At 50.7% G+C, this 47,073-nt stretch carries 48 protein-coding genes; 22 read left to right on the top strand and 26 right to left on the bottom strand.

The features are described 5' to 3' along the window. Positions 1 to 180 (top strand): transposase (locus B157_RS0125585; RefSeq protein WP_020606165.1); only part of this gene is annotated, 180 nt, incomplete at its 5' end. A 21-nt stretch (positions 181 to 201) separates the two neighbouring features. On the opposite strand, the gene B157_RS0125580 is transcribed toward B157_RS0125585, so the two are convergent. Together B157_RS0125580 and B157_RS0125575 are read right to left on the bottom strand one after the other, a co-directional pair. After that, positions 202 to 2,400: an ATP-binding protein gene (locus B157_RS0125580; protein ID WP_157618589.1), complete on the bottom strand. Its 2,199-nt coding sequence runs from the start codon at positions 2,398 to 2,400 to the stop codon at positions 202 to 204. A gap of 723 nt (positions 2,401 to 3,123) precedes the next feature. Beyond that, positions 3,124 to 3,840 (bottom strand): pirin family protein, encoded by a 717-nt coding sequence (locus B157_RS0125575; protein WP_020606163.1) that lies wholly within the window; start codon positions 3,838 to 3,840, stop codon positions 3,124 to 3,126. Positions 3,841 to 4,196: 356 nt separating this feature from the next. Between B157_RS0125575 and B157_RS0125570 the strand changes: the two genes are divergently transcribed. The 6 genes from B157_RS0125570 to B157_RS0125545 all read left to right on the top strand — a co-directional run bounded on the left by B157_RS0125570 (position 4,197) and on the right by B157_RS0125545 (position 11,657). Next, entirely contained in the window at positions 4,197 to 5,963 is a 1,767-nt protein-coding gene (locus B157_RS0125570; protein ID WP_020606162.1) for a S8 family peptidase, read from the top strand. A 118-nt stretch (positions 5,964 to 6,081) separates the two neighbouring features. Beyond that, positions 6,082 to 6,846 carry a hypothetical protein gene (locus tag B157_RS0125565; RefSeq protein ID WP_020606161.1) on the top strand — a complete coding sequence of 255 codons (765 nt, stop codon included), beginning with the start codon at positions 6,082 to 6,084 and terminating at the stop codon, positions 6,844 to 6,846. Further along, a complete protein-coding gene (locus tag B157_RS0125560) occupies positions 6,794 to 7,756 on the top strand; it encodes an ATP-grasp domain-containing protein (protein ID WP_020606160.1) in 963 nt (320 codons plus the stop codon). Before B157_RS0125565 ends, B157_RS0125560 begins: the two co-directional genes overlap by 53 nt. Positions 7,757 to 7,780: 24 nt before the next feature. Beyond that, complete coding sequence (locus B157_RS0125555; RefSeq protein ID WP_020606159.1) at positions 7,781 to 8,053, top strand: hypothetical protein; 273 nt, start codon at positions 7,781 to 7,783, stop codon at positions 8,051 to 8,053. Between the two features lie 134 nt (positions 8,054 to 8,187). Continuing rightward, positions 8,188 to 10,155, top strand: a complete 1,968-nt coding sequence (locus B157_RS0125550; RefSeq protein WP_020606158.1) for an alkaline phosphatase D family protein — start codon at positions 8,188 to 8,190, stop codon at positions 10,153 to 10,155. A gap of 152 nt (positions 10,156 to 10,307) precedes the next feature. Next, entirely contained in the window at positions 10,308 to 11,657 is a 1,350-nt protein-coding gene (locus B157_RS0125545) for a dihydrolipoyl dehydrogenase family protein (RefSeq protein WP_020606157.1), read from the top strand. A 13-nt stretch (positions 11,658 to 11,670) separates the two neighbouring features. On the opposite strand, the gene B157_RS0125540 is transcribed toward B157_RS0125545, so the two are convergent. The 12 genes from B157_RS0125540 to B157_RS0125485 form a co-directional block, all read right to left on the bottom strand. Then, the gene (locus tag B157_RS0125540) at positions 11,671 to 12,105 is read right to left on the bottom strand and encodes a (4Fe-4S)-binding protein (protein WP_020606156.1); all 435 of its coding nucleotides are present in this window, start codon (positions 12,103 to 12,105) and stop codon (positions 11,671 to 11,673) included. A gap of 20 nt (positions 12,106 to 12,125) precedes the next feature. Then, a complete protein-coding gene (locus B157_RS36010; protein WP_020606155.1) occupies positions 12,126 to 12,563 on the bottom strand; it encodes an OsmC family protein in 438 nt (145 codons plus the stop codon). Between the two features lie 96 nt (positions 12,564 to 12,659). Continuing rightward, on the bottom strand, positions 12,660 to 13,313 hold the full coding sequence (gene pyrE, locus B157_RS0125530) for an orotate phosphoribosyltransferase (protein WP_020606154.1): 654 nt from the start codon (positions 13,311 to 13,313) through the stop codon (positions 12,660 to 12,662). A gap of 19 nt (positions 13,314 to 13,332) precedes the next feature. Continuing rightward, entirely contained in the window at positions 13,333 to 14,634 is a 1,302-nt protein-coding gene (locus B157_RS0125525; RefSeq protein WP_020606153.1) for a hemolysin family protein, read from the bottom strand. An 82-nt stretch (positions 14,635 to 14,716) separates the two neighbouring features. Further along, positions 14,717 to 14,941 (bottom strand): hypothetical protein, encoded by a 225-nt coding sequence (locus B157_RS0125520; RefSeq protein WP_020606152.1) that lies wholly within the window; start codon positions 14,939 to 14,941, stop codon positions 14,717 to 14,719. 107 nt (positions 14,942 to 15,048) lie between these two features. Beyond that, on the bottom strand, positions 15,049 to 17,715 hold the full coding sequence (ccsA, locus tag B157_RS0125515; protein WP_020606151.1) for a cytochrome c biogenesis protein CcsA: 2,667 nt from the start codon (positions 17,713 to 17,715) through the stop codon (positions 15,049 to 15,051). After that, positions 17,712 to 17,981: a type II toxin-antitoxin system RelE family toxin gene (locus B157_RS0125510; RefSeq protein WP_020606150.1), complete on the bottom strand. Its 270-nt coding sequence runs from the start codon at positions 17,979 to 17,981 to the stop codon at positions 17,712 to 17,714. Before B157_RS0125510 ends, ccsA (B157_RS0125515) begins: the two co-directional genes overlap by 4 nt. Then, on the bottom strand, positions 17,978 to 18,175 hold the full coding sequence (locus B157_RS0125505) for a hypothetical protein (protein ID WP_020606149.1): 198 nt from the start codon (positions 18,173 to 18,175) through the stop codon (positions 17,978 to 17,980). Before B157_RS0125505 ends, B157_RS0125510 begins: the two co-directional genes overlap by 4 nt. Further along, positions 18,172 to 18,612: a cytochrome c maturation protein CcmE domain-containing protein gene (locus B157_RS0125500; protein ID WP_020606148.1), complete on the bottom strand. Its 441-nt coding sequence runs from the start codon at positions 18,610 to 18,612 to the stop codon at positions 18,172 to 18,174. Before B157_RS0125500 ends, B157_RS0125505 begins: the two co-directional genes overlap by 4 nt. Before the next feature lie 32 nt (positions 18,613 to 18,644). Continuing rightward, on the bottom strand, positions 18,645 to 18,917 hold the full coding sequence (locus B157_RS0125495) for a CcmD family protein (protein ID WP_020606147.1): 273 nt from the start codon (positions 18,915 to 18,917) through the stop codon (positions 18,645 to 18,647). A gap of 67 nt (positions 18,918 to 18,984) precedes the next feature. Next, positions 18,985 to 19,644 carry a cytochrome c biogenesis protein CcsA gene (gene ccsA / locus B157_RS0125490; RefSeq protein ID WP_020606146.1) on the bottom strand — a complete coding sequence of 220 codons (660 nt, stop codon included), beginning with the start codon at positions 19,642 to 19,644 and terminating at the stop codon, positions 18,985 to 18,987. Positions 19,645 to 19,759: 115 nt separating this feature from the next. Continuing rightward, positions 19,760 to 20,434: a heme exporter protein CcmB gene (locus B157_RS0125485; RefSeq protein WP_020606145.1), complete on the bottom strand. Its 675-nt coding sequence runs from the start codon at positions 20,432 to 20,434 to the stop codon at positions 19,760 to 19,762. A 77-nt stretch (positions 20,435 to 20,511) separates the two neighbouring features. Between B157_RS0125485 and B157_RS0125480 the strand changes: the two genes are divergently transcribed. From B157_RS0125480 to feoB, 3 genes are all read left to right on the top strand, one after another. Further along, complete coding sequence (locus tag B157_RS0125480; RefSeq protein ID WP_026308969.1) at positions 20,512 to 21,276, top strand: sulfite exporter TauE/SafE family protein; 765 nt, start codon at positions 20,512 to 20,514, stop codon at positions 21,274 to 21,276. A gap of 279 nt (positions 21,277 to 21,555) precedes the next feature. Continuing rightward, a complete protein-coding gene (locus B157_RS0125475) occupies positions 21,556 to 21,780 on the top strand; it encodes a FeoA family protein (protein ID WP_020606143.1) in 225 nt (74 codons plus the stop codon). A 59-nt stretch (positions 21,781 to 21,839) separates the two neighbouring features. Then, entirely contained in the window at positions 21,840 to 23,960 is a 2,121-nt protein-coding gene (gene feoB / locus B157_RS0125470) for a ferrous iron transport protein B (RefSeq protein WP_020606142.1), read from the top strand. A gap of 83 nt (positions 23,961 to 24,043) precedes the next feature. Here feoB and B157_RS39125 read toward each other — a convergent pair whose 3' ends face one another. Together B157_RS39125 and B157_RS0125460 are read right to left on the bottom strand one after the other, a co-directional pair. Then, positions 24,044 to 24,205: a hypothetical protein gene (locus B157_RS39125; protein ID WP_020606141.1), complete on the bottom strand. Its 162-nt coding sequence runs from the start codon at positions 24,203 to 24,205 to the stop codon at positions 24,044 to 24,046. Positions 24,206 to 24,353: 148 nt separating this feature from the next. Continuing rightward, a complete protein-coding gene (locus B157_RS0125460) occupies positions 24,354 to 25,871 on the bottom strand; it encodes a bifunctional ADP-dependent NAD(P)H-hydrate dehydratase/NAD(P)H-hydrate epimerase (RefSeq protein WP_020606140.1) in 1,518 nt (505 codons plus the stop codon). A 115-nt stretch (positions 25,872 to 25,986) separates the two neighbouring features. Here B157_RS0125460 and rplS point away from each other — a divergent pair, with 115 nt between their 5' ends. The 3 genes from rplS (at position 25,987) to B157_RS0125445 (ending at position 28,288) form a co-directional block, all read left to right on the top strand. Continuing rightward, entirely contained in the window at positions 25,987 to 26,367 is a 381-nt protein-coding gene (rplS, locus tag B157_RS0125455) for a 50S ribosomal protein L19 (RefSeq protein WP_020606139.1), read from the top strand. 129 nt (positions 26,368 to 26,496) lie between these two features. Further along, positions 26,497 to 27,291: a diaminopimelate epimerase gene (dapF, locus tag B157_RS0125450; RefSeq protein WP_020606138.1), complete on the top strand. Its 795-nt coding sequence runs from the start codon at positions 26,497 to 26,499 to the stop codon at positions 27,289 to 27,291. Between the two features lie 64 nt (positions 27,292 to 27,355). After that, positions 27,356 to 28,288 carry a bestrophin family protein gene (locus B157_RS0125445; RefSeq protein WP_020606137.1) on the top strand — a complete coding sequence of 311 codons (933 nt, stop codon included), beginning with the start codon at positions 27,356 to 27,358 and terminating at the stop codon, positions 28,286 to 28,288. Here B157_RS0125445 and B157_RS0125440 read toward each other — a convergent pair. Continuing rightward, a complete protein-coding gene (locus tag B157_RS0125440; RefSeq protein WP_020606136.1) occupies positions 28,285 to 28,584 on the bottom strand; it encodes a rhodanese-like domain-containing protein in 300 nt (99 codons plus the stop codon). The two genes, B157_RS0125445 and B157_RS0125440, sit on opposite strands and share 4 nt — an antisense overlap. 38 nt (positions 28,585 to 28,622) lie before the next feature. After that, complete coding sequence (locus B157_RS0125435) at positions 28,623 to 29,153, bottom strand: hypothetical protein (protein ID WP_020606135.1); 531 nt, start codon at positions 29,151 to 29,153, stop codon at positions 28,623 to 28,625. Between the two features lie 199 nt (positions 29,154 to 29,352). On the opposite strand from B157_RS0125435, the gene htpG reads away from it, so the two are divergent. Further along, positions 29,353 to 31,191: a molecular chaperone HtpG gene (htpG, locus tag B157_RS0125430; RefSeq protein WP_020606134.1), complete on the top strand. Its 1,839-nt coding sequence runs from the start codon at positions 29,353 to 29,355 to the stop codon at positions 31,189 to 31,191. A gap of 171 nt (positions 31,192 to 31,362) precedes the next feature. Here htpG and B157_RS0125425 read toward each other — a convergent pair whose 3' ends face one another. Both B157_RS0125425 and B157_RS0125420 read right to left on the bottom strand, forming a co-directional pair. Next, positions 31,363 to 31,995, bottom strand: a complete 633-nt coding sequence (locus tag B157_RS0125425) for a DUF4126 domain-containing protein (RefSeq protein WP_063881405.1) — start codon at positions 31,993 to 31,995, stop codon at positions 31,363 to 31,365. Positions 31,996 to 32,091: 96 nt separating this feature from the next. After that, entirely contained in the window at positions 32,092 to 33,585 is a 1,494-nt protein-coding gene (locus tag B157_RS0125420) for an ATP-dependent DNA helicase (RefSeq protein WP_020606132.1), read from the bottom strand. Positions 33,586 to 33,745: 160 nt separating this feature from the next. Here B157_RS0125420 and B157_RS0125415 point away from each other — a divergent pair, with 160 nt between their 5' ends. From B157_RS0125415 to coaD, 4 genes are all read left to right on the top strand, one after another. Beyond that, positions 33,746 to 34,183, top strand: a complete 438-nt coding sequence (locus B157_RS0125415) for a CBS domain-containing protein (RefSeq protein ID WP_020606131.1) — start codon at positions 33,746 to 33,748, stop codon at positions 34,181 to 34,183. A gap of 122 nt (positions 34,184 to 34,305) precedes the next feature. After that, positions 34,306 to 34,809, top strand: a complete 504-nt coding sequence (locus B157_RS0125410; protein WP_020606130.1) for an NUDIX domain-containing protein — start codon at positions 34,306 to 34,308, stop codon at positions 34,807 to 34,809. 94 nt (positions 34,810 to 34,903) lie between these two features. Then, entirely contained in the window at positions 34,904 to 35,782 is an 879-nt protein-coding gene (locus B157_RS0125405) for a DUF3822 family protein (RefSeq protein ID WP_020606129.1), read from the top strand. A gap of 50 nt (positions 35,783 to 35,832) precedes the next feature. Next, the gene (coaD, locus tag B157_RS0125400) at positions 35,833 to 36,309 is read left to right on the top strand and encodes a pantetheine-phosphate adenylyltransferase (protein WP_020606128.1); all 477 of its coding nucleotides are present in this window, start codon (positions 35,833 to 35,835) and stop codon (positions 36,307 to 36,309) included. A gap of 34 nt (positions 36,310 to 36,343) precedes the next feature. On the opposite strand, the gene B157_RS0125395 is transcribed toward coaD, so the two are convergent. Further along, positions 36,344 to 37,054 (bottom strand): NUDIX hydrolase, encoded by a 711-nt coding sequence (locus tag B157_RS0125395; RefSeq protein WP_026308967.1) that lies wholly within the window; start codon positions 37,052 to 37,054, stop codon positions 36,344 to 36,346. A 119-nt stretch (positions 37,055 to 37,173) separates the two neighbouring features. On the opposite strand from B157_RS0125395, the gene B157_RS0125390 reads away from it, so the two are divergent. Together B157_RS0125390 and B157_RS0125385 are read left to right on the top strand one after the other, a co-directional pair. Further along, positions 37,174 to 38,463: a hemolysin family protein gene (locus tag B157_RS0125390; RefSeq protein ID WP_020606126.1), complete on the top strand. Its 1,290-nt coding sequence runs from the start codon at positions 37,174 to 37,176 to the stop codon at positions 38,461 to 38,463. Positions 38,464 to 38,526: 63 nt separating this feature from the next. Next, positions 38,527 to 38,856 carry a hypothetical protein gene (locus B157_RS0125385; protein ID WP_020606125.1) on the top strand — a complete coding sequence of 110 codons (330 nt, stop codon included), beginning with the start codon at positions 38,527 to 38,529 and terminating at the stop codon, positions 38,854 to 38,856. Between the two features lie 21 nt (positions 38,857 to 38,877). Here B157_RS0125385 and B157_RS0125380 read toward each other — a convergent pair whose 3' ends face one another. Next, the gene (locus B157_RS0125380; RefSeq protein ID WP_026308965.1) at positions 38,878 to 40,629 is read right to left on the bottom strand and encodes an ABC transporter ATP-binding protein; all 1,752 of its coding nucleotides are present in this window, start codon (positions 40,627 to 40,629) and stop codon (positions 38,878 to 38,880) included. A gap of 236 nt (positions 40,630 to 40,865) precedes the next feature. On the opposite strand from B157_RS0125380, the gene B157_RS0125375 reads away from it, so the two are divergent. Next, entirely contained in the window at positions 40,866 to 42,125 is a 1,260-nt protein-coding gene (locus B157_RS0125375) for a DUF2264 domain-containing protein (RefSeq protein WP_020606123.1), read from the top strand. A gap of 42 nt (positions 42,126 to 42,167) precedes the next feature. On the opposite strand, the gene B157_RS0125370 is transcribed toward B157_RS0125375, so the two are convergent. Continuing rightward, on the bottom strand, positions 42,168 to 42,617 hold the full coding sequence (locus B157_RS0125370) for an RES family NAD+ phosphorylase (RefSeq protein ID WP_020606122.1): 450 nt from the start codon (positions 42,615 to 42,617) through the stop codon (positions 42,168 to 42,170). A gap of 83 nt (positions 42,618 to 42,700) precedes the next feature. Then, the gene (parS, locus tag B157_RS0125365) at positions 42,701 to 43,141 is read right to left on the bottom strand and encodes a type II RES/Xre toxin-antitoxin system antitoxin (protein ID WP_020606121.1); all 441 of its coding nucleotides are present in this window, start codon (positions 43,139 to 43,141) and stop codon (positions 42,701 to 42,703) included. Positions 43,142 to 43,309: 168 nt separating this feature from the next. Here parS and fumC point away from each other — a divergent pair, with 168 nt between their 5' ends. Next, positions 43,310 to 44,704, top strand: coding sequence for a class II fumarate hydratase (fumC, locus tag B157_RS0125360; RefSeq protein WP_020606120.1), 1,395 nt, complete (start codon positions 43,310 to 43,312; stop codon positions 44,702 to 44,704). 62 nt (positions 44,705 to 44,766) lie between these two features. On the opposite strand, the gene B157_RS0125355 is transcribed toward fumC, so the two are convergent. Further along, complete coding sequence (locus B157_RS0125355; RefSeq protein WP_026308964.1) at positions 44,767 to 46,551, bottom strand: peroxidase family protein; 1,785 nt, start codon at positions 46,549 to 46,551, stop codon at positions 44,767 to 44,769. Positions 46,552 to 46,795: 244 nt separating this feature from the next. Further along, positions 46,796 to 47,073: transposase family protein (locus B157_RS0125350; protein WP_020606118.1), on the bottom strand; the 278-nt coding region annotated here is incomplete at its 5' end.

Genomic DNA, 47,073 nt, shown 5'->3' with positions numbered 1-47,073 from the left:
AGTGCGAAGTTGCTTTTGCAAGAGTTTCCTGAATTGAAGCGTCGGTATTGGGGCGGTCATTTCTGGGGTGTTGGTTACGGTGCTTGGAGCGTGGGTAGTATTACTGACGAGTTGCTACAAGCGTACTTGGATCATCACAAGGAGCATCCCAATGGGGATGAGAATTTTATTCTGGAGTAGCCCACTTAAAGTGGTATACTTTCAGTCGGTTTCAACCGAACCAGACGAATTCCATTCGTTCTTAAACCTATGGACTTCCAGTCCATAGTCGTTTAGTTTAGCGAATGCAGCAGCAACAGCTATTAGAATATCGGCTTGGTATTCGTCTGGTAGGGTATTAGCAACTCTCAATGTTTGATTTATCCCTTCTTTATTATGAATCTGAACAAATGCCTCAGCTATGGCTGGTAAAGTTTGCATCTTATCGAAGTCACCCATACCGGTAGTAGCTCTCAACGTTTGGATAATACCTTCTTTGTCGTTTACATCAGCAAATGCTTTAGCTATGGCTGATAGTATTTTGTCTTTGCCAGTTAGAAAGTCGTTGTCGTTGGATAAGCTACTAGCTGCTCTCAATGTTTGGTTTATCCCATCTTTGTCTCTTATTTTAGCAAATGCGTTGGCGATAGCCGACAACGTAATGTCTTCTTTATATTCGATCATTAAGGCCTTTATCAGAGCCTTTCTTGTTTGGACAGTATCTTTGAGGTAGATGAACTCGTTAGCGATGACTATTAAGCATTCTGCGATTTTGTGAGGGTCATGGATTACCTCGATATCTGCTAGAGCTTGGTGTGGTTGTCCTATGTCTGCTATTGTTCTAATTGTCCAAACCTTACTCTCGTCACTGCCTGATTCTTTTAATTGGTTTAGCGTATTTTCCAGTTGCCATAGTTGCCCATTATCGGTTTGTAACCATCCATAACCTGCCAACACTATAACCAGCAAAGCGGTTAGGAAACCAAGCCGAACTTGCCAGCGTTGGGCTGATTGCTTGAGTAATTCCCGTTTGGTTGCTTCCTGGCTCTGATTTCCCCAAACAATAGTCGGGCGGTGCTTCCGGATGGAAAGCCATTCCCCAAGACCTAATAAAAAGCGTGAATCCTTACTGTTCTCCACCCAGGCCGATACCCGACGGTTTAGCAATTGGTTGGCCCGTTCCTGTGGGCCTAACACAGAACCCGCTATTTTCAGCAGCGCTGGAATGAGCCGTTCATGCGCCAGTTTACAGCCAGTTGTTTCCGCTATAACTAACCGGGCCTGTGGGCTACCCAAAAAATCAAGTGACTCGGCAATATCTTCCGCCGAGAGGGTTTCATCTTTTTCCTGAATGGCTCCAATCGGCAGCAGACCCGCCCGTGCGCCGGTATCCCGATTGGTTAGAGTTAGCAATACCTTCATGTCGGTCTGACCTTTAGGGCCTCGTCCCTCCAGTACCCGTCGCAGAAACCGTTCCATTAGGCCTTCTACGCCCCCTAATTCGCGGAAGGCAGCCCGGTCAAACCCTCTGGTGTCGGTTGTTTGCTGTCCTGCCACCAGCCAGGCCATAATCTGCACTGCTACCGGCGATACTTTCATGCTGGCACTTCCTTCCTGCGTTTCGGTATCGGCCAGTTCCTCTTCAATCATCGTTTCAACAAATTTCTGGTCGAACTGTAAGTTGGTTTCCTCGGCTATGACCTTAAACACATCCGTGGCCTGTTGGGGGGTGAATTTTTCCAGCGAAAACAATTCTTGAAAGCCGATGGAGCCACCCATTCTTTTTAGCAGGTCGGTCGATTGGTAGTAATAATCCCGGCGCCAGCATAGCAGAATCCGATGGCCGTGTTGCATTCGCTGGCCATACCAGTTGGCTAAGGCTTGAAAGAATGGGTCGGTGGCGACACTATGGCGACTCTGAAAGAAAACCTGCTCAAACTGATCGAACAGAAGAATCAGCGGTTTCCCTGTTCCAGCGGCAGCCTGGAAAAGCAGGGACAAGTCGGCAGATGGGGGCAGAACTTCCGTCGGCTTTAGCTCGGTAGCGAGGGCCTCTCGAATGGTTTCTACCGGGTTTCGATTCGTAAACTCGACGTAAACCGCCCGAAAATCAGATCTCGCGTTAAGTCGGGGCAGTACACCCGCCCGCAAAAACGACGTTTTACCGCAACCCGATTCGCCGTTTAGGATACCAAATCGAAAGCTATTGCCTGTCAAAACGGTCAGGCATTCCCTGAGAGGTGTACTGCGGCCAAGCTTGGCAAACGTTTCTGCATCAGTTCGTTCAAACGGCAACAACCCTTTTATGGCATTAGTACCTACAAATCGTTCCGTTACTTTTTTGGCGGAGGCCACTACAATTGATCCTACAAAAAGCAATACGCACCCTATTCCCCACACCCAGTTGTACCAAGTGGGCAAAGTCGCCAGATTGAATCCAGTTAATAAGGTATTTATCGAAGGAGGGCTACAGAGGGTAAGGAATAAGCTTAAAAGCGTGGTCAATACCCTGAACCAATTTTTATTACGCCAAGCTTCGCCAAAACTGGAAATAACATCTTCCGTTTTTTGACCTAAGTCCTGTGACGATTTCACTTGGCTTTCCATACAGGGAATGAATGATTTATGGGTAGAGCGAATTTGAACCTAATTTTAGGGAAATATGGACCAAATCCCTAATGGTTTGCCAGTCAGTTTGCTAAGACTAACTATGAATGAATTTAAGGTAGGATATTTGAGTAGCCAATTCAATTGAATTGAATTAGTCTCGTTTTAACCAGCGCGCCAAGAAGGTTCTCACCTAGTGACTTCGGCTTTTTCAACAACATTGTCGATTTTTCTTTCGCCTACGTGTTCCTCTTCCTCCATGACAGGGAAAGCTACGCCAACAATTACTTGAAGGCGTTTGTAGACAGTATGGCAGATAAGATAGTGACAGTATAGGAGTAGGAAAAGAAAGGGTAAAGCAGTCCGGTAACAACTACCTCAAAAGACTAGGTGCTGTTCACTCCGCATAACTATCCGTTTGTGCAGAGACCTGCCAATTCCCACCAATGATAACTCCCGACAGGACGTTAGACAAGATGCCGTCCCTAAATGACGGTAGATTCCACGGAAGAGAATCCAGACTCGATTCCTGGTGCTCTACTGCAGAACGTCCAGTAACAGCAACACAGCATCATTTGACAGCGCTTCGAAGTCGACTGCGCCACTCTGTATGTTCGTCAGGCTCAAGCCATCCCGCTGGTGCAACAGCCGGTTTTGCACTTCAAAAACACCACGCAGTACAAACACAAACACGCCGTTCCGGGGCTCTTTAAGGTGGTACCTATCCTCTGCCCGACCAGCGTATCGGCCAATGAAACTCTGGCCCGGTTGCGGGCTGACAGAACCCGTGTGGCTGATGGAAAATAGGGGCAGAAGTTTATTGGCAACAGTCAAGTCAAAGTGCGTCTGGTCGATACCGGGCGTAAAGGCGGGTAAAGAATTCGTGAACCAGATTTCCAGGTAATTGATGGATTCTGTTTCGTAGGGGTTGTTGATACCGTAATCCATACCGCTGCGCAACGAAAAAAGCTGCGCCTGTCCGGTCTCGAGGAAGCCATTGCCTCTCGTGCTTTCGTATTCCAGTCCTCCCAAAAGTGGTAGAATGAGTACATCCGTATGCTGTTCTACCTGCATCGTTATGCCATGCCCGGCTGCGAGGGTGTTGTCGTTCAGTACCCGCAACGTGCCAAAAGGATTACGGGCTTCGGCTACGTACGACCCGAAATTGAACACATGGTAACTGCGAAAAAAGTCAGTTTGTGAACACCCGCGCTGGTCGGACAGATAGAGTTGGGCCTGCGTGGATGTATCCATTTTAGTTTGTGGGTTTTGGCTGGAACCACAATGCCCGGGATGGCAAGCCGTTTGTTCATACCCGTAAAGTACGGCAGAACGGGTAATTTTCAATTCACTACCCTTCAGAATTGGGGTAAACAAGTCGAATGTGACTGTATATGAGGAAATTAGCGCGTAATTGGCCTTCACTACATTCATCAGTAGTAGGGTGTAGAAAGTACATTAATTCATTAATAAGTATGAATTTACCGTTAAATAATAGGGGTTGACCGTTTGCTCAGTATAACGGATAATCAGCCTTGCGCCCGCACTACTTTCGTAATGGCCGGGGCATTTCGCTCTCTGCTGTCAACCCGTTAACACATCATTACCCAATGAAAAAACAAACGAAAACAACTGCCCCGAAGGATGAGTCGTCGGGCGCACAGAGCCAGAGTGTTCTGATTGAGATGCGGGTACCTCAAGCCGAAGCCGAAGCCGAAGCTGTGATGGGAGCCGCCGTGCGGGCCGGTACGATGGCCTCTACGATGGGGTTCACTATCGACCCCGACTTTAGTCCGGTGCCGGTGAAGCCGTCGAACACGCAACGGATGGAAATGCTGGCCGCCAACGAAGACAACGAACACGTAGTGGTGAAAGCATCCCTGACGGATGCACAGCGCAAGGAAGCAATGGCTAATCCAAATGTGGTCGAGATCTGGTCGGACCCCATCATTGAACCCATCGCCTGCCCCATTGCCCCCTGCGATTGCGCGTCGGGTACACCAAAAGGTACCATCGCCGATGTTGCCAATTACTTAGGAGTCAATCAGATATGGAGTGCTGGCAAGCGGGGAGAAGGGATCGTAGTGGGCGTTGTAGACGGGGGGATTACAGCCGCAGGCCGTCCGTTAGCGGCTGGTGAAGCACCCGCCCATACCATCAATAACGTGATTGGTGGCTGGCCCACGGCTACCTGGGGCACGCGGGGAGCATCATGGGGATATCACGGTAATATGTGTTCGACCGACGTGCTGGGTATGGCTCCCAACTGCCGGATTTACGACCTCCGCATTGCCGATGCGTCTGCAACGGTGGGCGTTATTTCCAATGCGCTTCAGGCATTTCAGTGGGCCATTAACCAGCACCGGCTCAACGGTACACCGCACATACTGACGAATAGCTGGGGTATTTTCAATACCGCTGCCGCACCCGATTACGCCAGTAATCCCAACCACCCGTTCACGCGCAAAGTAGTCGAAGCAATCGACGAGGGTATTATTGTGCTGTTTGCAGCTGGTAACTGCGGGGATACCTGCCCCGACGGGCGTTGTGCTACCAGTGGCCCCGGCAACAGCATTTGGGGCGCAAATGGCCACCCGCGGGTAATGACGGTGGGAGCCGTCAACAAAAACGAACAGTTTGTGGGGTATAGCAGTCAGGGCCCTGCTTCCCTCGACCCGCACAAACCCGATTTTTGCAGTATTACTCACTTCACGGGCTATTTCACGTCCGACAGTGGGACGTCGGCCGCTACGCCTATTGCGGCTGGTGTGTGCGCCCTGCTCAAGCAGGCTAAACCATCGGCAACGCACAACAGCATTAAAGCGGCTCTGATTGCTACGGCCAAAGATATTGGCCCGGCTGGCTGGGATCAGCATTCGGGAGCGGGGATCATTGGGGGCAAACGGGCTTACGACCGGCTTACGAAATTGCTTATCAAAGAGGCTAAAATCGAGAAGATCGAAATCAAGGAAATCAAAGAAATTAAAATTGAAAAGAACGAGATTAAAGAAAGTAAAAACGAGAAACTCGAATTGTTCGAAAACAAACGCCTTAAAGACCTGCGCGACGTGATAAAGCGCGTTCCGGAAGGCCCGATACCCATCCCAGACCCCATTCGCAACCCGATTCTGCCGGGGCAATCGATGGAAACAGCCGGAGGGGCGGGCGGTGATCTGGCAAGCCGGGTCGCTCAACTCGAAGCGTACGTGCAAACGCTCGATACCTTTATTAGTACCGACATGCGCCCCGATCTAAGCCAGGGGGCTCTGTCTAATGAAGATGATTTGCAGTCTGGGCAAAACGTAGCTGACCAACTCACCAAAGAAGCCAACGATGCCATGATGAATAAGATGAACTACGACAACGCGGCCCGATGATTAGTCTACGGTTCGTAAGTGATGTTGTGCGGTGCGGTCCGACAAACCAGATTACCTGTAGGGTAAAACCGCACTGCGCAACATCAACCTGCGAACATCAACCATCAAACAAAAAAACATGCTTCTGATCCTCTGCCATTTGCACGATGTTGACGCGGCTTGGTTGTGCCAGCGGCTGCAACAGGCTGATCCTGACATGCCCGTACTGATCGTTAGTATGGACGAGCTATTGTTTGCCCGTGAGGTTACCCATACGCTTGGGCGAGTGGGCAATGATTTTTCGATTACCCTGCAAAATGGCCGGCGTATTGAAAAGAACGATGTTTCGGTCGTTATCAATCGGTTATATCACCTCGATCCGGTCGTTTGGAAACAGACCGACCCCCGGCAATATCAGTATGTTTCGCAGGAAATCAATGCCTTGTATTTAAGTCTGCTACACACCTTAGAAGCGGCCCGGCTGTATAATCCGCCCACGCCCGTTTCGCTGGGAGGGCGGCATCTTGTACTCGCCGAGTGGCAACTGCTGGCGGTGCGGGCCGGTTTACCTATTTCTCCAGACTGGCCCCCGCCCGAAGACACACAGTTTGTTGTTCCGGCTATACCCGATGTGCGTGTGCTGGTACTGGATGGTCAACTGCTGGGAAGTATACCACCGGGCATAACGGCCGAAGCCTGTCTTACCCTGGCCCGGCAGAGCGAGGCTAACCTGCTCGAACTGCATTTTTTGCAGCAGGATGCCGCCTATGTATTCGTTGGGGCAACGGTATTTCCCACGTTTCACCACTATGGCGATGAATTGATTCATCTCCTCATAAACCGAATGTCCAATGGTTCTGACCTGGGGTATACCGAGCGAATCGCCCATCCGGCGTTTGCTTGATGAACTCGACGTACTCGAACAGCCTTATGTGGCGGTTAGTCAGCGTCACTTTGCCGAAACCGATTTGAACCTGACGATAGATGCCGTTGGGAATCTGGGCGGCACCCTCACGTATCAGGGACAAACGTACCCGCTGGCCGAAATAAGCGGGGTTTACCTTCGGTTGGTGGATGATGAAGTGCTGCCCGAATTTCAGCGGCTACCCGTCGACGATCCCCTGCGGATGCACACCCGGCGGCTCATTCAGCACCTGAGTGTATGGAGCGAATGGGCGGGGTGTCGGTTGGTTAACAGTATGCCGGCAATGGCTTCCAACAACTCAAAACCGTATCAGGCGCAGTTTATTCAGCAACACGGCTTCTTAACCCCCGATACGCTGATTACGAACAATCCGGACCGGGTGATGGATTTTTGCGAACGCCACCATAATCGGGTTATCTATAAGTCGATTAGTGGTGTGCGGTCAATCGTTCAGGCCTGGAACCCCCGGACGGATGCCGAAAAACTAGCCCTCATCCGCCATTGTCCGGTGCAGTTTCAGGAGCAGGTGGATGGCTTCGATGTGCGGGTACACGTTATTGGCGAACTGGTTCTGGCCACGCGCATTACGGCGCAGGCTACCGACTACCGCTACGCTCTCCATCAAACCGGTGAATCGGCCACGCTGGCTCCGTACGAATTAGAGGCCGATGTTGCGGCCAGCTGCGTGAGCCTGTCAAAGGCATTAGGCTTGAATTTTTCGGGTATCGACCTGCGGATTAGCCCAACAGGGGAGGTGTATTGTTTTGAAGTTAACCCCTGCCCGGCCTACACTTACTACGAATCGTATACCAGCCAGCCCATTGCTGCCTGGCTGGCCGAATACCTCTCCGGGCACGATAATTACTACCGGCGCGTTTGGAATGTGTAGAAGAAAAATAACCAGCTAACCCAAATGCCACAGACTACGTTCTCCCTCACCAAACGCGAAGGCGACCGCACCCTGCGGGCCGAAACAAAGGCTGACCTGAGCAAAGCCGATCTATCTGCCTTGCTGGATGAACTCAAAGCGCACGGCTCCCCTGAATTCGGCGATTTTGCCACAATTTACGTCGCCCCGGAAGAGTACACACTACACGTCAGGGACCAGAGCATCCCGCTGAAGCCGCAGTTTTTCCCCACCCGGTACAGCCATATTATCAACGAATTGACAAGTAAACTGGCGTAGTCAGGTTCGGGTTGCTTTACCGGCGTGGCGTAAGCGCTGAAAAAGTGGGACGACGGGCTGGTTGCCTGTAGTATGGTGATAAAAAGTAGGTTAAGTTCTAGCAAAACAAACCTGCTCCACGCTACTTTCGTCTTATGGAAACATCCAAAAATACCCGCCGACAGTTCATCAAAAATACGTCTGCCCTCGCGTTGGCTATTTCCCTGCCTTCGTTGAACGCCAGTGCCTATACTAAAATGAACGATCCGTTTCCGTTTGGCACAGATCGGGGCAAGGTGTTGGATGCCTGCGCCGTGGGCGAGTGGTGGAATTGGAAAGGGAACGAACGAATCGCTGACTTTTTGCAGCAACGCCCCCGCGACCAGGTCATTGCTTACGCGGTATACACCCACGACCGGGGTGTGTTGAAGATAACCGCGCAACTCTTTCCACTTTACCCCAACGAACCCCATTCGGTACTACTGGAAATGAAGCAGGGAAATACCTGGAAGAGAATACAAAAACAGAACGTAGTATATCCAGGGTGGAGTGCTCACTTTCGAATCGACAAGTGGGATAATACCAAAGAAGTAGCGTATCGGGTACGGCTGGACAAACAGGCCGAATTCTCCGGAACCATCCGACCCGACCCGATTCATAAAGACGAAATTGTGATTGCGTCCATGTCTTGTAACTCCAATCAGGACGAGACCTTTGCGCAGCGTGCCGAGTACATCCGCAATATAAACCGGCACGATCCCGACATCCTGTTTTTTGCCGGTGATCAATCCTACGTTCATGAATACCATACGTATGGTATTCTGCTGTTTGGGGTTCAGTTTGCCGATGTCATGCGGAACCGGCCGGTCATTATGATCCCGGATGATCATGACGTGGGGCAGGGTAACTTCTGGGGAGAAGGAGGCATCGTGGCCGACTCCACCGCCGGGGATTCGGGTGGGTATTATTACCCGGCCGCTTACGTCAAAATGGTTGAACGCTGCCAGACCTGGCATTTGCCCGATGCCTATGACCCCACGGTTATCAATCAGGGCATTGGCGTTTATTACACGAACATCAACGTGGGTGGGGTAGATTTTGCCATTGTGGAAGACCGTAAATTTAAAAGCGGGCCGAAAGGGAAGGTGCCGCCGTTAGGGCCACGCCCCGACCACATCAACGACCCGGCCTATGACCGCAACGCCATTGACCTGCCCGGCCTCGACCTGCTGGGCGAACGACAGCTCAATTTCCTGCACCATTGGGGGCAAAACTGGGAAGGTACAACGATGAAAGCCGTCTTATCCCAAACGGCGTTTTGTGGAGCCGTTCATTTACATGGCATGATGAGCAATCGGTTACTGGCCGATCTGGACTGCAACGGCTGGCCACAGACGGGCCGTAACAAGGCACTTATGGAACTCCGCCGGTGCCTGGCTACGCATCTCTGTGGCGACCAGCATTTGGCCGTTGTTGTTCGGCACGGCATTGATACGTACCGCGATGGGCCGATTTCGTTTACCAGCCCGGCATTGGTCAATACCATCTACGGTCGGTGGTGGTGGCCGGAAGACGAGCGGGCGGGGGGAGGTAGTGCCATTGCCAGTCCCCTGCCCTGGACGGGCGACTACGAAGACGGGCTGGGTAATCGGATTACGATGCATGCCTATGCCAACCCCAAACCGGGTAACCTCAAGGCACTCAGGGAAAACCGTACCGGGCGGGGCGATGGGTATGGTCTTGTCCGGTTTAATAAGAAAAAGCGCACCATAACCTTCGAATGCTGGCCCCGGTTTGCCGATGTAACCAGGGGCGATTCTGAGCAGTTTACGGGCTGGCCTATGATATTTTCAATGGCCGATAATGATGGCCGGAAGGTATTCGGCTATCTGCCAACGCTCAACGTCAGCGAAAACGACCCGGTTGTTCAGGTTATTGATGAAAAAACGGGCGAAATCCTGTACACCGAACGTATTATAGGCCGTACGTTTCGTCCCCGTATCTTTGCCGAAGGCTCTTACACCCTCAACGTTGGCCGTAACAAGCCCGACGCTGTAGCAGGGACTGGTTTATTGCCGGACGAAACCGACCAAAAGAAAATTGAGTTTACCATCAGAAGCTGACTCGTTCGATAGAGAACACGCGCTTAGGCTTTTGCTGATTTGGTGGGTAACGCGTTTACCAAAGGGCGACACCGGAAAGAATCCGCCGTTTTTATAACCTGCCCATTTATTCGCTCGTTATAAGGCTGACGATTCACTACGTATTATTGACCATGCAATCATTCGACCTTATTGTTATTGGCACGGGCTCGGCCGGAAAAGCAGTGGCCCAAACCGTTCGGAAAGCGGGTAAAACCGTGGCAATTATTGATAAATTGCCGTTTGGGGGCACTTGCTCCCAGCGGGGCTGCGACCCCAAAAAAGTACTGGTGGGCGCTGCCGAACTGGTAGATCGGGTGGCGCAGATGCTTGGCAATGGCATCAAATCCAAAGCAGTTATCAGCTGGCCAGACCTGATGCAATTCAAGAAATCCTTTACGGACGATATACCGGAAGACACCGAAGCCCGATTTGCCAAACAAGGCATTACGGCTTTTCATGGAACGGCCACGTTCCTATCCAAAAACACCATCAGCGTAGGGGATGAAACGTTACAGGCCAACCACATCGTCATTGCTACCGGACAGCGACCACAACCGCTTGGTATTCCGGGCGAAGAACTGCTGACGGATAGCACCGGCTTCCTGGATTTGCCCCAATTGCCGAAAAAAATTGTCCTGATTGGTGGGGGTTATATTTCGATGGAATTTGCCCACATTGCCGCCCGGGCGGGGGCTAAAGTGACGATCATTCATCAGGGCAAACGACCACTCGAAAACTTCGATGCTGATTTGGTCAGTCTATTGGTGAAAGCACTAAAGGCCGTTGGAATCAAGTTCATTTTTAACGCTGAAGTAACGGCCGTAGAAGGCAGGGAGGGCGAACTGACAGTTCACTATGAGCAAAAAGATAAATCTCATTCGGTTTCGACACTGATGGCGGTTCACGGAGCCGGACGCGTAGCCAACGTGGCGGACCTGGAGTTGGAGAAAGCTAGTGTCATTGTCGATAAAAAAGGCGTTGTGGTCAATAAATACCTTCAGAGTGAGTCGAACCCGGCCATTTATGCCTGCGGGGATGTGTCGAGTAAGGGGTTGCCCCTCACGCCCTTAGCCTCGTATGAGGGTAGTATCGTGGCCGAAAATATTCTGAATGGAAATAAGCGAACGTTTGCCGATAATCCCACTCCATCGGCCGTGTTTACGGTGCCGACACTGGCTTCCGTTGGTCTGACGGAAAAGCAGGCCAGAAAGGAAAGGCTTTCGGTAACGGTAACGTTTCAGGAGACGTCCGATTGGTATACCAGCCGACGGATTGGCGAACCGTTCAGCGGATTCAAAACGCTCGTTGACAAAAAAAGCGGGCAGCTGGTGGGGGCACATCTGCTGGGAGCGGGCAGTGATGAACTCATCAACCTGTTCACGCTGGCGATGAAGTACGGCATCCCGGCTAAGGAGATAGGTGAAACGCTGTTTGCTTACCCCACTCGTGCGTCGGATATACGTTCAATGCTTCCCGTGTGACATAAACAAACTCTCAACCCACAAACCCAATTCTGATGTGTGAGCCGTCGCAGTAGGGTTTGTTGCTGCTGGCTCCGCACCGGCAAAAAGCAGTGACTTTATTTTTCTGGGTCTCATTCCCACTGGCATCCTTTACGCGCAGGTTACCATACACCAGCAAGGGACCGTTTGGTACCGGTTCCACAATGCTTTCGGCCTGTACGTCTTCGGATTTAATGCCGTCTTCATTCCGGTAATAACTCAATGCTTTTGACGGGCAGCGGTCTACCTGCTCAGCAATTCGGTCGGTAGAGGCTCCATCCATTTTAATCCAGGGTCGCTCTTTTGGGTTGAACACCTCGATTAACTGGGTCCAGCACACTTTGGAATGAATGCAGACGCTGGGTTTCCAGACAACAGTAATTTCACCGTTTGTGTAGGTTTTGGTCATGTCGGGTGTTTCGCTCATCGGGATTTCTGCGTTTACAATCAGCTAATAAGTTCAATACTACTAGTTGCTCCTAACCGGGCATCATCGACCAGTATGGTATCAAAATCAATGGGGTTCTGCAAGATCCGATGGATGGGACAGCGGTCGGCTATTTCGAGCAGGCGGGCGCGTTGTTCCTGGTCGAGATTGCCGTTCAGAATGAGTTGAATCGAGAACAAAGATCGCTTCGTGGTAAGGTCATGGGTGTAGTCGACGTGGACAACGGCCGAATCGAGCGGCCAGTTTTTCCGGTCGGCATACATGCGCAGGGTCATGACCGTACAGGCAGCCAGCGAACCCGCCAGTAACTCGCCCGGCTTCATTCCTTTGTCCCCACCCCCTAAATCGGCTGGTTCGTCGGCAACGATAACCTGCGTACCCGTCGTCAGGTGCGTTTCGTAGGGGGTACGCTCAATGCGGGCAGTAACGGTAGCCATAACGTAATCAGTTATCAATGAACAGTAAACCGGTATCAACCAACAACCAATTATTATCTTCAACTGCGAGAGAGGCTGATCGCTGGTCACTGTTTACTACTTCCCCCAGTCAGCCGGATTTTCCCGCCAGGAGGCCAGGGATTGCATGGCGCTGGCCGAAATATAGTCGAGCGCCTGGGCTTCGGTCAATAGGGACTCGTAATTACTCAGGCAGGCCAGCGGCACGTTTTTAGCCGCAAAATTTTCGTTGGCTACGGGGAACCCGTACGTAAAAATAGCCGCCATACCAATTACATCTGCACCAGCCGCCCGCAACGCATCCACCACTTTGAGCGAACTGCCGCCCGTTGAAATCAAATCTTCAATGACCACCACCTTCTGTGGGCCCAGAGGGCCACTCTGAGGCAGATGGCCTTCAATTTGTTTCCCCATACCGTGGACCTTTGGTTCAGGCCGGACGTAGCAGTAGGGGAGACCCAGTGCATCGGCTACCAGGGCACCCTGCGGAATACCCGCCGTAGCGACTCCGGCAATCACCTCGACGCCCGGAAACTGATACTGAATCAGTTCGGCCAGGGCGTTTTTGATGAAACTGCGTACTTCCGGATACGCCAGCGTGACGCGGTTATCGCAATAAATAGGCGATTTCCAGCCCGAACTCCAGGTGAAAGGCTCCTCTGGCCGGAGTTGCACCGCTTTTACGGCCAATAAATGCTGGGCTACTGCCTGTTGAATGGTTGTTGCGTCCACAGAAATTCAGGTTATGTTCTTACTCTTTTTCGGGGTTAAGCTGGACTTTTACGGTATCGATGCGGGTGCTGTCCATGGAAACGATCGTAAACGTAAAAGGGGACACTTCGACAATTTCCCCCACTTTTGGTACATCTTCGTGCATAGCCAGAATCAGTCCGCCGAGGGTGTCGTAGCGGGCTGAGGTTCGGCTTCCTTCGGGTATCTGCCAGCCGTATGTTCTGTTCAGGTCGTCAATTTCATGTCGGGCACTCAGCAACCAGGTGTTTTCGTCGATTTGTTGTTCGGTCCAGTCTTCGTTGGTATCATACTCATCCTGAATCTCCCCGAAAATCTGCTCGACCATATCTTCCATGCTGACTATACCAGCCGTTCCGCCAAACTCATCGACTACCAGGGCTAGGCTTTTACGTTCGGCCATAAACCGCAGAAACAGGTCCTGCGCGGGCATCGTTTGGGGAATGGTGATAATAGGCGTAATGATTTCTTCGACAGTGGCCGGTTTTCGAAACAGGGCCAGGGCGTGACAATAGCCAATCACATTGTCGATGGTATCGCGGTACACTAAAATTTTGGAGTGCCCACTGTCCTGAAAGGCCTGCCGTAGGTCCTCCACTGAATCCTCTACATCTATGGCTGTAATGTCGGTACGGGGAACCAGACAGTCACGCACCCGCACATCCCGAAACTCAATGGCATTGTTAAAAATTTGCGTGTCTACTTCGACATCTTTCTCCGTATCGGTTTTCTGATTTAGTTGCTGGAGGTAATGATTCAGGTCCGTTAGTCCGAAAACGGGCCGGATTTCCGGATTTTTTTTACCCAGTATGTACCGGATAAAGAACCGTGAGGTGCCTACCAGTAGCCGGACGATGGGTGCAATTGCTTTATAAATAACCCAGATCGGGATGGCCAGTGCTTCCAGAAAACGGTCGGGGTGAATCAGGGCCAGACTTTTCGGAATGTAATCGGCCAGCGGCAGAAAAACCAGCGTCAGAATAAGGGTCTCAATAGAAATTACGACGAATTCATTCGCAGCCCAGTTTGGCGGAAGCAGCGTGAGCAGCAGTGGATTCAGCACCATCACGCCCAGTACGGTATACAGCACCAGAAAGAGCGTGTTGCCCGTAAGCGTGGTGCCCACAAAGAGGATAGGATTTTTCAGGAATCCAGACACCAGTTTCTCCCCAAGCGGTCCCTGCTTGCTGTGAAGTTCAAAATAAAGCCGGTTGACAGACACGTAGGCCATCTCGACCGCCGAGAAAAAACCGGCCAGCACGAGGGCAAGCAAAGCACCAAACAAAAGGACGTAGGGTTCCAAACAGGTTTATGGTTCAAGGTTTAACGTTTCTGGTTTATAGCTGGTGGACCGGCACTGGCAACTATAAAACTCAACCTATAAACTATTTCTTTTTTTTCTTCTTTTCCACCATTTGCTTAACAGTGGGCGATACGGATTTTTTCTGTTCGATACGTTTACTACGAACGTACTGGAACGCCAGCAAAAAGCCAAGAAACAGCATCAGTAGCCAGTAACTATCACCAAAAGTGGTACGCTGGTACTCGGCTATCCAGATGACCAGAAAACCAGCGGCAGCCGCCAGAAGTATTATTTCACGGAGTTTCATAAATGAGTTGGTCAGTTGAGCAGTCAATCCGCTGAGGTGGGTGAGTCGATTAGTTAATTCCTGGTGGAACAATCAACAACTAATCGACTCGCTAACTCATCGACTGATTAACTGGCTAACTGCTTGACTTTCTTTCCTTCCCGATACCTCCGTACGCTGGCAATGATAAAGCCGATGATAACCACGAACGTGCCAATCCACAGGATGTTGATAAGCGGTTTTTCGAACGCTTTCATCACAATATAATCGCGCTGGGTCCGGTTCACGGCGAAGGTAAACTTGCCCGTTTGTGGGTTGATTTCGTTGAGCTGGATGCGTACGCCCAGTTCATCACTCATTTCGGCCGGGTGGGCCACCATACGATTTTTAATAACGAAAGCCGGATTGAGCACATGTTCGCCATTTTTGTCGAGCACCCGTACTACTGCCCGAACAGCCGCGTCATTCGGGCCAACCTCAATGCCGTCCACTTTGTCTGTTCGTACCACATTGTCCAGAATGGCCACGTAATCGTTGAGGAAGAACGTGTCTTTAACGGCAACGGAGAAGGTTTCGGTTTTCTCCCACTTGCTCTCCTCCATTGGGTCGGGAGCGGTGGCGATGTAGGTGTAAATATCCCGCCCGATGGTATGACGGCTATCCGGCGACAGGATAACGCCCATGCGTGGGTTTACCTGAATGCGGGGGTACAGGGTGAAAATCTGACCGCTTGGTTCCCGATATTCAACGGCGTAGTGGACGTTTTCGGGGTACAAAGCCAGCGTGTCACCTTTCTTATGGTATACTTTGCCATTCTGCTCAATATCGCGCTGGGCAATACCGTGGAAGTCGCCTTCAATGGGCATTACATCCTGACGCGGCACGTAGCCGGGCACATCGCGCACCTCAACCCACTGGCCCCGGTACGTAACCTGATACTGATCCATGCGCTCCTGCTGGTTAAGCCAGAGCAACACGTTCTCTTTGTTTTCCTTATTGCCGTTCTTGGTGAAGTCTTCCGAGTTGGAAATCATCAGGCCGCTGTTGTTCATGGAAATAATCCGCGAGTAGCCGGACGAGTACAGAATGCCAATCAGCATGAGCGCCAGACCAAGGTGCGCAATGGCGCCCCCCGACATGCGGTAATTCCCCTGAATAATTCCCAGCAAAATGGTGCCGTTGGTGGTTAGCGCAAAAACTGATGCGACCAGCAAGGCCATGTAAACCGGGTTTTTAACGGAACCAAACGTAATCAGACCCGCGCTGATGATAAGCGTCAGGATGGCGGGTGTAATCAGCGCGTCCCACTTTTTATTTTCCAGCTTACGCCACCACATGAACTGACCAATGCCGGTTAGCAGCGCAATAACCACGAAAAACCAAATCTGGAACTTCGAATAGTGAGCCGCCTGATCGGCGGGTAGAGCCATGTTGGAGACTTTGCCAAAGGCTTCCATAATCTTGTTGTAGACCGGTATTGAGGTGGTAGCGATAACCTGAAAAGCAGCCAGGCAAATAACCACTGCACCAATAAACAGCCAGAACTCTTTGGTATAAACCGAGGCTTCCTGTTCGTCGCTCGGAATCGTTTTCCACTTGACGGTGGCTAGTAATAGAGCCAGGGCCACAAACACCAGCAGATAAACCAGCAATTGCCCGGATAAGCCTAAATCCGTGAAGGAGTGTACCGATGCATTACCCAGAATACCGCTCCGCGTCAGGAACGTAGCGTATAGAATCAGGAGAAACGTGCTGATCGTTAGTATGATGGCCGATTTGAGGCCGGTCGAACTACGTTTGGCAATCAGCATTGTGTGCAGGGCTGCCACCATAACCAGCCAGGGAACATACACCGCATTTTCGACGGGGTCCCAGTTCCAGTACCCGCCAAAGTTGAGCGTTTCGTAGGCCCAGTAGCCACCCATCATAATACCGATTCCCAGAATCATGGCACCGAATAAGGTCCAGGGCAGGGCCGGGCGAATCCATTCGAGGGGCTGATTGCGCCAGAGACCGGCAATGCAGTAGGCAAAGGGCACCAGCGTCAGAGCAAATCCCAGAAACAGGGTGGGGGGGTGGATAACCATCCAGTAATTCTGTAGCAGTGGATTCAGCCCGTTTCCGTCTTTAGGAATGAAATTTGGGTCAGAGGCAAAGATGGGTGCTTCGGGCATTGCATCCCGTAACAGCATGAAGGGCGAAGAACCGAGTTTGAAGGTTTCGCCAAACACAACGCCCAGAATCATGGAAGCCAGGAACGCCTGCACCAGAGCAAAAACGGTCATAACGGGGGCTTCCCATTTCGAGCCGCTGCTCCGCATTAAAATGGCCCCTAACACCGCATTCCAGAATAACCAGAGCAGAAACGAGCCTTCCTGACTTTCCCAGAAACAGGCAATCATGTACTGTACCGGCAACGCCAGTGATGAGTGACTCCATGCGTAGTGGTATTCGAAATAGTGGTTGAAAATGATATAGAACAGGCACGACGCTACCCCAACTACGGCCGCCCCGTGCAGGTAAAAGGACCAGCGGGCCAGCGTCCGCCAATCGTCTTTCGCTTCGGAAACCGATGCACTCTTCGCTGTTTGGGGTGGGAGTTTTCGTTTGGCCGTTTTACCATTAAACGTTGACTCTCCGGCATAGGCCAGTTCCCGCTCTTCAACAGATTCGGCCTGAACTTTTTTCCCACTGCTCAAAGCCGAAAGGAAGTACGCAACCGTAGCGACGAGTGCCGTAACGAACGACAGAATGACAAAAAAATGGCCGAGTTGACCTACTGTTTCGTGTATCATTGATCAATGATTTTATCGTACTCTGAGTGGTGGCCAATGTAAAACCACGCAATAACACCTTCTTCTGGTTCTATGGCTACTGCTCTATAATGTTCTCCAACCCGAACCGACCAAAACTGTTGCCTTCGACCTACTTTCTTGAAATGCAGTGAGGGGTGAAACGGATCAACTTTTAATAATTCGTAATTCTTGTCAGCTAATTCTTGAACGGACTTAGGCAATTCATAATAACGCTTCCAAAAACGGGTAAAGGTCTGATGCTTCATAAGGGTTTTGTCAACCCTTGTTTGTACTCGTTGGTCAATTCAGCAATCAAATTGTCAAAAAGACCGGAATTCAAATCTTTTTCCAAACGCTCGTCCCACTCTCTGCTCTCTTGCTCGGCAAGAATGGCAGATAATTTGGCCCGTTCTTCGCTGGTTAATTTTTTGATAGCAATTTCAATTTCCTGTAAGCTCATAGCTGTGCCGTTTTTGCCGTGTGTTCGGTCGTTTCCAGCTTGCCGTCCTGGTACTTGGATGGGCACTTGAGCAGAATTTTGTTGCACTGGAAATGATCCCCTTCCATGGCACCGATCACCACAATTTGCTCCGAACGCTCGAAATCCTGCGGCTTGGGACTATTGTACACTACTTTCTGCGCCCGGTTGTCGTTGTCGACCAGCGTAAATTCGAAGTGGTTTGGGTCAATGGCTGGATTGTACAGCATGTCGGTGATTTTGCCCTGCGCGTCTTTGTTCACCTTGCCAACGACGTGAATCATTTTGTCGTCGCCATTACGGGCCATCTGCTGTGCTTTCGTAAAGGTCGTGTACACACTGGCATCACCCGCCGTACTGGCAATGACACCAATGGCGACGGCGATAACGATTATGCCGATTATATGAGAGAGTTTCATGTTGATCGAGTTATATAATTAAGGAACGACAGCTAGTTGAGGTCACTTGTTTTCTGTCTTACGTCTTTTTTCTGGTTTTGTACTTCCTTTTCCAGTTTGCCAATCTGACGGTCCAGCCGAATCAGATAAACAACGATACCCGCAAAAACCGTTGCAATAACGGCTACTACCACCCATATCTTGCCATCGGCCCGGAGCCGGTCGGCCATTTCAACGCCATTGGTTACTGGTTGTTGCGCCATCACTTGTTGACTTAGCAGAAGGAGAGCCAGCAGGGACGATTTAAAAAAGAGGGTTCGTTGCATTGGAAACATGAATAGCTAAAAAAGTAACGTAAAGATAGCGGGAATCATTCCGGGGAATTCATGGACTTTAATCATCCATAGCGACTTTTACCCGACGCAGTCTAACCCGTAACTGTGTAATCCAGACACCGATGAGCGTAAGGCCAATAACGGCCGGATACAGCACCATGCGTAAGCTGTTGTCCATATCGTACTTGCCAAATGCCGGGTTGCCCCCGTTGCCGGGATGCAGGGAGTCGGTCATGCGAGGAAGAATGAATATAAGCGGAATGAAGACTGCAAAGACGAAAATATTATAAACCGCTGATATACGGGCGCGTCGCTGCTCATCGTCAAATGAGCCGCGCAGAATAAGATAAGCCATGTACATAAGCATCCCCACGGCTACACTGTTCAGTTTAGGGTCGTTGGGCCACGGGTCTCCCCAGGTAAAATTAGCCCAGATAGCTCCCGTCAGGCATCCCAGTATACCAAACAGAATAGCCGTATTGGCAAACTCAACGGCTATCAGATCGTCGTCCATTCGGCCCTTACGCAGGTAGCGAACGGAGTAGATAACTGACGTAACCAGCAAAATGATCATGGCAAACCAGAGCGGCACGTGAAACGACACGTTGCGGATACTCTCGTTCAGAATCGGCTGGCGCGGTACGGGGCCAAGTAAGCCCCAGAAAATAACATACGTCATAATGACGACTGCGAGGGCTTTCCACCAAATCTTGTTCATTGTTTATCGTTTGTTGTTCATTGTTTATCGTTTGTTGTTTGTTGTTTGACGTTTGTAGCTGTAGGAGCAGGCTGGAATTGCCGCTAAATGAACATCAAACATCAAACTAAGTGTTTCAACTCCGCCATAAAAACGGAAATAATAACCAGGACAGTACCAGTACAATAGCATCAATGGCTAATACGGTTCCAACTTCTTTCCAGCTAATACTCCGGTCGAGACCGTCGAGCGCATTCTTCGATATTTTTAGTAACTCCAGCAGCAGCGGCAGCATGGTTGGGAAACTTAGTACGGCCATCAGCGTCGATGGATTTTCGGCTTTGCTGGCAATCCCGGAAACCAGAGTCAGCGAAGCCGAAAAGCCAATGGCACCCAGTACTAATGCTACCAGATACAAAGGCACATCCTTGACCGGATTACCCAGTACAAACGCATAAACGCTGAAACCCAACAAAGCCAGGACCAGCATCAGAACGGTGTTATACAGGATTTTCGACAGGATAATCTGTTGCGGGCTGGCCAGAGTATAGTAGTACAACTGCCGCCCGGCACGCTCCTGAACGAAGCTTTTGGCAATGGCATTGATGGCGGTAAACAACAGGATAATCCAGAAAAGGGCATTCCAGACGATGGGTGTCAACTGGCCACGCCGGGCGTTGAAACTCAGGTAACAGACGAATACCGCACTCACTATGTATAGCAGCATACCGTTGAGGGCGTAGCGCTGCCGCCACTCCAGCAGGAATTCCTTCCGCATCAATGCGCCCATCTGCCGTATCGATTCTGTCATACTCTTTTCCTGATGCTGCAAATTTACGGTGCGCTGCCGACGCGAAAAAGAAATAGTTTTGTGTTCTAATGCGCTTCATGGATTATCATTCTGTTTTTATTCTCTGCGGATTCTCATTTCTGGCGGGTTTTATCGATGCCATTATTGGCGGGGGTGGGTTGATTCAAACACCGGCCATTCTGTTCACCCTGCCGCAATATCCTGTCCCGACGCTCATCGGAACGACTAAAATTCCTTCGCTGGGCGGCAGTCTGATGGGGGCGTTTCAGTACAGCCGACGTGTGGTGGTAGTGGGGAAGTTCATTGCCCCAATGATGGCTATCGCCTTTGTTGCCTCCTGGGCAGGTGCCTGGACGCTGACACGAGTACCGAATAGTTTTATGAAGCCATTCGCACTGGTTATTCTGATCGCGGTATTTATCTATACGCTCACCCAAAAGGGATTCGGGCAGGTGTCGCAACGGCTTGTCACGGCGGAGCAGCAACGCGTACGGATGTGGCTGATGGGGGGCTTGATTGGGTTCTACGATGGCTTTTTTGGGCCGGGAACCGGAAGTTTTCTGGTGCTGGGTTTTATCACCCTGATTGGCTTCGATTTTCTGAAGGCAAGCGCCTACGCCAAACTGGTCAATGCGGCTACGAATCTATCCTGCACGCTGTTTTTTGCCAACAAAGGCTACATTCTGTACGCGTTTGCTTTCCCTATGGCAGTGGCCAATCTGTCGGGGGCGTTTCTGGGAGCACGGCTGGCTATCCTGAAAGGCAATCGCTTTATCCGGGTATTCTTTCTAGTCGTCATTGCCGCCACTATTCTGCGGTTTGCCTGGGATTTGCTGAAATAACGGGGAAGGGATCAATAGTTTCCTTCTGTAATTACCGACCAGGAGTGGCCCTGCCTGGAATGCCCGGCAGGGTGTGACTAGTATCAGCGTCCGGTAACTAAGAAGTTATTAGCCACAGGTTTAAATATCCGTGACCGGTGATCATTGCCTGAATGGACCAGACCAGGGGCGTTGGTATTTTTACAAATCGTTCTTGCATAGAAAAACTTTCCGTTGTAATCTTGCGTTAATTAAATTGAATCTAAATAAAAACAGCCGCTTCAAACCGGCACCAGGGCCATGAGCAAACGTAGCGTAGCTGACCTGAAAATTGGAGAACGAGCCACCATTCAGTCGTTCAACAATCAGTTGATGTCGTTAAAATTGCTCGAAATGGGCTGCTTGCCCGGTGCTGAAGTATGCCTTCACAGCAAAGCCCCGCTCGGCGACCCTATTTGCCTGAAGGTAGGCGGATACTGTCTGGCCATGCGTAAATCCGAAGCGTCCACCATGCTTGTCGAATAGTTTGCTGGTTTGTGGTAATGATTCGTTCGCCACAAACCGCGATCACAAATCATACATAGTTGAGTGCCCCCATCATTGCCCTTATCGGCAACCCGAACGCCGGTAAATCGTCGCTGTTCAATCAACTGACCGGCCTGCGTCAGAAAACGGGTAACTTTCCCGGTGTCACGGTAGATAAGAAATCCGGTACGTGGCCTCTGGATGCCCAGACTTCTGCTACTGTCGTTGATCTCCCTGGTGTCTATTCCATTTACCCCAAGTCGCTGGATGAGCAGGTCGTAACCGATATTCTGGCTAACCCCGCCCATCCCGATTACCCCAATGTTGCCATTGTTGTTGTCGATGCATCCAATCTGCATCGGAACCTGCTCCTGTTTACACAGGTCGCCGATTTGGGCGTGCCTGCGGTGCTGGCGCTTAACATGCTCGATGTCGCCCAGAAACAGGGGAAAGATGTCAATGCCGTACGACTGGCTATGCGTTTGGGCATCCCCATTGTTCGGATCAACGCCCGCACCGGCGAAGGACTGGATAAGCTCAAACAGGCCGTACAGGGCCAAATGAAGGAGCCGGTGTTACCGCCCAGCCTGTTCTTCGACCCTGCCGACGGGGCTGCCGAACTGATTGCGGAAACAAGAAAAGACTACACCCTCAATAGTAACTACCTCGCCTTACAGTACCTGATTCAGCACGACGGTTTCTCCTTTCTGAATCAATCCCAGCGGGTCGGGCTTGATACCCTCATTGACCGGTACGGGTTTAGCGAACAGACGTTTCAGGCCGACGAAACCATTACCCGTTACAAACGTATTGCTCCCATTGTATCGGAGGCCGTTACGGAACAAAATGCTGCCGATACGCCAACCTGGAGCCAGCAACTGGATCGTTTTCTACTCCATCCGGTTTGGGGCTACACTATTTTTGCCTTTGTTCTGCTGCTGATTTTTCAGGCCATTTTTGCCTGGGCACAACCGTTCATGGATGGCATCGATACGGGCGTAGCCTGGCTCAATGGGCAACTGAAGACAAACCTGCCTGCCGGACCTCTTACTGATTTGCTTACCGATGGGGTAATGGCTGGTATTGGGGGCGTGCTGGTCTTTGTACCGCAGATCGCTTTTTTGTTTTTGCTGATAGCGCTACTCGAAGAATCGGGTTACATGGCTCGGGTGATGGTTATTATGGACCGGATCATGCGGAAGTTTGGCCTGAACGGACGGAGTGTCGTACCCCTTATTTCGGGCGTAGCCTGTGCGGTACCGGCCATTATGGCTACCCGAAGCATTGGCACCCGGCGCGACCGGCTCATCACGATTCTGGTAACGCCCCTTATGAGCTGTGCTGCCCGGTTACCGATTTACACTATTCTGATTGCGCTGGTTGTGCCAGACCGTCGTATTCTCGGACTATTCAACTTACAGGGGCTGGCCCTGATGAGTTTGTACCTGCTGGGTTTGGTCAGTGCCATAGCGTCTGCTGCTATCCTGAAACTCTTCCTCCGTACCAAGGAGACCAGCTTTTTTATTATGGAGTTGCCCACCTTTAAACTACCCCGCTGGAACCACGTTGCCCTGACGGTGTGGGAGAGTGTGCGTTCGTTTGTTTGGGAAGCGGGGCGGGTTATCCTGGCAATCTCTATCGTACTTTGGGTACTGGCAAGCTACGGACCCGGCAACTCGATGGAACAGGCCGAGACTCGTGCGCGTGAACAAAGCGCCACCCTGACGGGCGATGCGTTACAGAACCGTATCGCTTCCGAACGACTGGAAGCCTCCTACGCCGGTCAGTTTGGCCATTTTATCGAACCCGCTATTCGGCCACTGGGTTACGACTGGAAAATTGGTATTGCCCTGCTGAGTTCTTTCGCGGCCCGCGAAGTGTTCGTCGGGACGATGTCGACCATCTACAGCATTGGTGGGGGCGACGGGGAAGATGACGGCGGTATAACCATCCGTGAGCGACTCCGGCAGGAGCGGAACCCGGCAACTGGCGGACCGATGTACACCCCGGCGCTGGCCTGGTCATTGCTGGTGTTCTACGTATTCGCTATGATGTGCATGAGCACTCTGGCCGCTACGCAGCGCGAAACAAAAAGCTGGAAATGGCCCGCTGTTCAGTTGGGGTATATGATGGCTCTGGCCTACCTCGCAGCTTTTGCTACCTATCAACTGATGAAATAAAAAGAGAACAACGGAGAAAAGACGCTGGATTGAAGACAATTTCTACAACAGAAATTCTTTCGTCCAGCGTCTTTTCTCGTTGTTCACCACAGCAAACCCTGCGATACCAGCGGATAAATATGGTAGATAATATACACCAGCAAAGCGGCTGCCAGGCTACCTAAAGCGGTTGTATAATCGAAGTTAGACCGGCCTCTGCGCGAAGGGTTTTCAGGCTGCCAGTCTCGATGCGTTCCGTATTTCATGGTGTGTCAATATGGGTGTTTGTTCCGATACAAATTTCGGGAACGGCCTGTTGCAAAAACAGGGGAGAAACCCCGGTTTTCTTTGCCACGTAGAAATACGTTATCCGACCAAAATCAACACGTCAAAACCGGGAAATTACACCCGGCTTCAATCCCACCGAAGCGCTTCGATGACGTCTGAGGCAATCATGCCGGTTTGACCGCGTTGTTCGGCTACCCGATCACCCGCCAGTCCGTGTGCGTACACACCCAGCACGGCCGCTTCAATGGGGTCATAGCCCTGGGCCAGCAGGGCCGTCAGTATACCGGTTAGTACATCCCCCGTTCCGCCCGTGCTCAGACCCGGATTGCCCGTTGAGTTGAAATGAATATCGCCACCGGGCGTAGCAACGGCCGTATGGGCTCCTTTCAGTACAACGACAATTTTATAGGTCTGGGCAAACTGCCGCAGCATATCCAGCTTCTGGTAATCGTTATCCCACTTGTTTGTTAACCGCTCAAACTCTTTGGGGTGCGGAGTCAGTATGCTGTCGGGGGGCAGTTTCTTCAGCAACTCGCGGTTTTCGGCCAGTAAGTTCAGCGCGTCAGCGTCGATAACCATGGGTTTTTTCAACCCGTTCAGTAGTGTCTTCAGCATCTCCAGTGTTTCGGGTGCTTTGCCAATGCCGGGGCCAATACCCACAGTAGCGTAACTGGCCAGGTCAGGACTTTCTGCTTTTCCCGTACTGGTTTCCGGGTTGCCGGTTAGCACATGCTGATGGCTGTCGGGAAGGCACATGGCTTCTGGTACCGCTGTTTGCAGGATAGTGTATCCACACTGGGGAACCTGCACCGTCAGTAACCCCACCCCCGACCGTAGGCAGGCTTTCGCGGCCAGCACAGCGGCTCCTATTTTCCCGTAGCTACCCACCAATAGCAACGCATGGCCAAACGTTCCTTTGTTGGAGTAACGGTTTCTTTTTTTTAGTAACAGCCGGGCATCCTGCGCCTGCGTAAAATAATAAGGGGTAGGAGCCTTGTCGATAAATCGTTTGTGCAGGCGAATATCAACAAACTGCCAGTCACCTACGTAGCGGCTATTATCGGGGAGCATGAAGGCCAGTTTGGGCAACTGAAAGGTGACTGTGTAATCGGGTTCGATAATGACATCGTTCGGGGCATTGGGCTTGTCTGTATATAACCCACTGGCAATATCAACCGAAATAACCGTAGCCGGTGAGCGGTTGATCTGCTCGATCACCTGTTGAACAATGCCATCGGCCGGGCGCGACAGACCCGAGCCCAGAATGGCATCGATAACCACCTCGTTGTGGCGAAGAGCCGGGATATCCTGGCCTGATTCGATATACCGGATCGTTTCGGTGATGAGTTTGAGCCGCCGGTGGTTGTGCATGAAGTCATCGGATTCGCGGGGGGCGTAGCGGACAACGCATACCTCGATGGCGTATTCCCGCTCCAGCAACAGTCGGGCAATGGCCAGTCCATCCCCCCCATTGTTGCCCAATCCGCAAAAAACTTTGATGGGGGTTGTAACGGGAAAATGCTCTGCCAGCCAGTCTACAAACGTAAGGGCTGCCCGCTCCATTAAATTGATGGGCGCGATGGGTTCTTTTTCGATGGTTGCCTGATCAAGGGCACGTATCTGATCAACGTTAAGTATTTTCATTGGCCTGGTGTCAGGTTAAACGAGGTAATTTTACAAAAGTATTTTCTTGCGCCGAGAAATTTACTATCTTTGCGGCTCATTTCGCAAATAGTTATCTGGCGATTTATATACGGTCATGAGCGAGTTAATAAAATTAGTAGAGGCAGACAACGCGCAGCGTCGCACAGAGTTGCCCACATTCCGGGCGGGTGATACGGTGAACGTTCACGTTAAAATCCGCGAAGGAAACAAAGAGCGTATCCAGGTCTTCACGGGCACGGTTATTCAGCGTCGGAATCCAAGCAGCGGTGGTGAAACCTTTACTGTTCGTAAGATATCGAACGGCATTGGTGTCGAGCGTATCTTCCCGCTGCTGTCGCCCAACGTCGACAAAGTTGAGATAGTTCGTATGGGCAAAGTCCGTCGGGCCCGTCTGTTTTATCTACGTGGCCGTCAGGGTAAAGCTGCTCGTGTTAAAGAGCGGAAGCCAAAGGCGAAGGTAGTAGCAGCAGCGTAGTTTCCTGCCTGTCAGAAAAAGATCAAAGCTGCCCAAAAGGGTGGCTTTTTTTGTTAGTCGGCAGGGAACGTAATCCCGCCCGGCCGGTTTCAACGGATAAAACGTACGTTTCAATGCGTACCAGACAGTATGGAATTTTTCAAGTATCAGGGTACAGGAAACGATTTTGTCATGATCGATGATCGGGTCCGGCCTGGCCGGAACAAGTCATTTCCTGCCGGTAATCAGGAATTAATCAGGCAAATCTGTCATCGACGGTTTGGTATAGGAGCCGATGGGCTCATTCTGCTCCAGAACGATGATGACTATGATTTTCGGATGGTGTATTTCAATGCCGACGGTGCAGAAGGCAGCATGTGTGGTAATGGCGGGCGGTGTATCGTCCGGTTTGCCCATGACCTGGGGTTGTTCACCGACAAAACCCGATTCCGGGCTGTTGATGGCGAACACCTGGCCGAAGTACACGGGGACGAAATATTTCTGAAAATGAGCGACGTATCGGGTATCGAAGACCGAAGCGGCATGTCCTTTCTGCATACCGGCTCTCCGCACGTTGTTCGCTTTGTTACTGATCTGGACGATACCGATGCGGTGAACGTGGTTGCCGACGGGCGGAAAGTAAGGCACGACGACCGTTTTTCGCCGGGGGGGACAAACGTTAACTTTGTGCAGATACTTGACGGGAATACGCTGTATGTCAGGACTTACGAGCGGGGTGTGGAAGATGAAACCTACTCCTGCGGCACTGGCGTAACGGCGGTTGCGCTGGTGGCCTATCAGCAGGAGGGTATTCATAGTCCGACCGTTATCAAAACCCTGGGTGGTAATCTACGGGTGTCGTTTAATCCATTGCCCAATGGTGCTTTTGATAACATCTACCTGATTGGACCGGCCCGACAGGTTTTTGCCGGTGAAATGCTTTAGACACATACTTACACTGAACAATGCGTATGGACAGTCCGTTAGTAATTGAGTTTATTGCAAGGTTATGATTGTTTACAAAAAGAAAGACTGGTTCTCGGCTATCTGGCACTTTCATACCGGCCCTACGGCAAGGAGGCTGGTACGTCGATTAATCATCGTATTCATCTACGTACTGGTAATCACGGTCGTTGAACTGAACTACGTGGACCTTCGGCTGAAAGATACGCCCGCATCCTTTTGGGGAGCTATGGGTATTCTGTTAAGCTTACTCCTGATCTTTCGCACCAATACCGCCTACGACCGCTTTTATGAAGGGCGTCGTACCTGGGGCGTTCTGGTGAATAACTGCCGAAACTTAGCCATTTATTTCAACGCCGTTTTTCCGGCGGACGATACCGAGAATCGACTCTTTTTTGCCCGAACGATTGCAAATTTTCCTTTTGCCCTCCGCAATCATCTGCGCGATGTGAAGACGCTGGATGATCTGGAAGAAACGGAGGAAATGCCTGAAAATCAATCTCTGGAAGAGTTTGATCACAAGCCTGCCGGGGTATCGAGCCAGCTCAGAATACGTACCGAAACCCTCTATCGAAAAGGCTACCTGTCTAACTCGCAGCACATCAACGTGAATGGGTATCTGACAACCCTGATGGACGTTTGTGGTATCTGCGAACGCATCAAAAGTACACCAATTCCGTTTTCGTACCAGTTGTTTATCCGACTGTTTATTTTGCTGTATGTGGCTGTGTTGCCCTTCACCGTCATTGACTTTTACGGCTATCTGACCATTCCGGCCGTGGTACTGACATCGTATATTCTGGTTGGGCTGGAAATGATTGGCGAAGAGATTGAAGACCCGTTCGGGCTTGAACGAAACGATCTGCCACTCAGTCAGTTATCGCAGTTGATCCGGGTTAACGTTCACGATATTTTGCAGATCCCCCTGCCACACGTCGAAAAGCAGGCAGCCAAACCGGGTTTTACGGTTGTGAGTTAGTCCACCGCTTCCACTAAGCCACCGTGCAGGTGGTAAATACTCTTGTTCTGTAACGCTGGCTGGCGCAGGAAATCCTTGGCCGCTACCCGGCTTCGAACGCCGTTAGTGCAGATCACAATCAGGGACTGGTAAGGGAGTAGTTCGGCTTTTCGGGCGCGGATGTCGGGCAGGGGTATGTTTAGCCCGCCAATATTGAACTCGTCAAATTCCCACTCATCACGCACATCTACCACGGCGGTGTTGGGCTGTTGGCGCAGGGCTTCAACGTCTGGAAGGGAGATGTCGGTATAGGTCATTATATCAATAACAGGCCTGTGGGGCTAATGGTTGGTCATTACTTCTTACTGGCAGCCTTCCCGAACGGACCGTACTGCACGGTCCATTCTTCGCCGTAAATGGACGCGTACGTAACCGTCAGACGGAATTGTTTGCGTTTCTCCAGAAACAGCCGCGTAGCTTCTTTACCCTTTACGTCTATCAGTCGTTTTTTTTCTCCCTGAGGAATTACATCCTCCACATCCAGCTCACTGTAATCCAGGGAAAAAGTACTGTCTTTCACTGCGTTGGTAGTGAGAGCATAGGTAACATATTCGTTCATGCTCTGGTACGGTTTGCCCGCCTGCTCAATGGTTACGTCTTTGATAATGGCCGGACCGATGCCTACGTTACGGATGTCTAACCAGTAAAAGTCGCCATCGTTGAAATAGGCGTTGCTAATGACCAGTTTTGGCCATACAGACGTACTTTGCTGTTGTCGGGACAGCATGGTCTGGTAGACTGATAAAAAAAGGGCACAGACGCTGACGATGGTGGCCGTAATGGAAATAATAGTGTTGCTGTCGAGTCGTTGTCGTTGTTTTGCCATGGTCTTACCGGAGAACAGTGTCTGACTCTACCACCCCGAAGAGTGAACGATGCGGAGGGAAAGTGCTTTAGGTGCCAATATAAGGCTTATTGATAAGCGAAGTATTGGTGGGAAGCTGTCAATCTGTCAGCAATGGACAGGCTGGAACAGGATTTGAAGGCTCACTGTCAATACCAAAATCTATTATCACTTTAACCTTATGGAAGCCGTACAAAACGAAAAGGGAGAAAAGGGTCAGATTTCGATTCATACCGAGAATATTTTTCCCATCATTAAGAAATTCCTTTACTCCGACCACGAAATATTCCTGCGCGAGTTAGTGTCCAATGCGGTTGATGCTACGCAGAAACTACGTCAGCTTTCCTCATTCGGCGAATTTGGGGGCGAACTGGGCGAACTGAAAGTAACCGTGTCTCTGGACGAGGAAGCCAAAACCATTACCGTTTCTGACAATGGTATCGGCATGACTGCCGACGAGGTGAAGAAGTATATCAACCAGATTGCTTTCTCCGGCGCATCCGATTTTCTGGAAAAATACAAAGATAAAACCGACGATAAAGGCCAGATAATCGGTCATTTTGGCCTGGGTTTCTACTCGGCCTTTATGGTGGCCGAACGGGTCGATATTGTTACGAAGTCGTTCCGGGAAGGGGCCGAAAGTGTGCGCTGGACCTGCGATGGCTCTACCGAGTTTGAACTGACTCCTACCGAAAAGGCTGAACGGGGCACGGACATTATCCTGCACATTGCCCCCGATTCCGAGGAGTTCCTGAACAAGGACCGTATTCAGCGTATCCTGGATAAGTACGCCCGCTTCCTGCCGACGCCGGTTGAGTTCGACGGGAAGGTGGTAAACAACACCACGCCCATCTGGACGAAGTCGCCATCTGAACTGACCGACGAAGACTACAAGACGTTTTACCGCGAACTGTACCCGATGAGTGAGGAACCGCTGTTCTGGATTCACCTCAACGTCGATTATCCATTCAACCTGACGGGGATTCTGTACTTCCCCCGTATCAAAAACGAACTGCGGTTTCAGCGCGAGAAAATTCAGCTATACAGCCGTCAGGTGTTCATCACCGACGAGGTGAAGGACGTAGTGCCCGATTTCCTGATGATGCTACACGGCGTTATCGACTCGCCCGATATTCCGCTCAACGTGTCCCGGAGTTTCCTGCAGGCTGACTCGAACGTCAAGAAAATCAACGGCTACATCACCCGCAAAGTAGCCGATAAACTCAACGACCTGTTCAACGCCGACCGCAAAGCGTTTGAAGAGAAATTCGATGATATCGGTCTGTTCATCAAGTACGGTATCCTGAGCGACGACAAGTTCTGGGAGAAGGCTAAAAACTTCGTGTTGCTCAAAAATACGGAAGGGGTTTACACGACCATCGACGAGTACCGCGAGAAAGTTCAGGCTAACCAGACCGACAAAAACGAAACGCTGGTAGTGCTGTATACCAGCGACCGTAAACAACAGGATGCCTACGTGGAATCGGCCATCCGGCGCGGTTACGACGTGTTGCTGATGGACAATGTCATCGATGCCCACTTTATCAATGCGCTGGAGCAGAAACTCGAGAAAGTGCATTTCCAGCGCGTCGATGCCGATACCCTCGATAAGATTATCGACAAGGGGCTGAATAACGAAAGCGTTCTGTCGGAAGATGACAAAACCAAACTGAAGGAAGTATTCAATCAAGTGTTGGACAACAAAATGCTGAATGTCAGCATCGAAGCCCAGCCTACCGACGAACTGCCCGTTACCATCACGCAGCCAGAGTTTATGCGCCGGATGAAGGACATGTCGGCCCTGTCGGGTGAACAGTCCATGTACGGCAACTTCCCGATGATGCACAATGTAGTCGTAAACGGAAACCACCCGCTGATTGGCCGTATCCTGGCTGAAGCAGACGGTGATAACCAGAAAGCGATGGTGAAACAGGTGTATGATCTGGCTTTGCTATCCCAGAATATGCTGACAGGAGCCGATCTAACCGCCTTCGTGCGCCGGACGGTAGCGCAGTTGTAAGCGTAGCCATTTAACAGTCATTCCCGGTCATTGGTAGTCATTCAACAGCCACTTGCTGAATGAACACCAGTGACCGGGAATGTTTTTTGCCTGAAACTACCCGTAACGTACCTGTATTGTATCCATACAGGGTGCAATCGTTCAGGTAGTACGTTCACGAAACTCCTCTTTTTACGGCCTCCCGTTGTTACTGCGGGGTATCTGGCTGAGGGGGTTGCCTGCCTGTTTTGGAGTACGGCTGAACCAGATTTTTCGTTTGGCCGCCAGTTGACTCATGATAAACAACAATATCAGGCCGATAACAATGGCCGTGACCAGCGGCAGCAAAATACTACAGATAGATAGCACGATAGACGCGATGTTTTCGCCGGAGGCTACCACGGGGTTGGCCAGCCCGCCCGTAGTGGCGGAGGAACCGAGCCGAAGCAAACTAGTGCCCGCCTGAACGATTCCCGCCGAACTCCCGCCCAGTATCAAACCCAGGCCCCAGTGCAACACCGGGTTGTCGATGTGTAGGAAAGACGTACTGAGTATGGTGCCGGCAATGATGGAGGTTGGCGTAGCAATGGTATCCAGTACATTATCGAGCCAGGGAACGTAATAGGCTCCCACTTCCAGCATGGTAGCCACTAAAAGCCCAAATAGGGCAGGCCAGGTGCCCAGCCACTCAAAACCGGCCATCGTACCGATAAAGCCGAATTTTGTGGCAGCACTGGCAATGAGCAACGGCACAAAGATGCGAAAGCCACAACAGGCAGCTAACCCAACGCCGATGCAGGCGCTCATAATCCAATCGAGAGACATACGAGTTCTTGGTTTATCGTTTGCGAGGTTTACGACGGGGCGCTGGTGCGGTTGCGTCTGTTCCGTCAGTAAATCTCAAACTGTAAACCGAACATCTTAGTTAAAAAATTGTGCATTAAAGTTCATCAGGAAGGCTTCGTCGGTGGCGCGGGTCAGGGCGGTGTACAGCCAGCGCACAAACTCATCGTTCACCTGACCATCGGGCAAAAAGCCCTGATCGACAAACACGGCACTCCACTGTCCGCCCTGCGCCTTGTGGCAGGTGAGAGCATAGGCAAACTTGACCTGCAAGGCGTTCAGGTACGGGTCGCGCCTGATGGCTTCGGATCGTTCTTTCTTGCTCTTGATGTAGAAATAATCTTTCATCACGCTTTCGTACAGGGCTTTGTACTGATCGGAAGCCAGCGACGGAACGGACGTGTGCAGGGTGTCGAGCATAATTTTGGCGTCGAAATCGGGCTGGTCCTCGTAGTCTACCAGGCGCAGCGTGACGGTGGCAAACCGGAAGCCGTGCATGTCTTCTTTATTGCGGATTTTCTGCACCTCCGCAAATTCGCCATTGGCCAGAAAACCCGCCGGCGATTCTTCATCCAGGATGGTGTAATTATTCCGGGCAATCATCAGCATATCGCCCGCGTCGAGTTCTTCTTCGCACTGGTCAATCATCCGCCGGACAAATTGATTGTACTGAACCGCCGTTTTATTGGACCGGCAGATGATGGCCGTGTTCTCCCGGCCGTATTTGTCATACGCATACCGGATGCCATCTTCCAGTTTGGTCAGCGGCATTTTGAAGATGTCATTGAACGACCGGACATTGAGCTGAATGGCCGGCGTGTCGGCTGAGGAAACCGTTGGCTTATCGCTCAACAGCGCATCAAATCCAACAGCTTTAGGCGTGGGTGAGCCGTCGTTGTCCAGCAGCATCCGCAGGCCGGTGGCGTTGTACAGAATACCGGATTCTTCATCCTGCCGCATCACCTCGGTCAACTCCTGCTCGTACACCGTCATGTCGAACGCACTGGCCAGGAATCCCCGGTCCAGTGCGGGGCTCAACTCCCGGCCAACGGGGGGCAACTGAGCCGTATCGCCCACGAGCAGCAGTTTGTTGCCCGGATTCTCGAAAACGAAATCAATCAGGTCAGTCAGAAGCCCTTTGCCGCCAAAATCCGCTTCGTCCGAAATCATGGAAGCCTCATCCACAATGAAGAGCGTATCTTCGTGGTAGTTTTTCTGCCGTTGAAACGCCAGCGTTCCCGACCCTGGGTCCGCTACCTGCCGATATATTTTTCGGTGGATTGTCTGGGCAGATTTTTTGGCGTAGCTGGTCATCACTTTTGCCGCCCGACCCGTGGGTGCCAGTAGTACAGACTTATACCCAAATCGGGGTAATACCTTAATCAGGGTACCAACGAGTGTGGTTTTGCCGGTACCGGCGTAACCCCGCAGCAGGAAGCAGTCCCGGTAGTGTTCAAAGTCTTCGTGGGTGATGAACGTACCAATCTGTTCAAAGAATTGTGACTGGCCGGGGGTGGGTTTAAAGGGGAAACGTTTAGCCAGCAATTGAGCGGCTGTTTGGGTTTCGTTCATGCTTCTAAGGTACAAAAAAGGGCAGAAAGGAAAAAGTGAAAAGTAGCCCTTTGCGAAGTGGGAGCCACTACGTTTCAGGTTTTTTTTACCCTTTCCGTTCTTTCCCTTTCACCCTTTCTTCTTTTTTAGTATTTTCACCCACAACTAAATCCTTCCAGCAATGAATATTCGTCACATACTCCAGGGCAAAACGATCAATGCGCTGTTTTCCGTTTCCTCCGACAAAACCGTACTGGATGCACTCCGGCTCATGGCCGAAAAAAATATTGGGGCTGTACTGGTTATCGACGAAGGGGTGCTCACGGGGATTTTCTCTGAGCGGGACTATGCCCGAAAAGTGATCCTGAAAGACCGCCACTCCGACGGTACGCTCATTGCTGACGTGATGACGGCTAATGTAATTACCATTGGGCCTGATCAAAGCATCGAGGAATGTATGCAGATCATGTCGGACAAACATATACGGCACCTGCCCGTTATGGACCAGGGAGAGTTGATCGGTATTATCTCGATCAATGACGTAGTATCGGCTATTATTGTCGACCAGAAAACCCGGATCGATTCCCTCGAAAGCTACATTTCAGGAAGTCCGTATTGATCGGGGCCGCCCGTGCGGTATGGTATAGGATGTAGGATGTACGTTCAGGGTGAATATACACAATACATCATTTATCATTCATCATTAAAACTTACCTTTGCGTCCCCAAATTAGTATTGACCATGACGCAGGTAATGGATGTAGACAAGCCCCGCGAGGAGGTGCTGAAATTATATGGCAACCGGCTTCGGCTCCGGGTGTGCGGATTGTACCGGGAAGAGGACCGTTTGCTGATGGTCAAACACCGGGGTATCGGGCCGACCGATACGTTCTGGTGCCCGCCGGGTGGTGGCCCGCAATTCAATGAAACGGCTCCCAGTGCATTGGTCCGGGAATTTGTGGAAGAAACTGGCCTGGACGTGGAAATTGGTGATATGCTATTCGTGAATGAGTTCATACAGCCTCCCCTTCATGCTATGGAACTGTTCTTCCACGTCCGGGTAACGGGCGGCTCGTTAAGGCAGGGTTTCGACCCTGAAATGAGTGCCGACGGGCAGATTATAGACGAGGTGCGGTTGATGAGTTTTGACGAAATAAAAGCGTATCCACCCACCGACGTTCACGCCCTGTTTCAGTACTGCCAGTCGATGGATGATGTTTTTCGGCTCCGTGGCTATTTACAATAAAGATATACTACCAAGGGCTCCCTCTTTTTACCGCTCTCTTTAACCGATAAATGTAACTCTTTACTTTCTAGTCTGCCCATTTGTGCCAACCACTGTGACCCTTGCTCCCAAGACAACCATACGTACGTCCTCGTTCGATCCAGGAAAAATCGGAAAATCGGTTTTATGCCTGGAAGTAGGACAGGACCGGTTTCAGCTACTGGTGCGGGACACAGGTGGACAGGCTTCGTGCCTTGAAGACTACCGATTTTCATCACTATCGACCGACCAGTCCTTACTGGGCGTTCTGCCCGATGTGTTTCGCAACCACGAGATACTATTGGCAGGACCCTGGCAGGAAATTCGGATTGGTATTAATTCGGCCTCATTCACGCTGATACCCGAACCGCTTTTTCGCAAAGAATATGCGGCTAGTTATCTGGCCTTGATGCGAGGAAGTCTTCTGCCTCCCCATGAGTTCGCCCAGGTATACGCGCACAAAGCAGACGACTTTTTGTCCGTTTTCAACCTGGAGCACCCCTTGTTTAATTATTTTTCGGAAATGTATCCGCTCCAGCCGCTCGTTTTCGTTCACCAGACCAGTGCCCTCATCCAGGCTACGGCCGATCTGGATCGCCGGTCGCTAACGGCTGGTAGTATTTACCTCTATTTTGAAGATGAATTCGTAACAATACTGTATTGGAAGGAACATCAATTGCGCTACTGCAACCGGTTTGGTTATAAAAATGTGCAGGATTTAGCGTATTATATTCTTTATGTGCTTGATGAACAAAGCCTGGCTGCCGGTGCCGTTCCCATTTCTCTATTTGGTGAGATTACTCCTTTTTCGGAAGCCTATTCGGAATTGAGTCGTTTCCTGCCCAGCCTGTCATTCGGTACGGTGCCTGCTGGTTTAACGCTGGCACCTGAATTCAGCGACCTGCCCGATCACCGGTATTTGAGTTTGTACGGATTAGGTTTATTAAACGAATGAGCGGGATAAAATCTGTTCAGGCTGCTCATTCGTTCACTCACTAACACCTGATGAAAAGAATTGCCTTGTTTCCCGGCTCGTTTGATCCCTTTACAAAAGGTCATGAAGATATTGTACTGCGGGGCCTGCGGTTGTTTGATGAAGTCGTGATTGGTATTGGGCGAAATACCCGTAAAGAGCGCTATTTCCCGCTGGAGCAGATGACGCAGTTAATTGAACGTGCTTTTCGCCATCAATCGGCCGTGCGTATCATTACCTATGAAGATTTAACGGCTAATGTAGCGCGGGAAATCAACGCGAAGTTTATTCTTCGGGGGCTGCGTAACACCACTGATTTTGAATACGAGAATGGCATCTCGCAGGTTAACCGGTACATCTATGAAGATTTGGATACCGTGTTTTTGATTACCTCCCCGCAACTGGCTCCTATCAGTTCAAGCATTATTCGTGACCTGCACCGCTACGGTCAGCAGGTAGACGAGTTCCTGCCGTATAAATTACAGGAACCCGTGAGTCGTGAGGAGTAAAAGCAACAGGGCAGTCAAAACGGCTGGACAGCGTCTAACTTTTAACGCCCATCGTCTGTAGTTGATCAATAACGTACCGAATTGAGCTAAAGGAATTGGTCAGGGCCAGCTTCGTGTCACGCCGGTTAAACCAGGCTAGTTTCTCGATATCTTCATCAAACTGCGGAGCCATCCGGCTATCGTCCAGTACGCCCATCTGATACCATTTGGTCCGTTTTAAAATCCGGTTACCGTTAAGGGTATAGGTATGCCAGGTGGTGCAGATTCGCTGATTGACGGATACTTTAACGCCGGTCTCCTCCCGAACTTCGCGGGCGGCTCCCATTCGGGAGGATTCGCCGGGATCTAATTTCCCTTTTGGCAAATCCCAGACGCCCCGCCGGAACATCAGTAGCATTTTGTCGCCCTTAAGCACTACACCACCAGCCGCTTTAATTACCTTGAATGGCTTTTTGATGGCTTCTTCGCAGGCTTCTTTGTCCAGACAGCCCAGGGTTACGGAAAGCATATAACTGGCATCGGCTTTCTGAAGCAGCGCCAGTAATTTGCTGACGGTAGTAGGGGTGGCGTTCAGAACCAGCAGGTGACCGTGCAGCACATCGTCCCTGAGCAACTCTAAACGGGCATCCACAACTTCGTCATACTCCGTCACTGGCGGGCCATTTTCCGAGGCTGGATCCGTTAATTGAGCAGCGGCTTTCGGACCTACAAGCCGGATGGGGCGGTCATTTATAAAAACAATCATTAGAACAATAAGCAGTTCAAACCGTAAAAGTAATGAAACTGCTACTCTGTCGCACATAAGAATCGGTTGGAAAGCAGTTCAGTTTCTATATTTTTGCAACAGGCCAACTTTATCCCTTTGTGGAACTACTCATTATTTTACTGCTGACGATTGTGAATGGGGTGTTCTCAATGTCAGAAATTGCGCTAGTCTCCTCCCGCAAGTCGAAGTTAGAAACAGCTGCCCGGAACGGTGATCGTCGGGCACAGGTAGCCCTCGACCTGTCGAATTCACCTAATCGGTTTCTGTCAACGGTGCAGATCGGCATTACGCTGATCGGTATTTTGCTGGGTATTTTTTCGGGCGATAAACTCACCACCGATGTGCAGGCGTTTGTTGCCCGGATTGATATTGTCCAGCCATACGCTCATTCCATTGCGGTGGTACTGGTGTTGCTGCTGCTCACGTATATGTCGCTTGTTTTTGGTGAACTGGTGCCAAAACGGATTGGGCTATCAAATCCGGAAGGTATCTCCAAAACGATGGCTGCGCCAATGATTTTCCTCTCTAAAGTAACGTCGCCGTTCATTGCGTTGCTTACCCTTTCTAGTGACTTGCTGCTTAAGTTGTTGAATATCAAGCCAAATGCCAGTTCGGTAACGGAGGAGGAAATTAAAAGTCTGATTCAGGAGGGCACCTCGGGGGGGGCCATCGAAGAGATTGAACAGGAGATTGTTCAGAACGTGTTCCAACTCGGCGACCGTAAGATTACCTCGCTGATGACCAACCGCCAGGAAATTATCTACCTCGATCTGGAAGATGAAACGGCCGAAAATAAGGCGAAGATACTGGACTATAAGCATTCCGTTTATCCGCTTTGCAACGGCGGGGTAGATGAAGTTGTTGGCCTGATTTATACGAAAGACTTTCTGGGGCGCGATTTTGACGTGGAGTTAACGCGCCTTCAGGACATGAAGCGCGATGTCCTGTTTATCCCCGAAAACAACCGCGCCTATCAGGTACTGGAGCGGTTTAGGGAACGCCGGCAGTATGTCGGCATGATTGTAGACGAGTACGGCGGGGTGCTCGGTATCATTACCATCAACGATATTCTGGATGTGCTGGTAGGAGACATCAACGACGATACCCATTCCGATTACGAGATTCGGGAGCGCGAAGACGGTAGTTTTCTGATTGATGCCCAGTTGCCCTTTGAGGATTTTCTATCTTATTTTTCGATCACGATCAACGCCCAGACCAAACGTGAGCTAACGGGTTTCGATACGTTGGGCGGCTTTGCCCTCCATATTCTGAAAGATATTCCCCAAACCGGCGAAACTTTCATTTGGCACGCCTACCAGTTCGAAATTATCGACATGGACAAAAGCAGGATCGATAAGATAATGGTGACGAAATTAACGGAGGAATGATCCTGTCATCAAACACCAATCCCCGTTTGCTGGTTATGGTTGCGTACTAAACGCAACGACGCCATGCGATACCTCATGCCCGATTCCAGTAAAATGACCGGCGGTGATGCCAGCAAACGCCCAGTCGAAACGGTTCCTACCGGTATGGAAACCGATCCGCATGCTGATGAAGAGGTAATCAACCAGCACACGGACACGGAATATCCTGAACCTGTCCGGAAGCCCGGCGAATCCGCTAAAATTGCCCCCGATGATCTGGCCGATTCCATTGCCTATGCGCTGGATGGCAGCGGGCCCGGTCCTACCAATGCAAAACCCAATGTAGCAGGCCACTCCGTCATTACGGAAGGTACAACGGGCAGTGGGCTGGAAGAGGAGGAAAGGATTGCCTGAACAGACCCGGGAAGTAAACTCTTACACCACTTCTTTGTACTGCATTCGGTACAGATTGGCGTAAAAACCCTCGTGCTGTAGCAGTTCCTCGTGGCTGCCCTGCTCCACAATGCGTCCTTTATCGACCACAATGATGTTGTTGGCTTTCTGGATGGTCGATAACCGGTGAGCAATCACGATAGCGGTGCGCCCTTTCATCAGCTTACCGATGGCATCCTGAATCATCTCCTCCGTTTCGGTATCGACGGATGAAGTAGCTTCGTCGAGCACGATAATTTTTGGATTCTGCACCATCGCCCGCACGAAGGATATCAACTGTCGCTGTCCCACCGACAGGGTAGAGCCGCGCTCCATGACGTTGTATTCGTAGCCACCCGGCAGGCGTTCGATGAATTCGTGAACCCCCACCAGTTTAGCCGCTTCCACGATTTGCTCCCGCGTGATTCGTTTATCACCCAGCGTGATGTTATTTTCAATGGAGTCAGAGAACAGAAACACATCCTGCAACACAACGCCGATATTCCGGCGCAGATGACCCAGTTCATAGTCGTGAACGTCGACATCATCAATCCAGATATCACCTTTGTTGATGTCGTAGAAACGGCTCAGCAGGTTGATGATGGATGACTTGCCCGCACCGGTAGCGCCCACAAACGCGATGGTTTCGCCCGCATTGGCCTGGAACGAAATGTCGCGCAATACCCAGTCTTCATCATTGTAAGCAAACCAGACATCCTTAAATTCCACCTTCCCCTGAATCGTTTCGGGGGCGAAATGGCCATCGTTGCGGGTGTAATCGTCACTATCCAGCAATTTCAGAATCCGGTCGGTACTGACAATGCCCATTTGCAGGGTATTGAACCGGTCGGCCAGCATCCGGATGGGACGGAAAAAAAGGTTGATAAACATCACGAAAGCGGTGACCGTACCAAACGTAACGTCCGAATGAATAATCTGGGTCGACCCGTACCAGACAACCATCCCCACTGCCACCGCCGAAATAATATCGGCCACGGGGTAGTAAATAGAGTAATAGAGGATAGACCGGATGTTGGCCGCCCGATGCTCGTCATTGATGACCCTAAACTTCTCGGCCTCAATTTTTTCGCTGCCGAAAATCTGAACGATGTTCATCCCCGTAATATGCTCCTGCACGAATGAATTCAGGTTGGCAACGGCCGTACGCACATTATTGAACGACTTCTTGATTTTCTCTTTGAAAACGTAGGTGCTGAACAGCATGAGTGGGATGGTCGACAGGCTGATGGCCGCCAGGCGCCAGTCGGTATAGAACATAACCCCGATAATCAGAACCAGTTGCAGGATATCGCCCGCAATGGCGGCCATTCCCTGACTGAACACATCGGCCAGCGTTTCAACGTCCGATATAGCGCGGGTAACCAGTCGGCCAATGGGGGTATTGTCGAAAAACTTAAGCCGGAGAAATAGTATTTTCTGGTATAACTGCACCCGAATGTCGCGGATAACGAATTGTCCCAGCCAGCCCGACAGGTAAGTGTTCAAAAACTGAACAACGGCCTGAACGATCAATACGCCAATCATCAGCACCAGCATCAGGGTTAGCTGCTGGTAATTACCCATCGCAATGATATTGTCGATGGTATAGCGAATCAGCAGCGGTGCCAGAGGGGCTAAACAGGCGGAAACCAGGATGGTACCAACCAGCAGGTAGAAACGGGTTTGATAGGGCTGAACAAACGTATAAAGACGTCGCAAAATAGCCCAGTCAAAAATTTGTCCGGTGGCCGGCACTCCAGCACTGGCAGTAGGTGTTCCAACGGTGGCCGGTACTCCGGTGGCCGCCGGTTCGGTTTTTTTCTGATCTTGGCTCACAGGTAAACGGAAAGGGCAAGTGTTGGATTTGTAACAGTGTTTTTACCCTGAACGGTTCAGCTAACCGGTATTTGCGCTTCGAATGACACCGTATTTATCAGTAAAATTCAGGGGTAGTCGCTTTCTTGAAAAGTACCTGCTTAACCATTGATTCTATGAAACGACGGACCTTTGCCCGGCTTGCGGCTACCTTACCCATTAGTTTCCACGCAGTCGGCGGAGCGATAGACCAAAACAAGGCCTTACCTGTTAGGGCGAATGCAACTGGAACAGAAGACCGTGCATACTGGTTGCAAACACTATTGAAAGTAGCCGATCCGGTTCTGTCCGCACTGGCAAAAAATCAGTTGAAAGCGACCATGCCGGTAGAATCGGCACCGGGGCAGCAGGCAGGCCGACTGGTTGTGTCGCATCTGGAAGCACTCGGGCGCACTATGGCAGGCCTAGCGCCCTGGCTGGAATTAAACGCTGATGATGATGTGCAGGAAAGCAGTTCACGCCAGCGATACCTTGACCTGTCCCGACAGGCCATTGCCAACGGTGTTAACCCGAAAGCACCCGATTACTTAAATTTCACCAATGGTGGTCAGCCGCTGGTCGATGCGGCTTTTCTGGCGCACGGTCTTGTTCGCTCCCCCAAGCTATGGCATGCGCTAAGCACTGTCGAACAAGCCAATGTTATCAACGCATTGCAGGCCAGCCGGGTGATTAAACCCGGTTATAACAACTGGCTTTTATTCAGTGCAATGGTGGAAGCCGCTTTGTTGAAATATGCCGGTTATGGCGATGAACTACGGATGGATTACGCCATTCGTCAGCATCAGGCCTGGTACAAAGGCGATGGGACCTACGGTGATGGTCCCGATTTCCACTGGGATTATTACAACAGCTACGTGATTCAGCCCATGCTGCTCGATGTCGTAAAGACGCTGTCGAATGCCGGAAAAGCAGACAAAGGCCTGTATGAAACGCTATTGGCTCGTGCCCAGCGGTACGCCATGATACAGGAAAGGCTTATTTGTGCGGATGGGTCCTTTGCCGCTTTCGGTCGATCGCTGGCGTACCGTTGCGGGGCCTTTCAGTTACTGGCCCAGCTTGCCCTGCAACAGGAATTACCCCCGGAACTGCCGGCCGGACAGGTACGCTCGGCCCTGACTGCCGTTATTCATCGGACTATGGATGCGCCCGGTACGTTCGATGCCAAGGGATGGCTTCAGATTGGCCTTTGCGGGCATCAGCCTTCCATTGGCGAAACGTATATCTCAACGGGTAGTTTGTACCTGTGCTCGGTTGCTTTTTTGCCACTGGGCCTGTCTGCTTCTGAACCGTTCTGGTCGGCTCCCGAGATGCCCTGGACCGCCAAAACAATCTGGTCGGGACAGGACGTGAAAACAGATCGTGCCCTGAAGGGATAGGTGTGATATCAAACAGGACATTCATCCGAAACCATCTGCTGCTTATTTCAGCCGGGAATCGAAGGGGTGAGGCTCTACACTGATTAACTTCAGCGTCGCGTGTTCGGGGTGGAGTGGATTGAGCAGGTAATTAAACTCGGTGGGTGAGTGCACAGATGGAACGCGCATGATCCAGCATTTACGTTCGGCAATCCATTGGTCGGTTATATCCGCCAATTCATCCAGATAAGGCCATTTTTGCCAGTTTACAGGTAATATTGCCGGGTCTATAGCGATACTAGAGGCTTCATCAGGTAGGCTTACAAACACCAGCGATCTGCCGTGTGGGAGACTGGGTGAGTGCGCTAATACTTCCAGTTTGGCTAATGAAACTTGTTCTGTTAAGTAAACGATAGGCGTTCCCTGTCGATTCCAGCGACCTGAAGTAAACACCTCCCCCGACCCATTAAGATCGGTGGCATAGCGATCATCCGTAATTCGATAGAGTATCATGAATCAAATCTAGTTTCCAATGATGTTCGACCTTTTCTTTCCTTCTTTTGTAGTACCTGTACTTTTTAGGAAAGAAATACGAATCAGGAAAAGACTCCATGAAGAATTCGGTTCAGCTCATCCATTACTTGCTGCCGCCCAATCATCAAATCCAGCATATCGGCAGGGCGTTGATTTCCTATAGCTGGTATCCTGGTTTGTAGCCAGTTCTCAAAATTAGCTTTATTTCTAAACACATCTATACCCTTTGCATACAGTTCCGATAATGAAATAGCTTTCTCCGTTTCGTCTTTTGTTAGAATGGCTTTTGCCCGAATCCGCCGTTGGTACGTGCTCTCGGAGATAGACAGAATATGACTCATTTCTTTATTGGTAAAACCGAAGTTGTTTTGCAGGAAAGCGACCGACTCTATCGGTAAACCTTCCTTAAAGATTTCAATCAGGTCAAATTCGTGCCGAACCGGACGCTTTACGAATCGATCCCCTCCCAATCCTTCCATAATTTTTCGAACAGATACCTGCATAGTAATTTGCTGGTTTTAATACTGTCAATTGACACCAGCCAGACAAAGATAATAATTCCTTGCAACCCTGTTGGCCTGACAATTACCTTTGCAACGTAGAGAGCGAATGTATGGTTATCCATCATTTTTCATTCGTTCATTCACTAATTCGCTCATTCAAAATTGATTATGGAATACCGTATTGAAAAAGACACCATGGGCCAGGTTCAGGTACCGGCCAATGTGTATTGGGGAGCCCAGACTCAACGCTCCATCGAAAACTTCAAAATTGCGCAGGACATCAATAAAATGCCCCGCGAGATTATCCGGGCGTTTGCATACCTCAAAAAAGCGGCTGCGCTGACCAACCTCGATGCGGGCGTGTTAACCCAGGAAAAAAGCGACCTCATTGGGCAGGCCTGCGACGAAATTCTGGCCGGTACACTTGATGACCAGTTTCCGCTGGTGGTCTGGCAAACAGGGTCGGGAACGCAGTCGAACATGAACGTCAATGAAGTGGTGGCCTACTGGGGTCACGTACTCCAGGGTGGTCAGCTGACTGACGAGAAGAAGTTTCTTCACCCCAACGACGATGTGAATAAATCGCAGTCGAGCAACGATACGTTCCCGACGGCTATGCACATTGCAGCCTATAAAATCCTGCTGGACGTAACCATTCCGGGTATCACCAAATTGCGTGACACCCTGGCTGCCAAGTCGAAGCAGTTCATGCACATTGTTAAAATTGGCCGGACGCACTTCATGGATGCCACACCCCTGACGGTAGGGCAGGAGTTTTCTGGTTACGTTTCGCAACTGGATCACGGGCTGCGGGCCATCAATAATTCGCTGGCTCACCTGAGCGAGCTGGCCCTGGGTGGTACCGCCGTGGGTACAGGTATTAACACGCCCCCCAATTATTCGGAGAACGTTGCGAAGCATATTGCCACCGTAACGGGTCTGCCGTTCGTAACGGCTGAAAATAAGTTTGAAGCCCTGGCTGCGCACGATGCCATTGTAGAAGCCCACGGTGCGCTGAAAACCGTTGCCGCCAGCCTGATGAAAATCGGGAACGATATCCGGATGCTGTCGTCGGGACCACGGGCGGGTATCGGTGAACTGCATATTCCGGATAACGAGCCGGGTTCATCCATCATGCCGGGCAAGGTAAACCCAACCCAGTGCGAAGCCATGACGATGGTGGCCGCGCAGGTAATGGGCAACGACGTAGCCATTAACATTGGCGGTATGAGCGGCCATTTTGAATTGAACGTGTTCAAGCCGGTCATGATTTTTAACTTCCTGCACTCGGCCCGGCTCATTGGCGATGTGTGCGTATCGTTCAACGACAAGTGTGCGGAGGGTATCGAACCCATCGAAGCCAATATCAAAAAGCACGTCGATTCGTCGCTGATGCTGGTAACGGCGCTGAATACAAAAATCGGTTACTACAAAGCTGCCGAAATTGCCCAGACCGCTCATAAAAATGGTTCGACCCTGAAAGAAACTGCCCTCAAACTCGGCTACCTGACGGAGGAAGAGTTTGACGAGTGGGTAAAACCGGAAGATATGGTGGGTATCTAACATAATTGCTCTGACTGATTGGCTATTCTTCCAACCAGTCAGAGCAATTACATTTCTTAAACCTAGCTATGTTTGAGCGGGTATTTAAGATCGTTGATCGCGTACTTGATAAAGTCGGGCATGTCGAATTTGGCTCCTTTGCCAATGGAAGGTGTCCAGGCTGGAGCCTCACGTAACACTGAATGGCCGTCGTCTAGTAGCATCCCCACCAGCGTTTCAACAATAATCCGACTGCCTACTTCGCCAAGCTGGATGGGGGGGGCTTTCTCGCTACTGCCATCCTCGTTGCCACCTTTCTCGTTCCACTCGTGCTGGGCTTCGGCCAGAACATAATACCAGAGCGGAGCTTTGTTTTTGAACTCGCTGTCCAGCGAAACGAGCGTGGGTGACTTTTCGTAATCCGCCTTGTTTGTCGCTTTTCCAACCCGAAGTTTTTCGTCCTTAATAGGGATGAGGCCCATAAGCTGGGCCACGTCTTGACCCGAAGGAAGGCTCATAGACATTCCCCGGAGTAAATTACGCAACGCCAGATTGGGTATTTCCCGTTTCCGGGCAGTTGCCTGCAGCTTCGCAATATCGTCAAGGGGTGGGGTAGCTTTCACATCAGAGAACTCCGGCAAAAATGCCAATGGATTGACCAGGGATGTATCGATCTTGTAAGAGGGTTGCGTACGCTCCTTCCCAAATCGTTTGTCCTTATCTTCAGTGAGATCGAAAAATAAATTCCAGTCGATACCCCATTCGGCCGGAAATTCATCGAAACCATTGAGTCCCCGGTCTTTCAAGCCAGCAAAAATAAACTGACGGCCGTCGATACCCCGATCTTTCTCATTAGGATCCGTAGTATCCGGATCGTTGCCACCGGTCAGTTTGGTATTTAGCCGGTAAATTGGGCGAACCATGGAGTGGCCGAATCGATACGCGGCTGCTGCAAATTCAATAGGCATAAACGCATCATGCTTGGGTTTATAAAAGCGCAGTTTGGGGGGGTGATCAAAGATTGACCCTTCAACAAAGTGAGGTAACACGCTTTCAATGACATCTTTTCGGGCGATTTTATACAGAAAGTCGTGCAGAATGACGTACTGATAATGCCAGCGTACATGACGTTGCACTTCACCAAAATCCATATCTGGGTTGTCGGTAGCAAACCGATTGTGGAATTTCAGGAACACGCCGTGCAATTGACTGATAATGACGTTTTCGTCGTTCCGTTTGTCGCCAATCAGTGCCCGGTGATAGGTTTTACCGTTTGGATCGGTCCAGGTATGACGGGGTAAATCATCGCCAATGTGTTTGCCTCCTTTGCCTTCGGTCAGCTTACGGCCAAGCTGAAATAGCCGGACGTTGCCATGCCGGTCTCTTCCCTGGTACATATAGGGCTGGTCGTTCGGGCCACCACCATATACTGAATCGAGATCAAGCTGGGGAGTACGAAAGTCGACAAGGGCATTTACATCGTTTCGTTTTTGCAGGCTACTGGCTGGGTCAAACGTAATATCGTGGTCGATAAACTGGCCCAAGTAGGTGTAACCGGCATCGATACCACTGTTCTCTTCGTCATCCTGTAGGCGCTTTTTCGGGTCTTCAGGCGGTGCGAAAGGTAATTTGCGATGTGTTTCATCTACCTCCGGTGGCGATACCATGCCCGGTGTTTCAATGGCTCCCTCAACTAATACCCGACCGGTACCAGCCAGTTTTTTCAGCGCATCCTCACTCCAGGCTGCGGGTGGCAGGCTACGGAACATACGTCCAAATCGTCCTTCTGCCTGTGAAGAACGCCGGTCAAAATCATCGCCACGGACTCCGCCATGTGAAGGGTCAGTTTTATGTGGAATAGTATTCATAAGTTTCTTTTGGAGATAATTAAGAACAAAAGTCTAAGAAATTTTTTTCACCTAAAAGGGGGAAAATACCCATTTTTAAGGAGAGAATACTATCCAAAAAAAGCTTGCTAATCGATTATCTTAAGCACTGATTCGCTTTTAGTTAGATTAAAATAGAATTAAAAATTAGATCCGATCAGGACGGATACGCTAAGTTAAAGTCCGCTCATTAAGCAAGAAATATATTAGAGTTGGTGTAAGTTGATTATGAGAGGGTTAGATTCCAAAGGCCCGCACAGACGCCTAACAGTCTGTCTAACACCGCAGTTACTTTCAGCCGATTTCTGTTTACCAAAATACGATAGCGTTTCATCCCGCCCAAACTATGTTCAATCACCACCCGCTCACCATTGACGGCTTTGTTATGCGCCTTCTGAACCACACTCAGCTCATTGCTCAGCCCCTTTTTGACCCGCTTCCGTTTGTGAGCTAGCACCGCCCGCTCACTGCGGTACTCATCAGCAAAACCCTGAAAACCTAAAT

It is taken from the genome of Spirosoma spitsbergense DSM 19989, from assembly GCF_000374085.1.
GTDB lineage: Bacteria > Bacteroidota > Bacteroidia > Cytophagales > Spirosomataceae > Spirosoma > Spirosoma spitsbergense.
Note: the sequence above shows the minus strand (reverse complement) of the source record. Positions and strands in the feature narration are given on the sequence as shown.

Coding starts and splice junctions, on each gene's coding strand:
- B157_RS0125395 (WP_026308967.1), bottom strand. CDS start 37,054: ATGATTGTTTTTATAAATGACCGCCCCATCCGGCTTGTAGGTCCGAAA.
- B157_RS0125435 (WP_020606135.1), bottom strand. CDS start 29,153: ATGGCAAAACAACGACAACGACTCGACAGCAACACTATTATTTCCATT.
- rplS (WP_020606139.1), top strand. CDS start 25,987: ATGAGCGAGTTAATAAAATTAGTAGAGGCAGACAACGCGCAGCGTCGC.
- coaD (WP_020606128.1), top strand. CDS start 35,833: ATGAAAAGAATTGCCTTGTTTCCCGGCTCGTTTGATCCCTTTACAAAA.
- dapF (WP_020606138.1), top strand. CDS start 26,497: ATGGAATTTTTCAAGTATCAGGGTACAGGAAACGATTTTGTCATGATC.
- B157_RS0125370 (WP_020606122.1), bottom strand. CDS start 42,617: ATGATACTCTATCGAATTACGGATGATCGCTATGCCACCGATCTTAAT.
- B157_RS0125440 (WP_020606136.1), bottom strand. CDS start 28,584: ATGACCTATACCGACATCTCCCTTCCAGACGTTGAAGCCCTGCGCCAA.
- B157_RS0125385 (WP_020606125.1), top strand. CDS start 38,527: ATGCGATACCTCATGCCCGATTCCAGTAAAATGACCGGCGGTGATGCC.
- B157_RS0125425 (WP_063881405.1), bottom strand. CDS start 31,995: ATGTCTCTCGATTGGATTATGAGCGCCTGCATCGGCGTTGGGTTAGCT.
- B157_RS0125415 (WP_020606131.1), top strand. CDS start 33,746: ATGAATATTCGTCACATACTCCAGGGCAAAACGATCAATGCGCTGTTT.
- B157_RS0125420 (WP_020606132.1), bottom strand. CDS start 33,585: ATGAACGAAACCCAAACAGCCGCTCAATTGCTGGCTAAACGTTTCCCC.
- parS (WP_020606121.1), bottom strand. CDS start 43,141: ATGCAGGTATCTGTTCGAAAAATTATGGAAGGATTGGGAGGGGATCGA.
- B157_RS36010 (WP_020606155.1), bottom strand. CDS start 12,563: ATGGCTACCGTTACTGCCCGCATTGAGCGTACCCCCTACGAAACGCAC.
- B157_RS0125510 (WP_020606150.1), bottom strand. CDS start 17,981: ATGAAGCATCAGACCTTTACCCGTTTTTGGAAGCGTTATTATGAATTG.
- B157_RS0125460 (WP_020606140.1), bottom strand. CDS start 25,871: ATGAAAATACTTAACGTTGATCAGATACGTGCCCTTGATCAGGCAACC.
- B157_RS0125520 (WP_020606152.1), bottom strand. CDS start 14,941: ATGAAACTCCGTGAAATAATACTTCTGGCGGCTGCCGCTGGTTTTCTG.
- fumC (WP_020606120.1), top strand. CDS start 43,310: ATGGAATACCGTATTGAAAAAGACACCATGGGCCAGGTTCAGGTACCG.
- B157_RS0125375 (WP_020606123.1), top strand. CDS start 40,866: ATGAAACGACGGACCTTTGCCCGGCTTGCGGCTACCTTACCCATTAGT.
- htpG (WP_020606134.1), top strand. CDS start 29,353: ATGGAAGCCGTACAAAACGAAAAGGGAGAAAAGGGTCAGATTTCGATT.
- B157_RS0125475 (WP_020606143.1), top strand. CDS start 21,556: ATGAGCAAACGTAGCGTAGCTGACCTGAAAATTGGAGAACGAGCCACC.
- B157_RS0125485 (WP_020606145.1), bottom strand. CDS start 20,434: ATGACAGAATCGATACGGCAGATGGGCGCATTGATGCGGAAGGAATTC.
- B157_RS0125555 (WP_020606159.1), top strand. CDS start 7,781: ATGCCACAGACTACGTTCTCCCTCACCAAACGCGAAGGCGACCGCACC.
- B157_RS0125560 (WP_020606160.1), top strand. CDS start 6,794: ATGGTTCTGACCTGGGGTATACCGAGCGAATCGCCCATCCGGCGTTTG.
- B157_RS0125565 (WP_020606161.1), top strand. CDS start 6,082: ATGCTTCTGATCCTCTGCCATTTGCACGATGTTGACGCGGCTTGGTTG.
- B157_RS0125550 (WP_020606158.1), top strand. CDS start 8,188: ATGGAAACATCCAAAAATACCCGCCGACAGTTCATCAAAAATACGTCT.
- B157_RS0125575 (WP_020606163.1), bottom strand. CDS start 3,840: ATGGATACATCCACGCAGGCCCAACTCTATCTGTCCGACCAGCGCGGG.
- B157_RS0125505 (WP_020606149.1), bottom strand. CDS start 18,175: ATGAGCTTACAGGAAATTGAAATTGCTATCAAAAAATTAACCAGCGAA.
- B157_RS0125410 (WP_020606130.1), top strand. CDS start 34,306: ATGACGCAGGTAATGGATGTAGACAAGCCCCGCGAGGAGGTGCTGAAA.
- B157_RS39125 (WP_020606141.1), bottom strand. CDS start 24,205: ATGAAATACGGAACGCATCGAGACTGGCAGCCTGAAAACCCTTCGCGC.
- B157_RS0125570 (WP_020606162.1), top strand. CDS start 4,197: ATGAAAAAACAAACGAAAACAACTGCCCCGAAGGATGAGTCGTCGGGC.
- B157_RS0125480 (WP_026308969.1), top strand. CDS start 20,512: ATGGATTATCATTCTGTTTTTATTCTCTGCGGATTCTCATTTCTGGCG.
- B157_RS0125355 (WP_026308964.1), bottom strand. CDS start 46,551: ATGAATACTATTCCACATAAAACTGACCCTTCACATGGCGGAGTCCGT.
- ccsA (WP_020606146.1), bottom strand. CDS start 19,644: ATGAACAAGATTTGGTGGAAAGCCCTCGCAGTCGTCATTATGACGTAT.
- ccsA (WP_020606151.1), bottom strand. CDS start 17,715: ATGATACACGAAACAGTAGGTCAACTCGGCCATTTTTTTGTCATTCTG.
- B157_RS0125445 (WP_020606137.1), top strand. CDS start 27,356: ATGATTGTTTACAAAAAGAAAGACTGGTTCTCGGCTATCTGGCACTTT.
- B157_RS0125500 (WP_020606148.1), bottom strand. CDS start 18,612: ATGAAACTCTCTCATATAATCGGCATAATCGTTATCGCCGTCGCCATT.
- B157_RS0125540 (WP_020606156.1), bottom strand. CDS start 12,105: ATGAGCGAAACACCCGACATGACCAAAACCTACACAAACGGTGAAATT.
- B157_RS0125495 (WP_020606147.1), bottom strand. CDS start 18,917: ATGCAACGAACCCTCTTTTTTAAATCGTCCCTGCTGGCTCTCCTTCTG.
- B157_RS0125545 (WP_020606157.1), top strand. CDS start 10,308: ATGCAATCATTCGACCTTATTGTTATTGGCACGGGCTCGGCCGGAAAA.